General features: G+C 63.1%; 52 protein-coding genes, 7 tRNA genes and 1 pseudogene (2 of these 60 cut by a window edge). 46 read left to right on the forward strand and 14 right to left on the reverse strand.

The features are described from left to right. Both ABX298_RS17895 and ABX298_RS17900 read left to right on the forward strand, forming a co-directional pair. Positions 1–9, forward strand: the final stretch of a protein-coding gene (locus ABX298_RS17895; RefSeq protein WP_367393416.1) for an autotransporter outer membrane beta-barrel domain-containing protein. The gene continues 2196 nt to the left of window position 1, outside the view; only the last 9 of its 2205 coding nucleotides appear in the window; the start codon falls outside the window, past its left edge; its stop codon occupies positions 7–9. Between the two features lie 40 nt (positions 10–49). Continuing rightward, a complete protein-coding gene (locus ABX298_RS17900; protein ID WP_367393417.1) occupies positions 50–1570 on the forward strand; it encodes a hypothetical protein in 1521 nt (506 codons plus the stop codon). A gap of 2 nt (positions 1571–1572) precedes the next feature. Here ABX298_RS17900 and ABX298_RS17905 read toward each other — a convergent pair whose 3' ends face one another. The 5 genes from ABX298_RS17905 to ABX298_RS17925 form a co-directional block, all read right to left on the reverse strand. Further along, a complete protein-coding gene (locus ABX298_RS17905) occupies positions 1573–2352 on the reverse strand; it encodes a molecular chaperone (RefSeq protein WP_237140971.1) in 780 nt (259 codons plus the stop codon). Between the two features lie 19 nt (positions 2353–2371). After that, positions 2372–2908 carry a fimbrial protein gene (locus ABX298_RS17910; RefSeq protein WP_075044123.1) on the reverse strand — a complete coding sequence of 179 codons (537 nt, stop codon included), beginning with the start codon at positions 2906–2908 and terminating at the stop codon, positions 2372–2374. A 185-nt stretch (positions 2909–3093) separates the two neighbouring features. Next, a complete protein-coding gene (locus tag ABX298_RS17915) occupies positions 3094–3504 on the reverse strand; it encodes a PA2817 family protein (protein ID WP_075044124.1) in 411 nt (136 codons plus the stop codon). A 101-nt stretch (positions 3505–3605) separates the two neighbouring features. Beyond that, positions 3606–6053 (reverse strand): acyl-CoA dehydrogenase, encoded by a 2448-nt coding sequence (locus ABX298_RS17920; RefSeq protein ID WP_317409392.1) that lies wholly within the window; start codon positions 6051–6053, stop codon positions 3606–3608. Positions 6054–6188: 135 nt separating this feature from the next. Further along, positions 6189–7712 (reverse strand): hypothetical protein, encoded by a 1524-nt coding sequence (locus ABX298_RS17925; protein WP_367393418.1) that lies wholly within the window; start codon positions 7710–7712, stop codon positions 6189–6191. A gap of 190 nt (positions 7713–7902) precedes the next feature. Here ABX298_RS17925 and ABX298_RS17930 point away from each other — a divergent pair, with 190 nt between their 5' ends. The 3 genes from ABX298_RS17930 to ABX298_RS17940 all read left to right on the forward strand — a co-directional run bounded on the left by ABX298_RS17930 (position 7903) and on the right by ABX298_RS17940 (position 10379). Continuing rightward, the gene (locus ABX298_RS17930; protein WP_013971559.1) at positions 7903–8526 is read left to right on the forward strand and encodes a glutathione S-transferase; all 624 of its coding nucleotides are present in this window, start codon (positions 7903–7905) and stop codon (positions 8524–8526) included. 144 nt (positions 8527–8670) lie between these two features. Beyond that, a complete protein-coding gene (locus ABX298_RS17935; RefSeq protein WP_046617069.1) occupies positions 8671–9603 on the forward strand; it encodes an ABC transporter ATP-binding protein in 933 nt (310 codons plus the stop codon). Beyond that, positions 9600–10379: an ABC transporter permease gene (locus ABX298_RS17940; protein ID WP_003260104.1), complete on the forward strand. Its 780-nt coding sequence runs from the start codon at positions 9600–9602 to the stop codon at positions 10377–10379. Before ABX298_RS17935 ends, ABX298_RS17940 begins: the two co-directional genes overlap by 4 nt. On the opposite strand, the pseudogene ABX298_RS17945 reads toward ABX298_RS17940, so the two are convergent. Continuing rightward, a pseudogene (locus ABX298_RS17945) lies at positions 10377–10895 on the reverse strand (DUF2062 domain-containing protein); the annotation flags it as partial. The gene ABX298_RS17940 and the pseudogene ABX298_RS17945 sit on opposite strands and share 3 nt — an antisense overlap. 142 nt (positions 10896–11037) lie before the next feature. Here ABX298_RS17945 and ABX298_RS17950 point away from each other — a divergent pair. From ABX298_RS17950 to murB, 8 genes are all read left to right on the forward strand, one after another. Continuing rightward, on the forward strand, positions 11038–13254 hold the full coding sequence (locus tag ABX298_RS17950; RefSeq protein WP_367393419.1) for a DNA internalization-related competence protein ComEC/Rec2: 2217 nt from the start codon (positions 11038–11040) through the stop codon (positions 13252–13254). Between the two features lie 217 nt (positions 13255–13471). Then, entirely contained in the window at positions 13472–14107 is a 636-nt protein-coding gene (locus tag ABX298_RS17955) for a MotA/TolQ/ExbB proton channel family protein (RefSeq protein ID WP_016391244.1), read from the forward strand. Next, positions 14104–14538, forward strand: coding sequence for a biopolymer transporter ExbD (locus tag ABX298_RS17960; RefSeq protein ID WP_025338207.1), 435 nt, complete (start codon positions 14104–14106; stop codon positions 14536–14538). Before ABX298_RS17955 ends, ABX298_RS17960 begins: the two co-directional genes overlap by 4 nt. After that, positions 14538–15539 (forward strand): tetraacyldisaccharide 4'-kinase, encoded by a 1002-nt coding sequence (gene lpxK / locus ABX298_RS17965; RefSeq protein ID WP_367393420.1) that lies wholly within the window; start codon positions 14538–14540, stop codon positions 15537–15539. Before ABX298_RS17960 ends, lpxK begins: the two co-directional genes overlap by 1 nt. 44 nt (positions 15540–15583) lie before the next feature. Continuing rightward, entirely contained in the window at positions 15584–15769 is a 186-nt protein-coding gene (locus ABX298_RS17970) for a Trm112 family protein (protein WP_011532874.1), read from the forward strand. Further along, entirely contained in the window at positions 15766–16530 is a 765-nt protein-coding gene (gene kdsB, locus ABX298_RS17975; protein WP_286101257.1) for a 3-deoxy-manno-octulosonate cytidylyltransferase, read from the forward strand. The genes ABX298_RS17970 and kdsB overlap by 4 nt, the downstream gene beginning before the upstream one ends. After that, positions 16530–16994 (forward strand): low molecular weight protein-tyrosine-phosphatase, encoded by a 465-nt coding sequence (locus ABX298_RS17980; RefSeq protein WP_003259973.1) that lies wholly within the window; start codon positions 16530–16532, stop codon positions 16992–16994. The genes kdsB and ABX298_RS17980 overlap by 1 nt, the downstream gene beginning before the upstream one ends. Beyond that, on the forward strand, positions 16991–18010 hold the full coding sequence (gene murB, locus ABX298_RS17985; RefSeq protein ID WP_367393421.1) for a UDP-N-acetylmuramate dehydrogenase: 1020 nt from the start codon (positions 16991–16993) through the stop codon (positions 18008–18010). The genes ABX298_RS17980 and murB overlap by 4 nt, the downstream gene beginning before the upstream one ends. A gap of 186 nt (positions 18011–18196) precedes the next feature. Here the strand turns inward: murB and rne are convergent, their stop codons facing one another. Continuing rightward, positions 18197–21502, reverse strand: a complete 3306-nt coding sequence (gene rne, locus ABX298_RS17990; RefSeq protein ID WP_367393422.1) for a ribonuclease E — start codon at positions 21500–21502, stop codon at positions 18197–18199. A gap of 799 nt (positions 21503–22301) precedes the next feature. Between rne and rluC the strand changes: the two genes are divergently transcribed. The 3 genes from rluC to sppA are packed head-to-tail and all read left to right on the forward strand — an operon-like array spanning position 22302 to position 24932. Then, a complete protein-coding gene (gene rluC, locus ABX298_RS17995; protein ID WP_025338212.1) occupies positions 22302–23258 on the forward strand; it encodes a 23S rRNA pseudouridine(955/2504/2580) synthase RluC in 957 nt (318 codons plus the stop codon). Positions 23259–23261: 3 nt separating this feature from the next. Further along, entirely contained in the window at positions 23262–23936 is a 675-nt protein-coding gene (locus ABX298_RS18000) for an HAD family hydrolase (protein WP_075044131.1), read from the forward strand. Between the two features lie 6 nt (positions 23937–23942). Continuing rightward, positions 23943–24932, forward strand: coding sequence for a signal peptide peptidase SppA (sppA, locus tag ABX298_RS18005; protein WP_013971572.1), 990 nt, complete (start codon positions 23943–23945; stop codon positions 24930–24932). Between the two features lie 99 nt (positions 24933–25031). Here the strand turns inward: sppA and ABX298_RS18010 are convergent, their stop codons facing one another. Continuing rightward, positions 25032–25610 (reverse strand): nucleoside triphosphate pyrophosphatase, encoded by a 579-nt coding sequence (locus ABX298_RS18010; RefSeq protein WP_063911718.1) that lies wholly within the window; start codon positions 25608–25610, stop codon positions 25032–25034. A 96-nt stretch (positions 25611–25706) separates the two neighbouring features. Between ABX298_RS18010 and ABX298_RS18015 the strand changes: the two genes are divergently transcribed. The 17 genes from ABX298_RS18015 (at position 25707) to ABX298_RS18095 (ending at position 40033) form a co-directional block, all read left to right on the forward strand. Then, positions 25707–26234, forward strand: a complete 528-nt coding sequence (locus ABX298_RS18015; protein ID WP_012313431.1) for a YceD family protein — start codon at positions 25707–25709, stop codon at positions 26232–26234. A gap of 13 nt (positions 26235–26247) precedes the next feature. Next, a complete protein-coding gene (rpmF, locus tag ABX298_RS18020) occupies positions 26248–26430 on the forward strand; it encodes a 50S ribosomal protein L32 (RefSeq protein ID WP_003247154.1) in 183 nt (60 codons plus the stop codon). Between the two features lie 3 nt (positions 26431–26433). Continuing rightward, the gene (plsX, locus tag ABX298_RS18025) at positions 26434–27444 is read left to right on the forward strand and encodes a phosphate acyltransferase PlsX (protein WP_075044133.1); all 1011 of its coding nucleotides are present in this window, start codon (positions 26434–26436) and stop codon (positions 27442–27444) included. Between the two features lie 252 nt (positions 27445–27696). After that, the gene (gene fabD / locus ABX298_RS18030) at positions 27697–28635 is read left to right on the forward strand and encodes an ACP S-malonyltransferase (protein ID WP_023661404.1); all 939 of its coding nucleotides are present in this window, start codon (positions 27697–27699) and stop codon (positions 28633–28635) included. Between the two features lie 15 nt (positions 28636–28650). After that, positions 28651–29391 (forward strand): 3-oxoacyl-ACP reductase FabG, encoded by a 741-nt coding sequence (fabG, locus tag ABX298_RS18035; protein WP_003247160.1) that lies wholly within the window; start codon positions 28651–28653, stop codon positions 29389–29391. Between the two features lie 202 nt (positions 29392–29593). Next, positions 29594–29830, forward strand: a complete 237-nt coding sequence (gene acpP, locus ABX298_RS18040; protein WP_016715141.1) for an acyl carrier protein — start codon at positions 29594–29596, stop codon at positions 29828–29830. Positions 29831–30018: 188 nt separating this feature from the next. Further along, the gene (gene fabF / locus ABX298_RS18045) at positions 30019–31263 is read left to right on the forward strand and encodes a beta-ketoacyl-ACP synthase II (RefSeq protein ID WP_015269411.1); all 1245 of its coding nucleotides are present in this window, start codon (positions 30019–30021) and stop codon (positions 31261–31263) included. Then, positions 31263–32078 (forward strand): aminodeoxychorismate lyase, encoded by an 816-nt coding sequence (pabC, locus tag ABX298_RS18050; protein WP_367393423.1) that lies wholly within the window; start codon positions 31263–31265, stop codon positions 32076–32078. Before fabF ends, pabC begins: the two co-directional genes overlap by 1 nt. Positions 32079–32082: 4 nt before the next feature. After that, positions 32083–33303 (forward strand): endolytic transglycosylase MltG, encoded by a 1221-nt coding sequence (mltG, locus tag ABX298_RS18055; protein ID WP_367393424.1) that lies wholly within the window; start codon positions 32083–32085, stop codon positions 33301–33303. Between the two features lie 9 nt (positions 33304–33312). After that, a complete protein-coding gene (tmk, locus tag ABX298_RS18060; protein WP_367393425.1) occupies positions 33313–33945 on the forward strand; it encodes a dTMP kinase in 633 nt (210 codons plus the stop codon). Beyond that, positions 33938–34924, forward strand: a complete 987-nt coding sequence (locus ABX298_RS18065) for a DNA polymerase III subunit delta' (RefSeq protein WP_367393426.1) — start codon at positions 33938–33940, stop codon at positions 34922–34924. Before tmk ends, ABX298_RS18065 begins: the two co-directional genes overlap by 8 nt. Positions 34925–34954: 30 nt before the next feature. Continuing rightward, on the forward strand, positions 34955–35737 hold the full coding sequence (locus ABX298_RS18070; RefSeq protein WP_046616993.1) for a TatD family hydrolase: 783 nt from the start codon (positions 34955–34957) through the stop codon (positions 35735–35737). Between the two features lie 541 nt (positions 35738–36278). After that, positions 36279–36914: a TetR/AcrR family transcriptional regulator gene (locus tag ABX298_RS18075; RefSeq protein WP_003260720.1), complete on the forward strand. Its 636-nt coding sequence runs from the start codon at positions 36279–36281 to the stop codon at positions 36912–36914. Between the two features lie 284 nt (positions 36915–37198). After that, on the forward strand, positions 37199–38167 hold the full coding sequence (locus tag ABX298_RS18080) for a GTP 3',8-cyclase MoaA (protein ID WP_238067437.1): 969 nt from the start codon (positions 37199–37201) through the stop codon (positions 38165–38167). Positions 38168–38233: 66 nt separating this feature from the next. Then, positions 38234–38839 (forward strand): DUF4823 domain-containing protein, encoded by a 606-nt coding sequence (locus tag ABX298_RS18085; RefSeq protein ID WP_013971585.1) that lies wholly within the window; start codon positions 38234–38236, stop codon positions 38837–38839. 10 nt (positions 38840–38849) lie between these two features. Further along, on the forward strand, positions 38850–39410 hold the full coding sequence (locus ABX298_RS18090; RefSeq protein WP_023661447.1) for a DUF1285 domain-containing protein: 561 nt from the start codon (positions 38850–38852) through the stop codon (positions 39408–39410). A gap of 206 nt (positions 39411–39616) precedes the next feature. Next, positions 39617–40033 (forward strand): cupin domain-containing protein, encoded by a 417-nt coding sequence (locus ABX298_RS18095; RefSeq protein ID WP_317409374.1) that lies wholly within the window; start codon positions 39617–39619, stop codon positions 40031–40033. On the opposite strand, the gene ABX298_RS18100 is transcribed toward ABX298_RS18095, so the two are convergent. The 3 genes from ABX298_RS18100 to ABX298_RS18110 all read right to left on the reverse strand — a co-directional run bounded on the left by ABX298_RS18100 (position 40006) and on the right by ABX298_RS18110 (position 42741). Continuing rightward, positions 40006–41292, reverse strand: coding sequence for a nucleoside deaminase (locus ABX298_RS18100; RefSeq protein WP_367393427.1), 1287 nt, complete (start codon positions 41290–41292; stop codon positions 40006–40008). The genes ABX298_RS18095 and ABX298_RS18100 overlap by 28 nt on opposite strands. Positions 41293–41406: 114 nt before the next feature. After that, positions 41407–41482, reverse strand: a tRNA-Asn gene (locus ABX298_RS18105). A 62-nt stretch (positions 41483–41544) separates the two neighbouring features. Beyond that, positions 41545–42741, reverse strand: coding sequence for an amino acid aminotransferase (locus ABX298_RS18110; protein ID WP_367393428.1), 1197 nt, complete (start codon positions 42739–42741; stop codon positions 41545–41547). Between the two features lie 288 nt (positions 42742–43029). Here ABX298_RS18110 and uvrB point away from each other — a divergent pair, with 288 nt between their 5' ends. Further along, positions 43030–45045: an excinuclease ABC subunit UvrB gene (gene uvrB, locus ABX298_RS18115; protein ID WP_367393429.1), complete on the forward strand. Its 2016-nt coding sequence runs from the start codon at positions 43030–43032 to the stop codon at positions 45043–45045. 132 nt (positions 45046–45177) lie between these two features. Here uvrB and ABX298_RS18120 read toward each other — a convergent pair whose 3' ends face one another. Both ABX298_RS18120 and ABX298_RS18125 read right to left on the reverse strand, forming a co-directional pair. Continuing rightward, complete coding sequence (locus tag ABX298_RS18120; RefSeq protein ID WP_085618191.1) at positions 45178–46728, reverse strand: MDR family MFS transporter; 1551 nt, start codon at positions 46726–46728, stop codon at positions 45178–45180. Continuing rightward, complete coding sequence (locus tag ABX298_RS18125) at positions 46718–47773, reverse strand: HlyD family secretion protein (RefSeq protein WP_196182234.1); 1056 nt, start codon at positions 47771–47773, stop codon at positions 46718–46720. Before ABX298_RS18125 ends, ABX298_RS18120 begins: the two co-directional genes overlap by 11 nt. 143 nt (positions 47774–47916) lie before the next feature. Between ABX298_RS18125 and gltX the strand changes: the two genes are divergently transcribed. The 12 genes from gltX to ABX298_RS18185 all read left to right on the forward strand — a co-directional run bounded on the left by gltX (position 47917) and on the right by ABX298_RS18185 (position 54295). Continuing rightward, positions 47917–49398 (forward strand): glutamate--tRNA ligase, encoded by a 1482-nt coding sequence (gltX, locus tag ABX298_RS18130; protein ID WP_025338230.1) that lies wholly within the window; start codon positions 47917–47919, stop codon positions 49396–49398. A gap of 289 nt (positions 49399–49687) precedes the next feature. Then, a tRNA-Ala gene (locus tag ABX298_RS18135) sits at positions 49688–49763 on the forward strand. A gap of 72 nt (positions 49764–49835) precedes the next feature. Beyond that, a tRNA-Glu gene (locus ABX298_RS18140) sits at positions 49836–49911 on the forward strand. A gap of 53 nt (positions 49912–49964) precedes the next feature. Beyond that, positions 49965–50040 (forward strand) — tRNA-Ala (locus ABX298_RS18145). Positions 50041–50082: 42 nt separating this feature from the next. Further along, positions 50083–50158: transfer RNA gene (locus ABX298_RS18150), tRNA-Glu, on the forward strand. Positions 50159–50218: 60 nt separating this feature from the next. Then, positions 50219–50294: transfer RNA gene (locus ABX298_RS18155), tRNA-Ala, on the forward strand. Between the two features lie 42 nt (positions 50295–50336). Then, positions 50337–50412 (forward strand) — tRNA-Glu (locus tag ABX298_RS18160). Between the two features lie 173 nt (positions 50413–50585). Then, complete coding sequence (locus tag ABX298_RS18165; protein WP_013971594.1) at positions 50586–51125, forward strand: TetR/AcrR family transcriptional regulator; 540 nt, start codon at positions 50586–50588, stop codon at positions 51123–51125. Between the two features lie 15 nt (positions 51126–51140). After that, on the forward strand, positions 51141–51974 hold the full coding sequence (locus tag ABX298_RS18170) for an alpha/beta fold hydrolase (protein WP_075044148.1): 834 nt from the start codon (positions 51141–51143) through the stop codon (positions 51972–51974). Between the two features lie 185 nt (positions 51975–52159). Further along, the gene (locus tag ABX298_RS18175; RefSeq protein WP_025338232.1) at positions 52160–52594 is read left to right on the forward strand and encodes a thioesterase family protein; all 435 of its coding nucleotides are present in this window, start codon (positions 52160–52162) and stop codon (positions 52592–52594) included. Positions 52595–52645: 51 nt separating this feature from the next. Beyond that, entirely contained in the window at positions 52646–53617 is a 972-nt protein-coding gene (locus ABX298_RS18180) for a tRNA dihydrouridine synthase (RefSeq protein WP_367393430.1), read from the forward strand. 234 nt (positions 53618–53851) lie between these two features. Beyond that, positions 53852–54295, forward strand: a complete 444-nt coding sequence (locus ABX298_RS18185) for an Hsp20 family protein (RefSeq protein ID WP_367393431.1) — start codon at positions 53852–53854, stop codon at positions 54293–54295. A gap of 205 nt (positions 54296–54500) precedes the next feature. Here ABX298_RS18185 and ABX298_RS18190 read toward each other — a convergent pair whose 3' ends face one another. Then, positions 54501–56273: the 3' portion of a PAS domain S-box protein gene (locus tag ABX298_RS18190; protein ID WP_367393432.1), read on the reverse strand. The gene runs 1524 nt beyond the window's last position; the window shows 1773 of its 3297 coding nt (coding positions 1525–3297); the start codon falls outside the window, past its right edge; the stop codon is at positions 54501–54503.

Here is a 56273-nt window from a genome sequence, read left to right on the forward strand (position 1 = left end):
AGCTGGTAGGTCATCGCGTTTTCGCTGTCCCACTGTTGAAGGAGGGGTTATGGATAGTGTTCGTCTGTATTGGGGCCAGTTACAGGCGTGGATGAGTCGCCTCTTCGGGCGCCGGCCGGTGCGGCGGCGCAATGAAGCGCTTGCCCCTCCAATAGTAGAGGCGATGCTGGAAGACATTGCCGACGGGCAGCCAAACCTCCTTCCCGTTAGCGCTTTGGAGCTTCCCTTGCGCGTCGAGATACCGAAGTGGCCCATTTCGCTTCCCAGCGAGGACGATCCAGAAATCCTCAAGTTTTACTGGAATGGCGTTGAACATACGACGAGAACCTTCACATCGAGAGTGTTGCCTGAGGATTTGATCATCGAGGTGGGAACCGAGTATCTATTGCACGGTACACCAAGGCTTCACTACGAGGTTGAAATCTACAACGGAGTAGAAGGTCTATCGCAGGACTTGCAGTTGACAATAGACCGTGAGGTCCCCGCACTCGGGGGCGATGATGGCATGTTGGTGTTCCCGGACGAGGTCTTGAGAAACGGTGTGACAGCCCATTACCTGGAGGTCAATGGCGATGTATTGGAGGCCCAGGTGCCTGGTTACAAGACACCTGAAGTGGGTGACACGATCACTTGCTTCTGGAACCGTAAGTTCAACGAGGAGGAGTACGCCAACGAGCGCACCCTGACACTGGAGGATATCGGCAGACCACTGACGTTGGTATTCGACGGCCAGATGATTCGTGACCGCGGGGATGGTGAGCGTTTTGCGTATTACCGCATCAAGGATCGCGCGGGCAACCAAAGTTTCCGTGCGCGTAGTGTCCAACTTGATGTTGCGGCAGAAATCGCTCCTCGCCATTTGCCGTGGCCAGAGTTACCGAAAGCAAGTGGCGCAGGCGCTACGGTCACGCTTGATCTGGAGAAGTTGAATGGTGAGCTGTTTGCCGTACTGCCTGAAGGGGTGGAGATCTATCCGAAAGATACGCTGACGCTGCAATGGGGCATACCAGGTGAACTGGGGGCGCTGAACATTCCAGAGTCAGAGATCAAGGGGCAGTTCCTGATCCCCAGGGACAAGCTCGCCATGCAATCTGGCAAAACGTTGCCCTTTTACTATCAGGTAACCACATTCGATGGCCAGGTACTTGAGTCGGTCACGCCGCATCGACAGGTGAAAGTGTTGCCCTTCATACCCTACTGGCCGATTCCGCAGATCCTTGAAGCAGAGGTGGGTTACCTGAAATTAAGTGATATTACCGACAGGGCGCACTTTCGAATCGAAACGTGGAGATATGTCAGCACGGACCATCTGCTCAAGCTTGAGCTCAACGGCATCAACTTGATTGAGGAGGCGGAGGCATATTCAGTGGGGCCCTACAAGGTGACTGAGGATGACATCGAGCGTCGCCTGATTGTCGAGGATAACACATTGTTCGTGCCCAAGACCTGGCTGGAGACGCTCAAGATCGGGCCTTTACTGCAGCTGACTGCAACGGTCAGCTTCGATGGGGGCCACAGTTGGCCCCCTTCACCGAACCTGGGTACGCTCGGTCTGGAGCTGAAGCCTTGATTTCACTTGTCGAGTTGCAGCGCAATAGTGGTGGCGGCGCTTGCGACACCATAGTCATTGATCGTGGAGAAGGTTAGTTGCAACGTTGTCTGCAAGGGGGTGTTGCTCAGCTTGTAGGTTTGTTCGCCGAAAGGTATGGCCATGGCCATGCTGCGCACTTTTTCGGTCTGCTTGCCGTTGGTCAATTCCAGGCGACTGAAGGTGTAGTGGTAAGGGGTAGGATTGTTCACCACCAGATGGGGCACACCTTCAATCTTGCGCAGGGACCACTGCAGGTGCTTGGCCTGGTCTTCAGGGCGGCCCTGTAGCTGGCTTGGGCGATAGAATACTTTGATGCGCGTGCGCATCGCGATATTCAGCGTGTTTTCACCTGGTTCCTCTGCTTGTGGAATCTCTTGCGCGTTGAAATAGAACAGAGATTCCCTATCGCTCGGCAGGTCGTTCGGCAAGTTTTGAATCTGGACAAGTTGCTCCATCCCTGGGTCCAGGCGGAACAGGCTGGGGTTGGCTATCAGGGGGACGGGCGTGTTGGTGTCGTCCTCATGGGTATTGACCCAGGTTTGTACGGCGAAAACCTTGGTGCTGGGGTTGGCGACCACAATCGAAGAGTTGCGCGCATCGCTTGAATGAACCACGCGTGTATTGCTGATGGTCAGGGCTGCCTCGGCGGCAGGTAGGCAAGCGGCCAGACAAATGCCGAGCATGGCTTTTCGCAAGCCGAGGGAGCGGTGGATGGATTTCATGTGAAGGCCCATATGTAGCGGGTGGATCCAGGCGCGCATGGCGCGGCCTGGAACGGTGTTACTTGAGGTCGAAGACGAAGCTGACGACCGTGTTTGCAGCGCCTGCCGTGACAGGGATGGCGGTGGCGCGGTAGGCCGCATAGAACAGCATGTCGGTGGGATTGGTGTCATCCAGGTCGTAAGGCTTGGATTCGCTACCATTGGCAATCAGCGTGTTGGTCTTGTCCTTGATGGCCAGGCCCAGGTTGGTTGCCCCACTAGCTTCCAGCGCGTGAAGCTCGCCGCCAGTGCCTGCACTGCCGAAAGCGCCGTTGAAGGTTACATAGCCCTGGTTGGTGGAGGTATCACACCCAGTGCCGGGAGTGACGCGCATGGCGAAAGGGCGAAGGTTGCCTTCGCTGCCAATTGCCGTGAAGCGCCCGCTGGCGACGTTACCCATTGAGATGCGATCCATTTTGCTCCCGGTTGCCGGGTCGACGATTTCGATCGCGCATGTACCGCTGGTGATAGTGCCGTTAAACTCAATGAAGTCGCTGGCGAATGCCGTGCTGCTCAGGCTCATGGCCAGGGCTGCGGTTGTCAGAAGCTTTTTCATGACTGTTATCCCCGTTTTCTAGTGAAGGCCCGACATCAAGACATGCATCAGGCCGGATCTGTGATACCGGCTGGTCTTGTGAAACCAGCCGGGACGGGGAGCTTAGGAGGGAGGGGGCGGTGGGTATGTAAGTTAAATCAGCATCTGCCGTGGATCATTCGTTTGCCTGTGAATCACCGCAGGTGTCAGTCATTCGTGGGCTGACCTGCCTGGCTTGAAAGCTGCTTTTGCTGATGCCAGTCAAAGGGCTCACCGCGCTGCTCGGCTTCGTAGCGACGCTCTTCCAGGCTCTGATAAAGCGCCAGCTCTTCGTCAGGCATGAAGTGCAGGCAGTCACCACCGAAGAACCACAGCAAGTCACGGGGTACCAGATGGGCAATTTGCGGATAGCGCTGGATGACCTGGCAGATCAGGTCCTGCCCCAGGTATTGGCTTTCCAGCGGGTCCTGGGGGAGCAAGGTGAGCAGTTCGTCGAAGCGTTCGAGGAACAGGGCGTGGCTTTCCTCTGGTACCTGGTCGGCTTCACCCAAGGCAACCAGAATGGTGCGCAGATGGTGAAGCAGTTGCAGGTGATAGTCCAGGTTGGGGGTGGCCATGGTGAGGTCCTCGAAATGGTTGGAACGGGCGCGAAGTATACGTGGGTTATGGCCAGGTGGAAGGCTGGCAGGGCCGTGTGGCGGCCCTGTTCGAATGCTGCTTAGCGTACTTGCCCCGGTATGGGCTGCAAGTATTGCTTGTCGAAGGCATCCACTGCGATCACCGCCCGGCGCGCCTGCTCGGCGTCCTGCAGTTGCTGGCCTTCTTGCTCTTGAAGCACGCCCGCTTGTACGGCGGCTTCGACAGGGCATTGCCCTGGCGCTGGCTGCACGACACCGTCCTTGAGCGCCTGGGATAACCGCTTGTGCAAGGGCGCAGCTTCGTCCAGCGCATCGCAAGCACGTTGCAGCGCCGCCACCGCATCACCGTCGGCCTCAGGCCGGAAGCAGCCGGCCAGTAGCTGCTCCAGGGCTGGGTCGCCCTTGCGGCGCCCCAACAACTCGGCCACTTCGGCATCCAGTTCGTCGCTCGGCCCGGTGTGGCGGCGCCCAAACGGGAATACCAGCACACGCAAGGCGCAGCCGACGAAGCGGTTGGGGAAGTTGTCGAGCAAACGATCCAAGGCACTTTCCGCCTGGCCCAGGCTTTCCTCCATGGCCCAACGCAGCAACGGCTGCATGTACTCTGGCGAGCCCAGGTCGTGGTAGCGCTTGAGTGCGGCAGATGACAGGTAGAGGTAGCTCAATACGTCGCCCAGGCGGGCACTCAATCGTTCACGGCGCTTCAACGCCCCGCCCAGCAACATCATCGACAGGTCGGCCAGCAGGGCAAAGGCGGCAGCCTGGCGATTCAGAGCGCGGAAGTAGCCTTGGCTCAACCTGTCGCCGGGGGCCTTTTCCAGTGCCCCCAGCCCCAGGCCAAGCACCAGTGTGCTGGCGGCATTGCCGACCGCGAACAGAATGTGCTTCAGCAACAGGTCATCGAATTCGTCGAGTGCCTGGTCGTGGTCCTCACGCCCGGCAAGGGCCATTTCCTGGAGTACGAACGGATGGCAACGAATGGCGCCCTGGCCGAAGATCATCAAGTTGCGCGAGAGTATGTTGGCGCCCTCGACGGTGATGAAAATCGGTGCGCCCTGCCAGTTTCGCCCCAGGTAGTTGTTGGGCCCCATGATGATGCCCTTGCCGCCATGCACGTCCATGGCGTGGCGGATGCATTCGCGGCCGCGTTCGGTGAGGTGGTACTTGAGGATGGCCGACAGCACCGAGGGTTTTTCACCCAGATCCACGGCTTTGGTGGTCAGCAAGCGGGCGCTGTCCATCAGCCAGGCGTTGCCACCGATGCGCGCCAGAGACTCCTGGATGCCCTCGAACGCGGCCAGCGGTACGTTGAACTGTTCGCGGATGCGGGCATATTGCCCTGTCACCAGGCTGGTGTACTTGGCCGCGCCAGTGCCGACGGCCGGCAGGGAGATCGAACGGCCGACCGACAAGCAGTTCATCAGCATCATCCAGCCCTTGCCGAGCATATCCTTGCCGCCGATGAGAAAGTCCAGCGGTACGAAGACATCCTTGCCGCTATTGGGGCCATTCATGAATGCGGCACCGAGGGGCAGGTGGCGTTTGCCGATTTCCACGCCCGGTGTATCGGTAGGGATCAATGCCAGGCTGATACCCAGCTCTACGCGGTCACCCAGCAGGTGGTCCGGGTCGTAGGCCTTGAATGCGAGCCCCAGCAGGGTGGCGACGGGCCCCAGGGTGATGTAGCGCTTCTCCCAGTTCAGGCGCAGGCCGATCACGGTTTCACCTTGCCACTGCCCTCGGCAGATTACGCCGGTATCTGGCATGGCGCCCGCGTCGGACCCGGCCATTGGGCCGGTGAGGGCAAAGCAGGGGATTTCTTCGCCCCGGGCCAAGCGTGGCAGATAGTGGTTTCGCTGTTCTTCGGTGCCGTAGTGCAGCAGCAGTTCGGCAGGCCCCAGAGAGTTGGGCACCATCACGGTTGACGCCAGGTCGCCGCTGCGGGTGGCGAGCTTCATCGCGACCTGGGAATGGGCATAGGCCGAGAAGCCTTTGCCGCCATATTCCTTGGGAATGATCAGGGCGAAGAAGCCTTGTGACTTGATATGGGCCCAAGCCTCGGGCGGCAAGTCCAGATCCTGGCCGATCTGCCAGTCGCTGACCATGGCGCAGAGCTGCTCGGTGGGGCCGTCGATGAACGCCTGCTCCTCTTCTGTCAGCGTGGGTGACGGGTAGTCGAGCAAGGTTTGCCAGTTGGGGCGGCCACTGAACAGTTCACCATCCCACCACACGGTTCCGGCGTCGATGGCCTCGCGTTCGGTCTGCGACATGGGCGGTAGCGTGCGCCGGAACCAGTTGAAAACGGGGCGTGTGAGCACCTGGCGGCGCCACTGCGGCAGCATGAGCAAAGCGGCTTTGAGTGCCAGGGCCAGCCACAACACCGTCAACAGCCAGCCGGGTGCATTGCCGAACAGGCCCATCAGCAGCACATAGGCTGCCACCGCGCCGAGTATCTGCAAGGGCGGCAAGCGCCGGTGGGTGAGATAGGCTGCGCCTAGTACCATGACCGCCAACCACAACAGCAACATAGTCTTTTCTCCGTGACCGTGGGCTTCAAGCCGATGCAACAAGCGTAGACAGCCTTGCTGCAAAGGCCTGCTCAGAACAGTGACAGAGCACGGCTGGCGGAGTTCGCACGCCGTGATGCTTGGGCGATGCAGTTGCTAGTCGGTGAAAAGCTCGAGCATGGCGTCTACCTCTATGAACGGGTGTGGAATGATGGTCATGGCCCAGTACCAGCTTTGTTCCGCTTCGGTCTCGTCAACATCCACGGCCAATATCACCGTGCAGGGTGACGGCGCCTTGCTGTCAGGCGTGAATACCCCTTGGCTGTCGACCTTGCCGTTGCCTGCCAGAACATGCCAGGCGATGTTTTTCAATGGCACCGCCACTTCGCTGCCTGACATCGAGGTGTAGTACATCGACAGCTGCAGTTTGCCCGCTTGTTTCGCGGCCTTGAAATAGTGCGTTTGAGCGAAGTATTCCGATACCCAGGTGGCGTAGGCTGCACTGGTACTGGTGGTTGCCTTGAGGATATCGGCCACTGCCGGCAGGAGTATTTGCCGCGTACTGCTCTTGAGCATGGCGGGGATGAGGGTCTTGCAATTGGGGTTGGCAATCGCGTTGGGGCTAAGGGCTCCGGGGGGCTGATAGTGCTGAGCGCCATCAATGGTCTTGATGGATCCTGCGCTCGGTTTCTCCACGCTCCAGGTAGGCTTGGCGGATTGTGGGGTGGCGATCAGCTTCTGTGGCCCTGTGGTCGATGAGATGGTCGTGACCAGGGGTAGCGGGTGAATGGCGGTCGAGAGTCCTGTAGCCTTGTTGTTGGCTGTATTGGAAGAATCGGCGTTGCGGAAGAGGCAAAAAAAAGAGTCCTTGCCGATTGGACTACCCATGATGTATGGCCAGCCTGAGGGAGAGGAAAGTATGCCAGGGAAAAGTCCTATGTCGTCGGGTGGGGTGCCGTTAATTATGGTGGGAAAGTAGTTGGCGTAAAGTGAAATAACGAGATCGTCTTCATGCTCGTTTACATAAGGAGGCAAAGGCTCAGGGGTGAACGTCTTGTTGAATTTTTTTTGCGGCTCGGAGTAGGCTTGCCAAAGGATGTCGTGTTCGATGCTGAAGTCCAGATAAATCCAGAGATTGAAATTCCGTTGCTCTAGAGCTACCCGGTCAAGTAAAAGATTTTTTTGTTTGAAGTAATGATTTTCGAGGATGGCTCTGTCCTCGGGCTTGCCATTCCATGTCAAAGTGGGGGTTTTGTTCCAGTGCCATCTCAGTTCGTCAGATGTCTGGGTGTTGAGTGTCAGGTAGCTTTCGTCCAGGTCGATTTTGAATGACAGGGTTCTTTCATCGCTTGGGCCGTAGTCTGTTATTTCAGTGATGATGCTTCCTCGCATGCCTAGATCTTTTTTGGTGATTATTCGGCTGTCTGCGGTAACGCGTCGACTGATTTCGGCTTTTCTGAAGTAAGTGTCATAGAAGTGCTTGGTAGGGCCCAGATGGAGCGCGGCTCTTTCCCAGCTTTTACCTGCAGTCAGGTCTCGTTTGGTGATGATGATTTCATTGTTATTGGTGCTGAGTCCCTGGTTGCTGTAATAAACGTCCGATTGGCGATGAACGGTGTCTAAATGACAATATCCGGAAAACGCTAAAGCTGTTGGGATCTCACTTTTGTTGTCTTTCATCTTTCAGTACCTCTGTGTGGGCCTGAAGTCAAGGTAGTGGTTGGCGTTTCCCGAAAAAACTGGCAAAAATGATAGTTTTTGTTGCTGCGGCCATATGGCGTCACGCGTTTATTGAACGCTGAGAATCCCATTATCGGCGCATAAGGTTTTGCATTAGACTGTTCATCTTCGTATCTATAAGGACGTTGCCATGCTGAAGATCTGGGGCCGCAAGAATTCGAGCAATGTGCGCAAGGCGCTATGGATCGCCCATGAACTGGGCCTGGATTTCGAGTCGATCGACGCCGGCGGCGCCTTCGGCGTGGTCAACGAGCCGCACTACCGTGCGCGCAACCCCAACGGCTTGGTGCCGATGCTGGAAGACGGTGACCTGACCCTGTGGGAGTCCAACACCATCGTGCGCTACCTGTGCGCCGAATACGGTGCGGAGCAGGGCTGGTACCTGGACGACCCGCGTCAGCGCGCCCTGGCGGACAAGTGGATGGACTGGACCACCTCGTCCTTCGCCACGCCGTTCCGCCCACTGTTCTGGGGCCTGTTGCGCACCCCGGAAGACCAGCGCGACTGGGTGGCGATCAACGCTGCGCACAAGCAATGCGCCCAGCTGCTGGCCATTGCCGACGAAGCCTTGGCCAAACAACCGTACCTTTCCGGTGACCAGATCGGCATGGGCGACATCCCATTGGGAAGCTTCATCTATGCCTGGTTCGAAATGCCCATCGAGCGCCCGGCCATGCATCACCTGGAGGCCTGGTACGAGCGCCTCAAGGCTCGCCCTGCGTACCAGGCAGCGGTAATGACTGCGCTGACCTGATCGAACACCACGGCTACTTCGATAGTCATTATCAATACACATGACTGTACTTGTGCGGCCAGGCCAAGCACCATTGGCCGCACTCACTGCGCCAGTGCCTTTACCTGGCGTGTCCTGCACCTTTTTCTCGGTAAGTGACCCGCTATGAGTTCCGCCCTGTCCATCCGACAGCTGACCAAGACCTACGGCAACGGCTTCCAGGCCCTCAAGGGCATCGACCTGGATGTTGCCGAAGGCGACTTCTTCGCCTTGCTCGGCCCCAACGGCGCGGGCAAGTCCACCACCATCGGCATCCTCTCCACCCTGGTCAACAAGACCAGCGGCACGGTCAACGTGTTCGGCCACGACCTGGACCGCGAGCCGTCGGCGCTCAAGCGTTGCCTGGGCGTGGTGCCGCAGGAGTTCAACTTCAACCAGTTCGAGAAAACCTTCGACATCGTCGTGACCCAGGCCGGTTACTACGGCATCCCGCCCAAGGTGGCAAAGGAGCGGGCCGAGCAGTACCTGACCCAGCTCGGCCTGTGGGACAAGCGTGACGTGCAGTCGCGTTCGCTGTCGGGGGGCATGAAGCGCCGCCTGATGATTGCCCGCGCGCTGATCCACGAGCCGCGCCTGCTGATTCTCGACGAGCCCACCGCCGGTGTGGACATCGAACTGCGCCGTTCGATGTGGAGCTTCCTCACCGAGCTGAACCAGAAGGGCATCACCATCATCCTCACCACCCACTACCTGGAAGAGGCCGAGCAGCTGTGCCGTAACATCGGCATCATCGACCACGGCACCATCGTCGAGAACACCAGCATGCGCCAGCTGCTGGGCAAGCTGCATGTCGAAACCTTCGTGCTCGACATCAAGCAGGACCTGGCCACTGCACCGGTGCTGCAGGGCTACCCGTGCCGGCTGCTGACCCCGCATACCCTGGAAGTGCAGGTGGACAAGGACATTGGCATCACCGCGCTGTTCGGCCAGCTGGCGCTGCAGAACATCGAGGTGCAGAGCCTGCGCAACAAGACCAACCGACTCGAGGAGCTGTTCGTGTCCCTGGTGGAAAAAAACCTGTCGAAGGTGGCCGTATGAGTGTAGAACTGCGCACCAACTGGGTCGCCCTGAACACCATCGTCTACCGCGAAGTGCGGCGCTTCCTGCGTATCTGGCCGCAGACCCTGCTGCCGCCGGCGATCACCATGGTCCTGTACTTCGTCATCTTCGGTAACCTGATCGGCCGGCAGATCGGCGACATGGGTGGCTTCACCTACATGGAATACATCGTGCCGGGGCTGATCATGATGTCGGTGATCACCAACTCCTACGGCAACGTGGTGTCGAGCTTCTTCGGCAGCAAGTTCCAGCGCTCCATCGAAGAGCTGATGGTGTCGCCGGTATCGCCACACACCATCCTCGTCGGTTATGTGCTGGGTGGCGTGCTGCGTGGCCTGGCGGTGGGCGTGATCGTGACCTTCCTGTCGCTTTTCTTCACCCACTTGCAGGTGCACCACCTGGGCGTGACTGTGGTCGTGGTGCTGCTGACCGCCACCATTTTCTCGCTGCTGGGCTTCGTCAATGCGGTGTTCGCGCGCAACTTCGACGACATCTCGATCATCCCGACCTTCGTGCTGACGCCGCTGACCTACTTGGGCGGGGTGTTCTACTCGATCAACCTGCTGCCGCCGTTCTGGCAGACCGTGTCGTTGGCCAACCCGGTGCTGCACATGGTCAACTCGTTCCGCTACGGCATCCTAGGGGTGTCGGATATCAGCATTGGCACGGCGATTACCTTCATGCTGGTCGCCACCGCGGTGCTCTACCTGGTGTGCGTTCGCCTGCTGGTCAGCGGCCGCGGCATGCGTGCCTGAAACCTTGCACCGGCATTGGCGCAGACGCCACTGCCGGCCCACCCACCAGCGCCAGTAAAGCATGGTGGTGAAGTAGCCAAGGATGCCCAGCACCACACCGCACACCACCGAGCCGAGCAGGAAGGGTTGCCACAGCGTCGACAGCTGGTCGGTGATCCACTGGAAAGTCAGCTCGTCGGGCAGGGTGCGCGGCGGTACCTGCATCAGCCAGGCGCCGGTCATGTAGGTGACGAAGAACACCGGTGGCATGGTCAGCGGGTTGGTCAGCCATACCAGGCTGACCGCGATCGGCAGGTTGCCGCGCAGCGGAATGGCCAGCGCGGCGGCCAGCAGCATCTGCGCCGGCATCGGGATCAACGCCGCGAACAGGCCAACGCCCATGGCCCTCGCCACCGAATGGCGGTTCAGGTGCCAGAGGTTCGGGTCATGCAGCAACTTGCCGAAAAAGCGTAAGGACTTGTGTTCCCGAATACTGGTCGGGTCCGGCATGTAGCGTTTGAAAAGTCGGCGCGGCATGTAGGCTCCCGGAGCGTTGATCCGGGCAGTATGCCCTGATTCCCGCTCAGCCTCGTTTAGAGTTTGTGACAATTGTTGAGCAAGCGCTGCCGGCAATTGGGCTATGCCTCAGAAGGTGATTTCGCTTCTGGAGCTCTACTTCATGCGCACAGGGATGTTTGCGCTCGCGCTCGGGCTGTTGTGCCTGGGCTTTCTCCCCGCATTGCCATCGGTCGGATGGCTGGTGCTGCTGGCTTTAGCCGGTGGCCTCGGCCTGTTCACCCGGCTGTGGCCGCTGGGCTGTTTTCTGTTGGGCCTGTGTTGGGCTTGCTGGTCTGCGCAGCAGGCCCTGGATGACCGCCTGGCCCCAGGGCTGGATGGCCGCACCTTGTGGCTTGAGGGCCAGGTGGTCGGCCTGCCGACCCGGACTGCGCAGGGTGTGCGTTTCGAGCTGGACGCGGCCCGCTCGCGGCGGGCAGAGCTGCCGCAGCGCCTGCAACTGAGCTGGTTCGACGGCCCGCCGCTGCGCGCGGGCGAGCAGTGGCGGCTGGCGGTGACCTTGCAGCGCCCGGCGGGGCTGCTCAACCCGCATGGGCCGGACCGTGAGGCGCAATTGCTGGCGCGGCGGGTCGGTGCGACCGGTACGGTCAAGGCCGGGCAGTTGCTGGCGCCGGTTGCAGGCGGCTGGCGCGACACGCTGCGCCAGCGCCTGCTGGCAGTCGAGGCCAATGGCCGGCAGGCAGCGTTGGTGGCGCTGGTGCTTGGCGACGGGGCGGGCCTGGCCCGGGAGGACTGGCAAACGTTGCAGGCCACCGGCACGGTGCACCTGCTGGTGATCTCTGGCCAGCACATCGGCCTGGTTGCCGGCTTGCTGTATGGCCTGGTTGCCGGGCTGGCGCGTTGGGGGCTGTGGCCCGCTCGTCTGCCCTGGCTGCCCTGGGCGTGTGGCTTGGCCATGGCCGCGGCACTGGCCTACGGTTGGTTGGCTGGTGGCGGTGTACCGGTGCAGCGTGCCTGCCTGATGCTGGCCGTGGTGTTGCTCTGGCGCCTGCGCTTTCGCCACCTCGGTGCGACCTTGCCGCTGCTGCTGGCGCTGGTTGCCGTGCTGCTGGTGGAGCCGTTGGCCGCGCTGCTGCCCGGGTTCTGGCTGTCGTTCGCGGCCGTGGCCACGCTTGGCTATTGCTTCAGTGCCCGCCTGGGCGGCTGGCGGCCCTGGCAAGCCTGGACGCGGGCGCAATGGGTGATTGCCATCGGTTTGCTGCCGGTGCTGCTGGCTACGGGCTTGCCCGTGAGCCTGAGTGCGCCGCTGGCCAACCTTGTTGCGGTGCCTTGGGTCAGCCTGGCGGTACTGCCGTTGGCGTTGCTGGGGACTTTGCTGCTGCCGCTGGGCGGGGTAGGAGAGGTGCTGTTGTGGCTGGCGGGTGGTCTGCTCGATGTGCTTTTCCGGCTGCTGGAGTTGGTGGCGCAACAGCAGTCGGCGTGGCTGCCAGCAGTTCTGCCGTTGTGGGCCTGGCTGCTGGTGTGCCTGGGTACGCTGCTGGTTTTGATGCCCCGTGGCGTACCACTGCGCGGGTTGGGTGGCGTGATGCTGCTGGCGCTGTGGGTACCCCGGGAGACGGTGCCGTTCGGCCAGGTCGAGGTCTGGCATCTGGACGTCGGCCAGGGGCTGGCGGTGCTGTTGCGCACCCGGCATCACGACCTGCTGTACGACGCCGGGCCGGCCAGGGGAGAGAGCGACTTGGGCGAGCGAGTGGTGTTGCCGACCTTGCGCAAGCTAGGAGTGGGTGGCCTGGACCTGATGCTGGTCAGCCACGCCCATGCCGACCACGCCGGTGGTGCTGGCGCAATCATGCGTGGTCTGCCGGTCGAACGGGTGATCGGCGGCGAAGTGGTGGATGACATGCAACTGCAGCCTTGTGTCAGTGGCGACCAGTGGACGTGGGATGGCGTGCGCTTTTCGCTGTGGCGCTGGGCTGATGGGCAGAGCAGCAATGACCGCTCCTGTGTGTTGCTGGTCGAGGCGCAGGGTGAGCGGTTGTTGCTGGCGGGAGATATGGAAGCCGGTGCCGAACGGGCCTGGCTGGCGGCCACAGAAGCGCCGCGGATCGACTGGCTGCAGTCGCCGCACCATGGCAGCCGCAGTTCGTCCAGCGAGGCCTTCATCCGCGCCACGGCGCCGCGCGGGGTACTGATTTCGCGCGGGCGCAACAACAGCTTCGGGCACCCGCACGCGCAGGTGGTCGAACGTTATCGGCGGCATGGGGTGGTGATGCATGACACAGCGGAGCAGGGGGCGTTGCGGTTGGTGTTGGGGAGGCAGGGGGAGGTCGAGAGTGTGCGCCGACAGAGGCGTTTCTGGAGGGATGCGGGCGGTGGCTGAGCTGGCCCTTTCGCGGGTAAACCCGCTCCCACAGGTACTGCACTCAACCTGAGGATGGTAAAAAACCTGTGGGAGCGGGTTCACCCGCGAAAGGGCCAGCTCAGCCACCCGACAGCTCAAGGTAGAAACCGGGTAGGGCAATTCCCTGACCTCCGGCAGATGAGCCCCCGGCGCGCCTATGGTAGAGTGGCGGCCTTTTTCCGAAGGGGCGTTTACTGTGTGGGAATTGGTCAAGTCCGGTGGTTGGATGATGCTGCCGATCATTCTGAGCTCCATCGCTGCCATGGCTATCGTCGTCGAACGCCTGTGGACCCTGCGCGCGAGCCGCGTCACCCCGCCGCACCTGCTGGGCCAGGTGTGGATGTGGATCAAGGACAAGCAACTGACCAGTGACAAGCTCAAGGCCCTGCGCGCCGATTCGCCACTGGGCGAAATCCTTGCCGCCGGCCTGGCCAACTCGCGCCATGGCCGCGAAATCATGAAGGAATGCATCGAGGAGGCCGCCTCGCGCGTCATCCACGAACTGGAACGCTACATCAGCACCCTCGGCACCATCGCCGCCATGGCTCCGCTGCTGGGCCTGCTGGGCACCGTGCTGGGCATGATCGACATCTTCAGCGCCTTCATGGGCTCGCAGATGACCGCCAACGCCGCAGTGCTGGCCGGTGGTATCTCCAAGGCCCTGGTCACCACCGCGGCCGGCCTGATGGTCGGTATCCCGGCGGTATTCTTCCACCGCTTCCTGCTGCGCCGCATCGACGAGCTGGTAGTCGGCATGGAACAGGAAGCGATCAAGCTGGTGGAAGTGATCCAGGGCGACCGTGAAGTGGAAGTGGCCGGAGGCAAGGCGTGAAGTTCCGGCGCAATCGCCAGCGGGAGAGCGTCGACATCAACCTGGCGTCGCTGATCGACGTGGTGTTCGTCCTGCTGCTGTTCTTCGTGGTCACCACCACCTTCACCCGCGAGACCCAGCTGCGCGTCGAGCTACCCGAAGCCGCCAGCGCCGAGCAGGCGCCGCCCGACCAGGGCAAGCTGGTGGAAATCACCATCAGCGCCGAAGGCGTGTACTCGGTGAACAACCACCTGCTGCCTAAAAGCGACCTGGCCACCCTGAGCGAAGCGATCGAGCGTGAGTCGGGCGGCGACAACAAGCTGCCGCTGGCCATCAGCGCCGACGGCAAGACCCCGCACCAGGCTGTGGTCACCGCGATGGATGCCGCCGGCAAGCTCGGTTTCAGCCAGTTGCGCATGACCACCGTCGAGGCGGCCCAGGGCACGCCTTGATGGCCTTCGCCGACCGTCTGCTCGCCGCCTGGTACGCCGGGCACCCGGCCCTGGCGCTGCTGCGCCCGCTGGAGGCGCTGTATCGCCGCGTGGTCACGCGCAAGCGGGCGCGTTTTCTCAGTGGCGAAAGTGCCAGCTACCGGGCCCCGGTGCCGGTCATCGTGGTGGGTAACATCACCGTGGGCGGTACCGGCAAGACGCCGATGATCCTCTGGCTGATCGAGCACTGCCGCCAGCAGGGGTTGAAGGTGGGCGTGGTCAGCCGTGGCTATGGCGCCAAACCGCCGCAGCTACCCTGGCGCGTGCAGGCCGACCAGGCTGCCGAGCAGGCCGGCGATGAACCGCTGCTGATCGTGCAGCGCACCGGCGTGCCGCTGATGATCGACCCCGACCGCTCCCGCGCCGTGCAGGCCCTGCTGGCCAGCGAACCTCTCGACCTGATCCTGTGTGACGACGGCATGCAACACTACCGCCTGGCCCGCGACCTGGAGTTGGTGCTGATCGATGCCGCTCGCGGCCTGGGCAATGCCCGCTGCCTGCCGGCGGGGCCGTTGCGTGAGCCGGCCGAACGCCTGCACGAGGCTGACGCGGTGCTGTTCAACGGCGCCAGCGCAGACCGCGCCGATGGCTTCGGCTTCTGCCTGCAGCCGTCCGCCCTGGTCAACCTGCGCAGCGGCGAGCGCCGCGCGCTTGACCATTTCCCCGCAGGCCAACGCCTGCACGCGGTGGCCGGTATCGGCAACCCGCAACGTTTCTTCAATACCCTGCTGGGGCTAAACTGGCAGCCGGTGCCGCATCCCTTTGCCGACCATGCGCAGTTCAGCGCCCAGAGCCTGGCCTTCAGCCCGCCGCTGCCGCTGGTCATGACCGAAAAGGATGCGGTGAAATGCCGGGCCTTCGCCGCTGACGACTGGTGGTACCTGGCCGTCGAGGCGCAGCCCACGCCGGCTTTCAGCGCCTGGTTCGACAACCAGTTGCAACGCTTGCTGCGCAAGCCCTGAGCCCTTTTTCAATTCCCGGCCACCTGGCCTAAAGGAAGCCTCAAATGGACACCAAACTGCTCGATATCCTGGCCTGCCCGATCACCAAGGGCCCGCTGAAGCTCAGTGCCGACAAGACCGAGCTGATCAGTAAGGGCGCTGGCCTGGCCTACCCGATCCGCGACGGCATCCCGGTCATGCTGGAAAGCGAGGCGCGCACCCTGACTGATGAAGAGCGTCTGGACAAATGAGCCTGGATTTCACCGTGGTGATCCCCGCCCGGCTGCGCTCCACGCGCCTGCCGGGCAAGCCATTGCTGCCGATCGCCGGTAAGCCGATGGTGCAGCATGTGTGGGAACAGGCCCGCAAGAGCGGCGCCAGCCGCGTGGTTATCGCCACCGACGACGCGAGCATTCTGGAGGCCTGCCAGGCCTTCGGCGCCGAAGTGCTGATGACTCGTGCCGACCATGAGTCCGGCACCGACCGCCTGGCCGAAGTGGCCATACACCTGGGCCTGTCTGCCGATGCCATCGTGGTCAACGTGCAGGGCGACGAGCCGCTGATCCCGCCGGTGATCATCGACCAGGTGGCAGCCAACCTGGCAGCGCATCCGGAAGCCGGTATCGCCACCCTGGCCGAACCGATCCATGAGCCGGAAACCGTGTTCAACCCCAACGCGGTCAAGGTAATCAGCGACAAGAACGGCCTGGCCCTGACCTTCAGCCGTGCACCGCTGCCCTGGGCCCGCGATGCGTTTGCCAAGGACCGCAACCTGTTGCCAGAAGGCGTGCCGTATCGCCGCCACATCGGCATGTACGCCTACCGCGTCGGCTTCCTGCAGGACTTCGTCAGCTGGGGCCCGTGCTGGCTCGAGCAGACCGAAGCGCTGGAGCAGCTGCGTGCCCTGTGGCATGGCGTACGCATCCATGTCGAAGACGCCATCGAGGCGCCTGCCGTGGGCGTGGATACCCCTGAAGACCTGGAGCGCGTACGGCGCTTGCTGGAGGCCTGATGCGCGTCCTGTTCGTCTGCCTCGGCAATATCTGTCGCTCGCCCACCGCCGAAGGCGTGCTGCGCCATCAATTGCAGGCTGCCGGGCTTGCCGACCGGGTGCATGTGGCCTCGGCCGGCACCGGCGACTGGCACGTCGGCAAGGCGCCTGACAGCCGCACCTGCAAGGCAGCGCTGGCGCGTGGCTATGACCTTTCGCAGCAACGCGCCCAGCAGGTCAAGGCGGCGCACTTTGCCGAATATGACCTGATCCTGGCCATGGACGAGAGCAACCTCGGCCACTTGCGTGCGATGCGCCCGCACACCGCAGTGGGGGAGCTCGACCTGTTCCTGCGCCGCTATGGCGCAGCACTGGATGAAGTGCCAGACCCGTACTACGGTGGCGCCGACGGTTTCGAGCAGGTGCTCGACCTGGTTGAAGCGGCGTGCCAGGCGCTGGTCCTGGAAATCAAGGGGCGGCTATGACAGTGCAGTGGCAGGAGCAGGTATCGCTCAAGCCTTACAACACCTTTGGCATCGACGTGAAGGCGCGGTATTTCACCCAGGCACATGATGACCAGGAGGTGCGCCAGGCGCTGGCCCAGGCGCAGCAAGGCCGCGTGCCGGTGCTGGTGATTGGCGGTGGCAGCAACCTGCTGCTGACTCGTGATATCGATGCGCTGGTGCTGCATATGGCCAGCCGTGGCCGGCGCGTGCTCAGCGACGATGGCGAACGTATCGTGGTCGAGGCCGAGGCCGGTGAGCCGTGGCACCCGTTCGTGCAGTGGGCACTGGCACAGGGCTATTGCGGGCTGGAGAACCTCAGCCTGATCCCCGGCACTGTGGGTGCCGCGCCGATGCAGAACGTGGGCGCCTATGGCGTTGAGATCAAGGACGTGTTCGTAGGCCTGACCGCCCTGGACCGCGAGACCGGCGAGTTGCGTGACTTCGGCCTGGCTGAATGTGCCTTCGGGTATCGCGACAGCCTGTTCAAGCGCAACCCCGGGCGTTGGTTGATCCTGCGTGTGCGCTTTGCCTTGAGCCGTACACTGCAGGCTCACCTGGATTACGGCCCGGTGCGCCAGCGGTTGGCAGAGCAGGGCGTGACCGAGCCGACCGCGCAGGCGATCAGCGAGGCGATCTGCAGCATTCGCCGCGAGAAGCTGCCAGACCCGGCAGAGCTGGGTAATGCCGGGAGCTTCTTCAAGAACCCGGTGGTCTCGGCGGAACTGGTCGAGCGTATCCGTGCGCAGTACCCGGGGGTGGTGGCTTATCCCCAGGCCGATGGCCAGGTGAAGCTGGCGGCAGGCTGGCTGATCGAACAGGCAGGCTGGAAGGGCCACCGCGAGGGGGATGCCGGGGTGCATCGTTTGCAGTCGCTGGTGCTGGTCAACTACGGCCAGGCGAGCGGGGTGCAGATGCATGCGCTGGCGCGGCGGATCCAGGCCGATATCCTCGAGCGGTTCGGAGTCGAGCTGGAGATGGAGCCTAACCTCTACTGATTCAGTGCCTGGGCTGGCCCTTTCGCGGCTAAAGCCGCTCCCACAGGGACCTCACAGGGCCTGAGGGTAGTGGGGCCCCTGTGGGAGCGGGTTTACCCGCGAAGAGGCCGGTACAGGAAAAACGTCCAGCCAAGAAAAAGCCCCGCCAGTTCGCACTGGCGGGGCTTTTTCATTCAGCCTTGGCTATCAACCGTGATGAGGCTTTTGCTCATCGCTGGCTTCCAGGGCTGGCTCCTCGGTGGCTGCAGCAGCTTCCTGTGCGGCCTTGGCGGCAGCCTCGGCCTCACGCTTGCGGCGACGCACTTCACGCGGGTCGTTCGGCGCACGGCCGTTGGCCAGCATGACAGTGGCAGGTTCCACCGGCGCAGGCGCTTCGACCGGTGCAGGCTCGACGGCCACTGGGGCAGGCTCGGCCACCACTTCTGGCTGGGCCTCGACAACCGGGGCAGGTTGCTCGGCAACCGGAGCGGCTTCGACCACGACCGGGGCCTGCTCGATTTCACCGGCCTCGACGGCAGGCGCTTCTACCGGTGCTTCGGCAACCACTACCGGTTCGGCAGCAGGTGCTTCGTCTACCACTGGCTGCGGAGCGACTTCGACCACTGGCTCGGCAGTTGCTTCGACCACGGCCACAGGCTCGCTGACCGGCTGCTCGACCACCGGGGCCACAGCCACTTCTTCAGCCTCGGCAGCAGCTTCGACCTGTTCGACCTTCTCGGCCTGCTCGACCGGATGGGCGACTTCGCTGTTGTCGGTTTCCGCTACGGCGGCGACTTCGGCGGTGGCAAGCTCGGCCTGCTGGTTGGCCTGGGCTTCGGCGTCGGCACTGATGTTGCTGCTGGCGACGGCGGCAGTCACGGCCAGGCCGGCAGCCAGTTCGGCACCCAGCTCGGTGGCCTGATGCGATTGTGGCTGCTCTTCGCTGCCTTCTTCCTCGCTGCCATCGATCAGCTCGCCGTTGGCGTTGCGCTGACGCTCACGACGGTTGCTGCGGCGACGCTGACCACGGGAACGGCGGCGCGGGCGCTCGCCATCGGTGCCTTCCTGTTCGTCCTGCAGCAGCTCTTCGTTCGGCAGTTGCTCTTCGGCCAGCTCGGCAGCCTGCTCGGCGGCTTCTTCGGCTACGCGTGGCTGACGCTCTTCGCGTGGTGGGCGAGGGGCTCGTTCTTCGCGTGGAGCACGTTCTTCACGAGGTGCGCGTTCTTCACGCGGGGCACGCTCTTCACGAGGTGCGCGTTCTTCACGCGGGGCACGCTCTTCACGCGGTGCGCGTTCTTCACGTGGAGCACGCTCCTCACGCGGTGCGCGTTCTTCACGTGGAGCACGCTCCTCACGTGGGGCGCGTTCCTCGCGAGGTGCACGCTCTTCACGCGGGGCACGTTCTTCACGGGCTACACGCTCCTCGCGCGGCTGACGTTCCTCACGCTCGGCAGGGGTAACGTCCAGTGGCTCACGCAGTTCGCGCACGCGCTCTTCGCCACGGTTGCCGCGGCGGTCTTCGCGTGGCTGGCGTGGTGCACGTTCTTCACGCGGTGCACGCTCTTCGCGTGGGGCGCGTTCTTCACGTGGTGCACGCTCTTCGCGCGGGGCACGTTCTTCACGAGGTGCGCGCTCGGCACGCTCTTCACGCGGCTTGCGCTCTTCGTCGCGGCGGCCGTTGCGATTGCGGCTTTGCTGGCGGCCGTTGCGGCGTTCTTCGTTGCGTGGGCTGCGCTCGGCGGCCGGCTTCTCGGCAGCAGTGACAACCGGTGCGGCGGCAGGCTCTTCCTTGCCGGCGAACAGGCTTACCAGCGACTTCACCAGGCCCTTGAACAGGCTTGGCTCCGGGGCGACCGGGGCAGGGGCGACCGGTGCGGCAGGCTGCGGCTCTTCGACAGTGGCCGGTACCGGCGCGTTGGCGCGGGCCGGGGCGGTCTTGACCGCGGCTTCCTGGCGAACCAGGGTGCGAGTGGCGGTCGGCTGCGGCGCTTCTTCGGCTTCGGCTGCGGCGATCTCGTAGCTGGACTGGTTGCTCAGCACTTCCGGGTTGTCGTCGCGCAGGCGCTGGACTTCGAAGTGCGGGGTTTCCAGGTGATCGTTCGGCAGGATGATGATGCGCGCACGGGTACGCAGTTCGATCTTGGTGATCGAGTTGCGCTTCTCGTTGAGCAGGAAGGCAGCCACCGGGATCGGCACCTGGGCGCGAACTTCGGCGGTGCGGTCCTTCAGGGCCTCTTCTTCGATCAGGCGCAGGATGGCCAGCGACAGCGATTCGACGTCACGGATGATGCCGGTGCCGGAGCAGCGTGGGCAGACGATGCCGCTGCTTTCGCCCAGCGAAGGGCGCAGGCGCTGACGGGACATTTCCAGAAGGCCGAAGCGCGAGATGCGGCCGACCTGGACGCGGGCGCGGTCGGCTTCCAGGCACTCGCGAACACGTTCTTCGACGGCGCGCTGGTTTTTCGCCGGGGTCATGTCGATGAAGTCGATGACGATCAGGCCGCCGATGTCACGCAGGCGCAGCTGGCGGGCGATTTCCTCGGCCGCTTCCAGGTTGGTCTGCAGGGCGGTTTCTTCGATGTCGCTGCCTTTGGTGGCGCGCGCCGAGTTGATGTCGATGGACACCAGGGCTTCGGTCGGGTCGATCACGATCGAACCGCCGGACGGCAGGTCGACCACGCGCTGGAAGGCGGTCTCGATCTGGCTTTCGATCTGGAAGCGGTTGAACAGCGGCACGCTGTCTTCGTACAGCTTCACCTTGCTGGCGTACTGCGGCATCACCTGGCGGATGAAGGTCAGAGCTTCTTCCTGGGCATCGATGCTGTCGATCAGCACTTCGCCGATGTCCTGGCGCAGGTAGTCGCGGATGGCGCGAATGATGACGTTGCTTTCCTGGTAGATCAGGAATGGCGCGGCGCGGTCCTGGGACGCTTCCTTGATGGCGGTCCACAGTTGCAGCAGGTAGTCGAGGTCCCACTGCATTTCTTCGCTGCTGCGGCCAAGGCCGGCAGTGCGCACGATCAGGCCCATGTCGCCCGGCACGGTCAGGCCGTTCAGGGCTTCACGCAATTCGTTGCGCTCTTCGCCTTCGATGCGGCGGGAGATGCCACCGGCGCGCGGGTTGTTCGGCATCAGCACCAGGTAGCGGCCGGCCAGGCTGATGAAGGTGGTGAGGGCGGCGCCTTTGTTGCCACGCTCTTCCTTCTCGACCTGGACGATGACTTCCTGGCCTTCGCTCAGTACTTCCTTGATGTTGACCCGCCCTTCGGGGGCTTTCTTGAAGTATTCGCGGGAGATTTCTTTCAGCGGCAGGAAGCCGTGACGTTCGGAACCGAAGTCGACGAAGGCGGCTTCGAGGCTGGGTTCGATGCGGGTGATCTTGCCTTTGTAGATGTTGGCCTTTTTCTGCTCGCGCGCGCCGGACTCGATGTCCAGGTCGTAGAGACGTTGGCCGTCCACCAGGGCTACACGCAACTCTTCGGGTTGAGTCGCGTTAATCAGCATTCTTTTCATGTTGTACCGTCGGTTTCCGGGCTGCCGGAAACGGCGTTCGGCACACACGACGTCTCATGGTCGGTGCCAAGGTGCGCAAAGGGTGGCCGGGCCACCCCCGTGTCGAGCGACGTTCGGCACCAGCCGGTTGCCCAGCCTGCCGTTGTCGCGACGACGCGTCCTGTTTGCTGCGGTGCCAACAAGGCCCCGGTGGCTTCGAATTGGAATCCGAATCAACCAAGCGGGCCTTGTGCACTCAGTCAGGAGGAGGAATCAACCGTCAGCCGTGGACGCCCGGAGGCATCTGTTCAGGACCTTATCCGCTCGCCAGCCGTTCAGTGGGCTGGTGGGCCGGACGCGGTGCTACACGGTCCGAGGGCTGTGCATCTCCACCCTGCACGTATCCCTGATAATTCGGGTGCTGCCGCGCGCTGAATCCGCAACGGGTTGCATTTTTCGCCAGCGCAGGTTCTGCGCTGGCGCCATTCATGTCCAAGGCAGGTATTTCCGAAGCATTCGCCGGGCGTTGCGTGGAAGCGACGGGGCGGGCAGAGGTGCAGCGAAAAGAATCGGGTAAGCAGGTGAAACACCGCACTTGTCGTTTTTTTTCGGTCTTCTCTACACAGCGCTGGTGGCGATTCCAGGCAATTCGGTAAACTGGCGAAAACCCCGTAGGACGGCCTCGCGTCCTGGAGAATTGCGTTGGTCAGGGACCGGCTAGGAGCCTGGTGCCGCTGGCCTGCCGCTTTTGGCGGCGTTCGCGACTATAGCAGCAATGATTAAGTGCTTCAATTCCATAAAAAATTGTTATGATCCCGCCATGACGACCAATACCCCTCCGACTTCCGGCGTTCAGCTGATCGAAGTCGCGCCGGAGCTTGCCGGCCAACGCATCGACAATTTCCTCATCACGGCCCTCAAGGGCGTGCCCAAGACCCTGGTGTACCGCATCCTGCGCAAGGGTGAAGTACGGGTCAACAAGGGGCGCGTCAAGCCGGAGTACAAGATCCAGGCCGGCGACATCGTGCGGGTACCGCCCGTCCGCCTGCCGGAACGTGACGAGCCAGCGCCGGTAGCCCAGGGCCTGTTGCAGCGCCTGGAAGCGGCCATCGTCTACGAAGACAAGGCGCTGATCGTGATGAACAAGCCGGCCGGCATCGCCGTGCATGGCGGCAGCGGCCTGAGCTTCGGCGTGATCGAGGCGCTGCGCCAGCTGCGCCCGGACGCCAAGGAACTGGAGTTGGTGCACCGCCTGGACCGCGACACCTCCGGCCTGCTGATGATCGCCAAGAAGCGCAGCATGCTGCGCCACCTGCACGCCGCGCTGCGCGGCGACGGTGTCGACAAGCGCTACATGGCGCTGGTGCGCGGCCACTGGCCGACCTCGAAGAAGCAGGTCAACGCGCCGTTGCTCAAGAGCAACCTGCGCTCCGGCGAGCGCATGGTCGAGGTGAACGACGAGGGCAAGGAGGCGCTGACCCTGTTCCGCGTGCTGCGCCGCTTCGGCGAGTTCGCCACCATTGTCGAGGCGCGCCCGATCACCGGTCGTACCCACCAGATCCGCGTGCACACCCTGCATGCCGGGCATATGATCGCTGGCGACAGCAAGTACGGCGACGAAGACTTCAGTCGCGAAATTCGCGACTTGGGCGGCAAGCGCTTGTTCCTGCATGCGTATGCGCTGACCGTGCCGCTGCCAGACGGTGGCGAGCTGAAGCTCGAGGCGCCAGTGGATGAAGTATGGGCGAAAACCGTTGAACGTCTGAGTGCGTCCTGACCTATGAAAAAAGGCTATGAGCTACTGATCTTCGACTGGGACGGCACGCTGGCCGACTCGATCGGGCGTATCGTCGAGGCCATGAACGCCGCCGCCGAGCGTGCCGGTGAGGCGCAAAGCAGCGAGGACGCGGTCAAGGGCATCATCGGCCTGGCCCTGGGCGAGGCGATCCACACCCTGTACCCGCACCTGGCGCCTGCTCAGGTCGAAAGCTTCCGTCAGCACTATGCCGATATCTACATGGCCCTGGACCAGCAGCCCTCGCCGCTGTTCGAGGGTGTGGTCGAGTCGCTGGATGCCTTCCGTGCCGAGGGTTACCGCCTGGCGGTGGCCACCGGCAAGGCGCGTCGCGGGCTGGACCGGGTGCTCAAGGCCAATGGCTGGGAGCAGTTTTTCGACATCACTCGCGCCGCCGACGAGACCCGCGGCAAGCCGCACCCGCTGATGCTCGAGGAAATTCTCGGTCATTGCGGTGTCGAACCGGGGCGTGCGCTGATGGTTGGCGATTCGGCATTCGACCTGCAGATGGCCAGCAATGCCGGCATGCATTCGGTGGCCGTGGGCTACGGTGCCATGTCGCTGCGGGCGCTGGCCGAGTTTGGTCCGCAGGTGTGCATCGATCATTTTTCCCAGTTGCGTGAGTGGCTGGGTGGTTCCGCAATTCCATTTCCAAGGTAGGTAAGCATGGCAGACGAATGGAAAGCCCCCGAGGCTGAACCCGAGGAGCGCGAAGAGCGCAAGAGCTGGAAGCTGCTGGAAAAGACCCTGCTGGCAGGCGTTCAGGAGCAGCGTCGGGCGCGACGCTGGGGGATCTTCTTCAAGTTGCTGACCTTCGTCTACCTGTTCGGCATCCTGATCCTGTTCACACCGTTGATGGACATGGACAAGGCCGCGTCGCGCAGTGCCAGCCATACCGCGCTGGTCGAGGTACGCGGGGTGATTGCCGACCAGGAGCCGGCCAGCGCCGACAATATTGTCAAGAGCTTGCGCGAGGCGTTCAAGGACAGCAAGACCAAGGCTGTGGTGATGCGCATCAACAGCCCGGGAGGCAGCCCGGTGCAGTCGGGTTACGTGTATGACGAAATCCGCCGTCTGCGGGCCGAATACCCGGCCATCAAGCTGTATGCGGTCATCGCCGACCTTGGCGCTTCCGGTGCCTACTACATCGCCAGTGCGGCGGACGAGATCTATGCCGACAAGGCCAGCCTGGTGGGCTCGATTGGTGTGACGGCGGCCGGTTATGGCTTTGTCGGCACCATGGAGAAGCTGGGTGTGGAGCGGCGCACCTACACTGCAGGCGAGCACAAGGCCTTCCTTGATCCGTTCTCGCCGCAGAAGCCGGAAGAGACCGAGTTCTGGCAGGGCGTGCTGAATACCACGCACCAGCAGTTCATTGCCATGGTCAAGCAGGGGCGGGGGGAACGCCTGAAGGACAAGGAGCATCCGGAGCTGTTCAGTGGCTTGGTCTGGTCGGGCGAGCAGGCCAAGGAGTTGGGCCTGGTGGACGGGCTGGGCAGTGCCAGCTATGTGGCGCGCGAGATCGTGGGCGAGAAGGAACTGGTGGACTTCACCGTGCAGGAGTCTGCGCTCGATCGCTTCTCCAAGCGTGTGGGGGCCAGTGTGGCTGAGCGCCTGGCGATGTGGATGGGGTTCCAGGGGCCGCAGTTGCGCTGATCCGGGATTGCCGGGGGGCGCTTTGCGCCCCTTCGCAGGTTGCGACACGCCTGTGGGAGCGGGCGTGCCCGCGAAGGGCCGCGGCGCGGCCCCAGAATCTCAGGGAATCACCACCCCTTCTTTGGTCAACATATCCACCAATCTAATCAGTGGCAGCCCGATCAGGCTGGTCGCATCGCACCCGTGCGTGCTCTGGAACAGGCTCACCCCCAGCCCCTCGGCCTTGAAGCTGCCGGCGCAGTCCAGCGGCTGTTCCGCCGCTACATAGCGTTCCACTCGCTCTCGGTCCAGTTCGCGCAGGGTCACGGTAAACGGCACGCAGTCCACCTGGCAGTGCCCGGTGGCGCTGTTCAGCAATGCCAGCCCGGTCAGGAAGCTCACCTGCTGCCCGCTGCACTCCAGCAGCTGCTCGCAGGCCCGCTCGAAGGTGTGCGGCTTGCCCAGTACCTGCTCGCCCAGCACCGCAACCTGGTCCGAACCGATGATCAGGTGCCCGGGGTGGCTGCCCGCCAGGGCCTCGGCTTTTTGCCTGGCCAGCCGGCGCACCAGCTCCACCGCCGGTTCGTCATCCAGGCGCCGCTCGTCTATATCGGGGCTTGCCCAGGTGAAGGGCAGGCGCAGGCGCGCAAGCAGTTCGCGGCGGTAGGCAGAGCTGGAAGCCAGTAACAGAGGAAGCATGGTAGACTCCTGAATCAGTTGAACAAATTCTATCACGCACGATGCCGCCGAATTTCCTTTGACAGGGGCGGGGGGCATCCCTAGAATGCTGCGCCTATGTTGAATGACCCGATTCCACCTCACGTTGACCCGCGCAAATTAGCCGATCGTGGCGTAACCCTTAACGGTTCGCTGCAACTCGCTGATTTGGAAAGACTCTGCGACCCGCTTTCCGACAATGTCGGTACGGTGCAGGCGAAGTTCGATTTTGAACGAGATGAACAGCACGTGGTGGTTATCCACAGCGAGCTCGACGTCGAGGTCAAGATGGTTTGCCAGCGTTGTCTTGAGCTGGTCACCCTGCCGATCCACAGCGAATGTACATACGCCGTGGTGAAGGAGGGTGCGAATACCCAGTCGTTGCCGAAAGGCTATGACGTGCTGGAACTGGGCGAAGATCCTTTGGATCTGCAGGCATTGATCGAGGAGGAGCTTCTGCTCGCCTTGCCAATCGTGCCTGCTCATCATCCGGAAGAATGCCAGCAGCCGGCGGGCGCAGACGAGCCCGAATCGAGCAAGGACGAGGTATCGCGGTCCAACCCGTTCAGTGTTTTGGCGCAGTTAAAGCGTGACCCAAACGTTTAGGAGTTAATCAATTATGGCTGTTCAGCAGAACAAAAAATCCCGCTCTGCCCGTGACATGCGCCGTTCGCACGACGCCCTGTCGGAAAACGCGCTGTCGGTAGAGAAAACCACTGGTGAAGTACACCTGCGTCACCACGTTTCGCCAGAAGGCGTATACCGTGGTCGCAAAGTGGTCGACAAGGGCGCTGACGAGTAATCCTTGTCCGCTCAGATCATCGCGATCGACGCAATGGGCGGGGACTTCGGTCCCCGCAGCATTGTCCAGGCTAGCATTGCCTGCCTTTCGGCTACCCCCTCGCTGCACCTGACCCTCGTCGGTCAACCCTCCCTCCTTGAAGATCTTGTCAGCGGCCTTGCGGCTGCGGATCGCGCGCGCCTGCAAATCGTGGCCGCCAGCGAGGTGGTCGGCATGGACGAGCGGCCATCCCAGGCGCTGCGCGGCAAGCCGGATTCGTCGATGCGCATCGCCCTCGAACTGGTGCGCGACGGCAAGGCTCAGGCCTGCGTCAGCGCCGGCAATACCGGGGCGCTGATGGCGCTCTCGCGTTTCGTGCTCAAGACACTGCCGGGTATCGACCGGCCGGCCATGGTGGCGGCGATCCCGACCCAGACCGGTTACTGCCAGTTGCTCGACCTTGGCGCCAACGTCGACTGCAGCGCCGAGAACCTCTACCAGTTCGCCGTGATGGGCTCGGTGGCCGCCCAGGCCCTGGGTGTGCAGCGGCCGCGCGTGGCACTGCTGAACATCGGTACCGAGGACATCAAGGGCAACCAGCAGGTCAAGCTGGCGGCCAGCCTGTTGCAGAACGCCCGCGGGCTCAACTACATAGGCTTCGTCGAAGGTGACGGGTTGTATCGCGGCGAAGCCGATGTGGTGGTGTGCGACGGGTTCGTCGGCAATATCCTGCTCAAGTCGAGCGAGGGGCTGGCGACGATGATCGGCGCGCGCATCGAGCAGTTGTTCAAGGGTGGCGTGTTGTCGCGGGCAGCCGGGGCCGTGGCCATGCCGCTGCTCAAGCGCCTGCAGGCCGACCTGGCACCGGCGCGGCACAATGGCGCGAGTTTCCTGGGGTTGCAGGGCATCGTCATCAAAAGCCATGGCTCGGCGGGGGTGCAGGGCTTCCAGAGTGCCATCCAGCGGGCGTTGATCGAGATCCAGGAAAACCTGCCGCAGCGCTTGCATGGGCGGCTCGAGGACCTGCTGTTGTAGCCTGTGCCGGCCCCTTCGCGGGTAAACCCGCTCCCACAGGATTGCCACAGGGCTGAAGATTGTGGGGTATCTGTGGGAGCGGGCAAGCCCGCGAAAGGGCCGGTACAGGTAAACAAAGACCTTAGGCATATCGCCGCTGAAGTGCTTAAATGTGACCGCTTGGTCTGGGTATCCATCCAAGCTTTCAGATTCCGCGCCTGGCCCAAAGCCCGGCGCACCCTATCCGACGACAAGATCATAAGGGCTTGTTCAATGTCTGCATCTCTCGCATTCGTCTTTCCCGGTCAAGGTTCCCAGTCGCTGGGCATGCTCGCCGAGCTCGGCGCCGAGAAGCCAGTGATCATCGAAACCTTCAAGGAAGCGTCCGAGGCACTCGGTTACGACCTGTGGAAGCTGGTCCAGGAAGGCCCGGAAGAGCAACTCAACCAGACCGACAAGACCCAGCCGGCCATCCTCACCGCGTCCATCGCGCTGTGGCGCCTGTGGCTGGAAGAGGGCGGTGCCAGGCCGGCCTTCGTCTCCGGTCACAGCCTGGGTGAATACAGCGCCTTGGTTGCCGCCGGCAGCCTGAGCCTGAAAGATGCCGTGCGCCTGGTCGAGCGCCGTGGCCAGCTGATGCAGGAAGCCGTGCCGGCCGGTCATGGCGCCATGGCCGCCATTCTCGGCCTGGATGACGCCGTGGTCGTGGAAATCTGCGCCGAAGCGGCCGAAGACCAGGTGGTCAGCGCGGTCAACTTCAACTCGCCAGGCCAGGTGGTCATCGCCGGCAACAAGGCCGCCGTCGATCGCGCCATCGAACTGTGCAAGGCCAAGGGTGCCAAGCGCGCCCTGCCGCTGGCGGTCAGCGTGCCGTCGCACTGCGCGCTGATGAAGCCGGCTGCCGAGCGCTTTGCCGAGTCGGTCAATGCCATCGAGTGGCACGCCCCGCAAATCCCCGTGGTGCAGAACGTCACCGCTGCCGTTGCCGCTGACCTCGATGCCCTCAAGCACGACCTGCTGGCGCAGCTGTACCAGCCAGTGCGCTGGGTCGAATGCGTGCAGACCCTGGCCGCCAACGGTGCGGTCAACCTGGTCGAGTGCGGCCCGGGCAAGGTCCTGGCTGGCCTGAACAAGCGTTGCGCCGATGGCGTGACCACCTACAACCTCAATACCCCTGACGCCGTCGCCGCCACCCGCGCGGCACTGGCCTGATTTGGAGAAGCTTGCATGAGCCTGCAAGGTAAAGTTGCACTGGTCACCGGCGCCAGCCGTGGCATTGGCCAGGCCATCGCCCTCGAGCTGGGCCGCCAGGGCGCGACCGTGATCGGCACCGCCACTTCGGCCTCCGGCGCCGAGCGCATTGCTGCCACCCTGAAAGAACACGGCATCACCGGTACCGGCATGGAACTGAACGTGACCAGCGCCGAATCGGTTGAAGCTGTGCTGGCCGCCATCGGCGAGCAGTTCGGCGCACCGGCCATCCTGGTCAACAACGCCGGTATCACCCGTGACAACCTCATGCTGCGCATGAAGGACGACGAGTGGTTCGACGTGATCGATACCAACCTGAACAGCCTCTACCGTCTGTCCAAGGGCGTGCTGCGTGGCATGACCAAGGCACGTTGGGGCCGTATCATCAGCATCGGCTCGGTCGTCGGTGCCATGGGCAACGCCGGCCAGGCCAACTACGCGGCCGCCAAGGCCGGCCTGGAAGGCTTCAGCCGCGCCCTGGCGCGTGAAGTGGGCTCGCGTGGCATCACCGTCAACTCGGTGACCCCGGGCTTCATCGACACCGACATGACCCGTGAGCTGCCAGAAGCGCAGCGCGAAGCCCTGCAGACCCAGATTCCGCTGGGCCGCCTGGGCCAGGCAGACGAAATCGCCAAGGTGGTTTCGTTCCTGGCATCCGACGGCGCAGCCTACGTAACCGGCGCCACCGTGCCGGTCAACGGCGGGATGTACATGTAACACTGCAACTCAATGTGACGGATTTCGTAAAAAAAGAGTCATACTGCGAGCCTAAAATCCGTTATAAAGCTGCAACCAGATTCCAGGCAGCGGGTGTGGTGACTGGTGTGAAGGTGCGTTTAGCTTGAAAAGCGAACGTCTTTCTATAAAATTAGCCACCGGCCAGCTGCCTGACATATATCCATTAGGAGTAAACCTAGGTATGAGCAACATCGAAGAACGCGTCAAGAAAATCGTCGCCGAGCAACTGGGCGTCAAGGAAGAGGAAGTGACTCTCGAGAAGTCCTTCGTCGATGACCTGGGTGCCGATTCGCTTGACACCGTTGAGCTGGTGATGGCTCTGGAAGAGGAATTCGAGACCGAAATCCCTGACGAAGAAGCCGAGAAGATCACTACCGTTCAAGCTGCTGTAGACTACGTCAAAGCCCACCAGGCCTAAGACGCTGTAGTCGACGCTTCTTGTCGGGAAAAACCGCACTGCCTTTGCCGGCGTGCGGTTTTTTCTTTGCGAGCACCCTGCGTTTTGCAGATCGGGCTCGTTCACCGGGTACCAAGAGCTTGTTGCCATTTCATTCCATTGCTTGAATGCAATGGCAAGAAACTCTGTCATTAGAAAAGGAGAGTACTGTGTCGCGTAGACGCGTCGTGGTCACCGGTATGGGTATGCTGTCGCCACTGGGTACTGATGTACCGAGCACCTGGCAGGGCATTCTGGCTGGCCGCAGTGGCATCGGTCCGATCGAACACACGGACCTGTCTGCCTACTCCACCCGTTTTGGCGGCTCGGTGAAAGGCTTCGAGGTCGAGCAATACCTGTCGGCCAAAGAGGCCCGCAAGCTCGACCTGTTCATCCAGTACGGCCTGGCGGCCGGGTTCCAGGCAGTGCGTAATGCCGGCCTGGAAGTCACCGACGCCAACCGCCAGCGTATTGGCGTGGCCATGGGCTCGGGTATCGGCGGCCTGACCAACATCGAAGAAACCAGCCGCACCCTGCACGATTCGGGGCCGCGTCGCATTTCGCCGTTCTTCGTGCCTGGCTCGATCATCAACATGATCTCCGGCTTCCTGTCAATCCACTTGGGGCTGCAAGGGCCGAACTACGCCATCGCCACCGCGTGCACCACTGGTACCCACTGCATCGGCATGGCCGCGCGCAACATCGCCTACGGTGAAGCCGACGTGATGATCGCCGGCGGCGCCGAAATGGCCGCCTGCGGCCTGGGCATGGGCGGCTTCGGTGCCTCCCGTGCACTGTCCACTCGCAACGACGAGCCGACCCGGGCCAGCCGCCCGTGGGACAAGGGCCGTGACGGCTTCGTGCTGTCCGACGGTGCCGGTGCCCTGGTGCTCGAAGAGCTGGAGCACGCCAAGGCCCGCGGCGCGACCATCTATGCCGAGCTGGTCGGCTTCGGCATGAGCGGTGACGCCTACCACATGACTTCGCCACCCGACACCGGCGAAGGCGCTGCCCGCTGCATGGCCAACGCCCTGCGTGATGCCGGCATCCAGCCGGAAGAGGTCAGCTACATCAACGCCCATGGCACCTCGACCCCTGCTGGCGACGTGGCCGAAGTGGCGGCGATCAAGCGCGTGTTCGGTGAGCATGCCTACAAGCTGGCGGTCAGCTCGACCAAGTCGATGACCGGCCACCTGCTGGGCGCCGCCGGTGCCGTGGAAGCGATCTTCAGTGTGCTGGCGATCAACAGCCAGATGGCTCCGCCCACCATCAACCTGGATGAGCCGGACGAAGGCTGCGACCTCGACTTCGTACCGCACCAGGCGCGCAGCATGCCGATCGATGTGGTGCTGTCCAACTCGTTCGGCTTTGGCGGCACCAACGGTTCGCTGGTATTCCGCCGGTTCGCCGGTTGATGCACAGCTGGATCGATGGCCAGCCGGCGGCTGCAGTCAACCTGCAGAACCGCGGCCTGGCCTACGGCGATGGGCTGTTCGAGACCATCGCCGTGCGCGGCGGCCGGCCCAGCCTGCTGGACGGCCACCTCGCACGCCTGGCGCTGGGCTGCCAGCGCCTGGCAATCAGTGCCGACCTTGCGCTGGTGCGCGACGAACTCCTGCGCTATGCCAGCCAGCTCGGTGATGGCGTAGCCAAACTCATCCTTACTCGTGGTGACAGCCAGCGCGGTTACGCACCGGTTGCCGGTGCCGCGCCGCGCCGTATTCTGCAGGGCAGCCCGTTGCCCAGCTATCCTGTCGAACATGCCGAGCACGGCGTGCGCCTGTTCCCGTGCCAGACCCGGCTTGGGGAACAACCGCTGCTGGCCGGCCTCAAACACCTCAACCGCCTGGAGCAGGTGCTGGCCCGTGCCGAATGGCAGGACAGCGAACATGCCGAAGGCCTGATGCGTGATGGGCAGGGCAGGGTGATCGAAGGGGTGTACAGCAATCTGTTCCTGGTGCGCGATGGCGTGCTGTTCACGGCCGACCTCAGCCGCTGTGGCGTCGCTGGCGTGATGCGGGCCGCGTTGCTGGAACAAGCAGCGCTGCTGGGCATCCCGGTGCAGGTCTGCGACCTGCCGTTCGACGCGCTGGAGCAGGCAGATGAAGTATTTGTCTGCAACAGCGTCTACGGTGTCTGGCCCGTGCGTGGCGTTGCCGCGCTAAACTGGTCGCCGGGCCCGCTCACCCGTAAACTGCAGGCCGTTGCCCGTACGTTACTGGAAACCTGAATTCGTGAGACGTAAATTCCTGCTGCTGCTGGAAATGGGCTTGATCCTCGCCGGCCTTGCCGTGGGCTGGTCGGCCTGGAAGGTCAACTCGGTCCTGGAGCAGCCCCTGCACGTGACGCAGGAGCGCCTGCTCGACGTGCCCAATGGCACCACCCCCAATCGCATGTTCTATCGCATGCAGAACGAAGGGTTGCTCGACGACGCCGTCTGGTTGCGTCTGTACTGGCGCTTCAACATGGCCGGCACCCCGCTGCACACCGGCGAGTACCGCCTGACCCCCGGCATGACCGTGGAGCAGTTGTTCGATGCCTGGCGTCGGGCCGACGTGGTGCAGTACAACCTGACCCTGGTCGAAGGCTGGACCTTCCGCCAGGTGCGCTCGGCCGTGGCCAAGCATGAAAAGATCAAGCACACGCTGGATGGGCTGTCCGATTCGGAAGTGATGGACAAGCTCGGCCATACCGGTGTGTTCCCCGAGGGGCGCTTCTTCCCGGACACCTACCGCTTCGTGCGCGGCATGAGCGACGTCGAGTTGCTGCAGCAGGCCTACATGCGCCTGGACGAAGTGCTGGCCAAGGAATGGGCCGAGCGCACCACCGACCTGCCATACCGTGACCCGTACCAGGCGCTGATCATGGCCTCGCTGGTAGAGAAGGAGACCGGCATTCCCCAGGAGCGCGGGCAGATCGCCGGCGTTTTCGTGCGGCGCCTGCGCCTGGGCATGATGCTGCAGACCGACCCTACGGTGATCTACGGCATGGGTGAGCGCTACAACGGCAAGATCACCCGCGCCGACCTGCGCGAGCCGACGCCTTACAACACCTACACCATAACCGGCTTGCCGCCGACCCCGATCGCCATGGTCGGTCGCGAAGCGATTCACGCGGCGCTCAACCCGTCCGATGGCACCAGCCTGTACTTCGTCGCCCGTGGCGATGGCAGCCACGTGTTTTCCGACGACCTCGACGACCACAACTCGGCGGTGCGCGAGTTCCAGCTCAAGCGCCGTGCGGACTACCGCTCCAGCCCCGCGCCGCAATCGCAGCCAGAGCCGCAGCCGCAGCCACAACCCCAACCACAACCAAGTACCGACGAGGCCGAACAGCCCGAGGCGCCTGCCGACGAGTCTACCGCGCAGCCAGCGCCCGACCAGCCGCCTGTGCAGGACGCCCCTGCCGGCGGCGCGCAAGCGGCCGAACGGCCGATGCCTGACGAACAACATTAAGGACTGCCTGTGAGCGGCTTGTTTATTACTTTGGAAGGCCCCGAAGGCGCGGGCAAGAGCACCAACCGCGACTACCTGGCTGCGCGCCTGCGCGAGCAGGGCCTGGACGTGGTGCTGACCCGTGAACCCGGCGGCACGCCGCTGGCCGAAAAGGTGCGCGAGCTGCTGCTGGCGCCCAGCGATGAAAGCATGGCAGCCGACACCGAACTGTTGCTGGTGTTCGCTGCGCGTGCCCAGCACCTGGCTCAGGTGATCCGGCCGGCGCTGGCCCGCGGGGCGGTTGTGTTGTGTGACAGGTTTACCGATGCCACTTACGCCTACCAGGGCGGCGGGCGCGGTTTGTCGGTCGAGCGGATCGCCACCCTGGAGCAGTTCGTCCAGGGCGACCTGCGCCCGGACCTGACCCTGGTCTTTGACCTGCCGGTCGAAGTGGGCCTGGCCCGCGCCGCCGCCCGTGGCCGCCTGGACCGTTTCGAGCAGGAAGGCCAGGCGTTCTTCGAAGCGGTGCGTCAGGCCTACCTGCAGCGCGCCAACCGCGAACCACAGCGCTATAGCCTGCTCGATGCCGCCCAGCCTCTGGAGGCCGTGCAGCGCGCCATTGATTCACTGCTGCCAGGCATCCTGGAGCGTTGCCGTGGCTGAGGCCTATCCCTGGCAGCAGGCCCTCTGGCAGCAACTGGCCGGCCGCAGCCAGCACGCTCACGCCTACCTGCTGCATGGGCCGCAGGGCATCGGCAAGCGGGCCCTGGCCGAGCGCCTGATGGCCCGCCTGCTGTGCCAGCAGCCCCAGGGCCTGGAGGCCTGTGGCGCGTGCAAGTCCTGCCTGCTGCTCAAGGCCGGTAGCCACCCGGACAACTTCGTCCTCGAGCCCGAAGAAGCCGACAAGCCGATCAAGGTCGACCAGGTGCGCGAGTTGGTGGCCTTCGTGGTGCAGACCGCGCAGTTGGGTGGGCGCAAGGTGGTACTGATCGAGCCGGTGGAAGCGATGAACGTCAACGCCTCCAACGCCCTGCTCAAGAGCCTCGAAGAACCCTCCGGCGATACCGTGTTGCTGCTGGTCACCCACCAGCCCAGCCGCCTGTTGCCGACCATCAAGAGCCGGTGCCAGCAGGTCGCCTGCCCGCAGCCCAGCCTGGCCCAGAGCCAGGCCTGGCTGGCCGGCGCGCTGCCTGACAGTGACGAGGCCGAGCGCGACGAGTTGCTGACCCTGGCTGCCGGTTCGCCGCTGATGGCGGTCAGCCTGCAGGCGCAAGGCGTGCGCGAGCAGCGCGCGCTGGTCACCGACGGGGTGAAGAAGCTGCTCAAGCAGCAGCAATCGCCCAGCCAGCTGGCCGATGCCTGGAACGGTGTACCGCTGTTGCTGCTGTTCGACTGGTTCTGCGATTGGGCGCACCTGATCCTGCGCTACCAATTGACCCAGGACGAGGAGGGGCTAGGCTTGGCCGATATGCGCAAGGTGGTGCATTACCTGGCGCAGAAGAGCCGCCAGGCCAAGGTGCTGGAGGTGCAGGCATGGATCCTGGAACAGCGCCAGAAGGTGCTGGGCAAGGCCAACCTCAACCGCGCCCTGCTGCTTGAATCGCTGCTGGCCCACTGGCTGCAGTTGCCGGGCGCCCGCTGATTTTCATTTTTTCATGTGTGCCGTTATCCCATGCTCGTAGATTCCCATTGCCATCTCGACCGTCTTGACCTGAGCGCCCACCAGGGCTCCCTCGATGCTGCCTTGCAGGCGGCGCGTGAGCGCGGGGTCGGGCATTTCCTGTGTATTGGCGTCAGTGCCGAGAATGCTGGTGCGGTGAAGGCGCTGAGCGAGCGCTACGCCGATGTCGATTGCTCGGTGGGCGTGCACCCGCTGGACCTGGCGCCGGGCGAAACGCCGGCGCTGGAATGGCTGCTGCGCGAACTGGCTCACCCACATGTGGTGGCGATTGGTGAAACCGGGCTGGATTACCACTACGAGCCGGAAGCAGCCGAGTTGCAGCAAGCCTCGTTCCGCCTGCACCTGGAGGCCTCGCGGCAGACCGGCAAGCCGGTGATCGTGCATACCCGTGCGGCGCGTGCCGATACCCTGGCGCTGCTGCGCGAGGCCAACCTGCCGCAGGCTGGCGTGCTGCACTGCTTCACCGAAGACTGGGACATGGCCAAGGCGGCGCTGGACCTGGGGTATTACATTTCGTTGTCTGGCATTGTTACCTTCCGCAATGCCGATGCCCTGCGTGAAGTGGCGCGGCAGGTGCCGGTCGATCGTTTGCTGGTGGAGACGGATTCGCCGTACCTGGCGCCGATCCCGCATCGGGGCAAGCCGAATTTGCCGCAGTACGTGCGTGAGGTGGCGGAGTACGTGGCTTCGTTGCGCGGGGCCAGTTATGAGCAGTTGGCAGAACAGACCACTGCCAACTTCAAGCGCTTGTTCCCGTTGGCGCGGGTGGCCTGATTTGTAGGGCTTTGAGGTTGTGTCAGGGCCACCACGTGCCTGTCACCTAGGGTGCAGGATTAACTGGCCCGAAACAGATGTGGGAGCTGGCTTGCCGGCGATGCGCCGCGCGGGCGGCGCTCGATCTCATAGGCGCTGAAAATGTTATGTCGGGCACCTGGCAGCCCTCATGCAACCTCTCCGAATACCCCTCGGCACCGGCGCTGCCCCTTGAGCCACCCAAAAAAAACCCGGGTTCTGGGGGGGGAATCCGGGTTAAGACCATTAGGAGTAAAACAAAGGTACGCGGTCCCTGAGCACCTTTATCGGCGCGCCACTTGGGGGGGATGCGCCGCGCCAACACTTCAAGTATTGGTCAGCTTTGGCGCAGTGCCAGTGCATATTGATCGTTTTTTAAACAGATTTGGAATACGACAACGTTTCATTCCTCCCGCAGCGCATGGCCGTAAGCATCGTGAAACACAGACATGCTAGGATGATCCGTGCAATTTCCCGCAAGTTAGGCATAATAAACCGCTTCGATTGTCATCCAGTCCTTCCTATGCAGAAAGAACCTCGTAAGGTCCGTGAGTTTCGCCGTCGCGAACAGGAAATCCTCGACACCGCGCTCAAACTGTTTCTCGAACAGGGTGAAGACAGCGTCACCGTCGAGATGATCGCTGACGCCGTGGGCATCGGCAAAGGCACGATCTACAAGCACTTCAAGTCCAAGGCGGAGATCTATCTGCGCCTGATGCTCGACTACGAGCGCGACCTGAACGCGCTGTTGCATTCGGCCGACGTCGATCGCGACAAGGAAGCCCTGTCGCGAGCCTACTTCGAGTTCCGCATGCGCGATCCGCAGCGTTACCGGCTGTTCGACCGCCTGGAAGAAAAGGTGGTCAAGGGCAACCAGGTACCGGAAATGGTCGAACAGCTGCACAGCATCCGTGCTTCCAACTTCGACCGCCTGACCCAGCTGATCAAGGGCCGTATCAGCGAAGGCAAGCTCGAAGACGTGCCGCCGTATTTCCATTATTGCGCCGCCTGGGCGCTGGTGCACGGCGCCGTGGCGCTGTACCACTCGCCGTTCTGGAGCAATGTGCTGGAGGACCAGGAAGGCTTCTTCCAGTTCCTGATGGACATTGGCGTGCGCATGGGCAACAAGCGCAAGCGCGATCCCGAACCTTCCAACTGAGATAGTGCAGGCTTTCCCTGAAGCCTGCCAGTCAGCGTTATTGGGGCCGCTTTGCGGCCATCGCAGGCAAGCCAGCTCCCACATGTACAGCGCAGATCTCGAGTGTTGCGCGATCCTGTGGGAGCTGGCTTGCCTGCGATGGGCTGCGCAGCAGCCCCATGACTGACATGCCTGCTTCCACAACAGCACGTCGACACCGACAGCGGCAAAAAGGATAGGGCTTGCAAAAACCTGATTTATGAGTCAGGTTTTGCCAGCCCCCATCATCCATGCCGGAGTCATTCATGATCGTCGATCGTCAAGGCAGGCGTTTTCGCAACCTGCGCGTCAGCCTGACGGCTGCCTGTAATTATGCCTGCACCTACTGCGTGCCAGACGGCAAGCGCCTGGTCGCAGCACAGGACGAACTGCCGGCGGATGCCCTGGCCCGTGGCGTGGCCTACCTGATCGAAGCCGCCGGCATCGAACGCTTGCGCATCACCGGCGGTGAGCCATTGGTCAGTCCGCGTCTGGATGCCTTTCTGGCCGCCGTGGCCAAGCTCGATCTTGACGATATCTCGCTGACTACCAATGGCCAGCTGCTGACGCGCAAGTTGCCCCAGTTGCAGGCGGCAGGTATCCGCCGATTGAACGTTTCCCTAGACACCCTCGACCCACATGCCTTCCGCCGTATCGCCCGGGGCGGCGACCTGGCCAGCGTGCTGGCGGGTATGCAGCAGGCCAGCGCCATGGGCATGCAGATCAAGGTGAACATGGTGCCGATGCGCGGGCACAACCTCGATCAGGTGCTGCCGCTGCTGGATTACTGCCTTGAGCGTGGCTTCGAACTGCGCTTCATCGAACTCATGCGCATGGGCCACCTGGCCCGTGACCACAACGCCTTCCTGCAGCAGTTCGTCGGCCTCGACCAACTACTCGCACTGATCGCTGGCAAGCATGCCTACCTTCAGGTCGACGCGCCGCTGGATGCCACCGCCTTGCGTTATCAGGTACCCGGCAAAGGCCACTTCGGCGTGATCGCCAACGAAAGCGTACCGTTCTGCCGCACCTGTTCGCGGCTGCGCCTGTCCTCCACGGGCTGGCTGCACGGCTGCCTGTCGTCCGGCAATCGCCATTTCGTCGGCGATCTGCTGGAAAAACCGCGGCATCAGGCGCTGCCGGCCCTGCAGCGTTTGCTGGTCAAGGCCTTGGCAGACAAGCAGGACCTGGCGTTTTCCGGCGATGTGATGGTGATGAAGGTGATCGGTGGCTGAAGCTGGCGCAAAAGCTGCATCCGCCGGCTATTCGCCGGTTTTTCGTCGCCGGCCACTGGAGGAAAGATGCGTAGCCTGGTTTTGCTGCTGGCGCTGATGGCGCTGGGCGGTTGCATGAATGTCAGCGATATGGGCGAGGGCGTCCGTTACCACATGAGCGATGCCGGTCTGCTGGACCACAGTGATACCCGGCGCACCCTGTCGATCCGCCTGCAGCCCGATTCGTTCATCTTCATCGGCCAGGGCGCGTTCGTGCCCCCGGGCAAGGGGCCGGTGCCGCGGCAGAACGCGGTGGCCGAGCAGGCCTACAAGAGCTTCGTCGAGTATTTCCCGCTGGTGCGCCGCGCCCAAGGGCCACTGGGCCTTGAAGAGGCCATCGCCCAGGCGCGTTCGGTGGGTGCCGACTACGTGCTGTACACCCGCTTCGCGCGCACCGACGACCGTATCGGCAATGGCGACGAGTGGTATGACGAACAAGCGGTCGACCGCCTGGGCTGGGACACCGGCGTGGTGCAGATGATGCTCATCGAAACCAGCACCCGCTACCTGATCGACACTGCGCGTATCAAGAGCCGTGGCGGTTTGTTGACGTTCCACGATAAAACCCCGGAGGATTTGCTTGGCGCGCCGATGCGCGAGTACGCTCGTAGCCTTCTGGGTGTGAGTGAATGAGGCAAGCGTGATGAGCGATTCCGGCAAGGCCAATGATCTTCTGGCGCAGATTCCCAAGGCCAAGGGCCTGCCGCCGGTGCATCTGTGGAACCCGGATTTCTGCGGTGACATCGACATGCGCATCGCCCGTGATGGCACCTGGTACTACCTGGGTACGCCGATCGGTCGCAAGCCAATGGTGCGGCTGTTTTCCACCATCATTCGCCGCGATGGCGATGACTACTTCCTGATTACCCCGGTAGAGAAGGTGGGCATCCGCGTCGACGATGCGCCGTTCGTGGCCGTGGCGCTGGACGTGGAAGGTGAGGGTGAGCAGCAGGTGCTGCGCTTCACCAGCAATGTCGAGGACCAGGTCGAAGCCGGGCCGGCCAACCCGCTGCGCGTGGTGATCGACCCGGTCACGCAGGAGCCATCGCCGTATGTGCTGATGCGCAGCAACCTCGAGGCGCTGATTCATCGCAATGTGTTCTACCAGTTGGTAGAGCTGGCAGTGCCGCGTGAGATCGACGGGGAAGAGTGGCTTGGGGTCTGGAGCCACGGTGAATTTTATCCGATCGGGCGTAGCAGCTGAGATCTCTGTTGCCTGCACCGGCCTTTTCGCGGGCTCGCCCGCTCCCACAGGGTTTTCTACAGGCTTCAAGGGTGTGGGAGCGGGCAAGCCCGCGAAGAGGCCGGCACAGGCAATAATCGGCCTCTTGGTTTTTCCCCGAATTGGTCATTTGTCTCTCTGCCCCACAGGCCTAACCTGCAGGCAATTGCCATCCAGGAGAAGCCCCCATGAAACCCTTCAGTATCATCCTTTTCGGCCTGTTCGCCGCTCAAACCCCTGCCTGGGCGCACGGCGACGCTGCCGACCAGGTCAAGGTCCTGCAGCAGCAACAGCCCTCGAACGCCCCCGGCAAGAGCGCCGTGATGCTCACCGTCAGCTACGCCCCCGGCCAGGCATCACCCGCGCATCAGCACCCGGGCGCAGTGATGGCCTACGTGCTGGAAGGGGCTGTGGTATCGAAGCTCGATAACGAGCCGGAGAAAACCTACGAGGCCGGTGAATACTGGTACGAAGCCCCGGGTACCGTGCACAGCGTGTCACGCAACGCCAGTCAGAAGCAGTCAGCCAAGTTGCTGGTCTGGAGCCTGGTGGATGAAGGCAGTGCGGTCACATTGCCCTATCCGGCAGCAGGCTCGGAGCGCTGAGCCTGCCCCAGCCGGGTTGTCACTTCCTGCATCAGGTTCGGGTCCAGTACCTGGCAAGGCGCGACCTGCGCGTTGCTGGTGTAGAACGGCGGCAGATTTTTCGCCAGTCGAGCAACATCCTTGGCAGTGCAGCCTGTTGGCAGCAATACAAATTGCAGGCTGGAGGGGAAGGACGGCGCGGTGTGCCGTTCCACGGTGGAGCCATAGGCGCCAAGGGTCATGACCGCCTCGCTGCCGGCCGGGTCCGGAAAACGGAGCAGGACGAATGTGCAGTAACGGGGGTGGGTGAGATGCTGGTGTGCTTCGTCGCGGACCTGTGGGTCGTCATGGTTCATCAGGTTCCAGCGTAACGCGGCGTAACTGCGAGTGGTCTCCATGAACGCAGTGCGAATGGGGGAGCGCGTTTCGTCACCGCCCAGGCAGGCCAGCAGATTGCCGAATGGGTCCAGCAAGGCTACGGCGTTGCACGTATCTGCCGCGAGCGCTGTGTCGACCAATGGCTCGGCCAGTTCGATGCCGGGCAGGCGAGGGTCTGCACTTTTGATGCGCAGGCTCCATGGGCTCAAGCCCGCCAGGGCCTGGCGTACCAAGCTCCGGCTGGGTAGGGTGATCGGGTCTTTCAGGGCAGATGGCGGCAGGCCGGCGTTGCTGCTTTCGTCGTGCACATGGTTCACGCTGGCTTCGAACAACGAACGGGTAAGGCACATCGTTGCGGCATCGATGTGTTCGCCAGCGTAGATCGGCCCATGCGTCGGCCCGACATAGTCGCGATCAAAAGGGCTGCCGACAGCATAGTAGCCCCACGTGGCTTGCGCGCGCAGACGAAGTGCGGTCGGCAGGCCGGGGAATTCGAAGCGGCCGTCATGATTGATGCCGGCAAAGGTGTCGAGCGCACTTACCGCAACATTGAAGCCGGCAGTCAGCAAGGCGCCTGCGCACATGGCGCAGGGGTCGAGCGTGGTGATGACGGTCAGTTCATGCGCGGGCGGTAGGGCAAGGCGCTGCTGGTTGTCGAAATACCAGTCGACCAGCCGGCGCTCACCATGCCCCGTTGGGTCGTGAAGCCTGAATGCGGGTTGCGCCTGGCTGGCAGAGGGCTCCAGCACGCGGTTGTGCAGGGCGACCAGTACCTTGCCAGTGGCATTTTCGATGATGCAGCCACCCACGGCGAACGTTGCTTGTCGGCTAGCCAGGAGGGCCTGGTTGGCGGCGATTGCTACCGCTTGCTGAGCGTTCTGGGTGAAATCGTTGGCTTTCATGCTTGCCTGTGCTCGTCGAGGGATCTCGGACGATACAGCAGCCGTGCGCTGGCATGAGGGGATAAGTGCAACAAAAAACCTCCAGTGCTTGCGCATCTGGAGGTTTTCAATGTTTGGCTCCGCGACCTGGACTCGAACCAGGGACCCAATGATTAACAGTCATTTGCTCTACCGACTGAGCTATCGCGGAATCTGTGCGTATCTTACTGATTGCCTAGGGGAAGTCAAGCCACCCCTAGGCAAAACAATGAGTTACAGCACCTGCACGATAGCTTTGGTCACCACGTGGATGTTGCTCTGGTTCAGCGCGGCCACGGCGATGCGGCCGGTGTCCAGCGCATAGATGCCGAACTCGTTCTTCAGGCGGGCGACCTGTTCGACGGTCAGGCCCGAGTACGAGAACATGCCAACCTGGCGGCCAACGAAGCTGAAGTCGCGGTTGGCGCCATATTCGGCCAGCAGCGCAACCATCTGCTTGCGCATGCCGTGGATGCGCTCGCGCATTTCGGCCAGCTCGGTTTCCCACATCTGGCGCAGTTCGGCGCTGTTCAGCACGGTGGCAACGATGGTTGCACCGTGGGTCGGCGGGTTGGAGTAGGTGGTGCGGATCACGCGCTTGACCTGCGACAGCACGCGGGTGCTCTCGTCCTTGGAAGCGGTGACGATCGACAGCGCACCGACGCGCTCGCCGTACAGCGAGAACGACTTGGAGAACGAGCTGGACACGAAGAACTCCAGGCCCGACTCGGCGAACAGGCGCACGGCGAAGGCGTCTTCGGCGATGCCGTCACCGAAGCCCTGGTAGGCCATGTCGAGGAACGGCACGTGGCCCTTGGCCTTGACCACTTCCAGGACGTTTTTCCAGTCGTCCAGGCCCAGGTCGACGCCAGTCGGGTTGTGGCAGCAGGCGTGCAGCACCACGATCGAGCCGGACGGCAGGTTGTTCAGGTCTTCGAGCATGCCGGCGCGGTTGACGTCGTTGGTCGGCGCGTCGTAGTAGCGGTAGTTCTGCACCGGGAAGCCGGCCGATTCGAACAGCGCGCGGTGGTTTTCCCAGCTCGGGTCGCTGATGGCAACCACGGCGTCAGGCGACACACGCTTGAGGAAGTCGGCACCAATCTTCAGCGCGCCGGTACCGCCAACGGCTTGCACGGTAACCACGCGGCCGGCGGCCAGCAGTGGCGACTCGGCGCCGAACAGCAGCTTTTGTACAGCCTGGTCGTAGGTGGCGATGCCGTCGATCGGCAGGTAGCCGCGCGAGGCGTGCTGGGCGGCACGCTGGGTCTCGGCTTCGATCACGGCGCGCAGCAGCGGAATGCGGCCTTCCTCATTGCAGTACACGCCCACGCCCAGGTTGACCTTGTCGGTACGTGGGTCGGCATTGAATGCTTCGTTGAGGCCCAGAATAGGGTCGCGGGGTGCCAGCTCGACAGCGGAAAACAGGCTCATTGTTACCTTGGCTCTGATTGGAGTGTGATAGGACGTACACGCTCCAGCCCGAATGCACTGAAGCGGTGCACAAACGGGGAGTCAGTATAGTGATACCGACCGGTCACCGCGACAGTCCGGCATCGCTTTTCCGGTCATTTGCGCAAATATTTTTCGACCATTGGTCTAATTGCCGGGTCCACCGTAACAAGCGCTCACAGCTATGCCTTGAAAGCGCCCCCCGGCGGGCGCATTTGGGTATAGACTACTGGCTAAATTTACAGTTGCTGCAACACCGCGAGGTCCGTCATGTCCGAGTTCCAGCTCGTCACCCGTTTCCAGCCGGCCGGCGACCAGCCCGAGGCCATTCGCCAGATGGTCGAAGGCATCGAGGCGGGGCTGTCGCACCAGACGCTGCTCGGGGTGACCGGCTCGGGCAAGACCTTCAGCATCGCCAACGTCATTCAGCAGGTGCAGCGCCCGACCCTGGTGCTGGCGCCGAACAAGACCCTGGCCGCGCAGCTTTATGGCGAATTCAAGGCGTTCTTCCCCAACAATGCGGTGGAGTACTTCGTTTCCTACTACGACTACTACCAGCCTGAAGCCTACGTACCGTCGTCCGACACCTTCATCGAGAAGGACGCTTCGATCAACGACCACATCGAGCAGATGCGCCTGTCGGCGACCAAGGCATTGCTGGAGCGGCGTGACGCGATCATCGTCACCACCGTGTCGTGCATCTACGGCCTGGGCAGCCCCGAGACCTACCTGAAAATGGTCCTGCACGTGGACCGCGGCGACAAGCTCGACCAGCGCGCGCTGCTGCGCCGCCTGGCCGACCTGCAATACACACGCAACGAGATGGACTTTGCCCGCGCCACCTTCCGCGTGCGCGGCGATGTGATCGACATCTTCCCGGCCGAATCGGACCTCGAGGCCATCCGCATCGAACTGTTCGATGACGAGGTGGAGAACATCGCCGCCTTCGACCCGCTGACTGGCGAGGTCTTCCGCAAGCTGCCGCGTTTCACCTTCTACCCCAAGAGCCACTACGTCACCCCGCGGGAAACCCTGCTGGAGGCGGTGGAAGGCATCAAGGAAGAGCTCAAGGACCGCCTGGAGTACTTGCAGAAGGCCAACAAGCTGGTCGAGGCCCAGCGCCTGGAGCAACGCACCCGCTTCGATCTGGAGATGATCCTGGAGCTGGGCTACTGCAACGGCATCGAGAACTACTCGCGCTACCTGTCCGGGCGCCCGGCCGGGGCGCCGCCGCCCACCCTGTACGACTACCTGCCGCCCGATGCGCTGCTGGTGATCGACGAATCCCACGTCAGCGTTCCGCAGGTCGGCGCCATGTACAAGGGCGACCGCTCGCGCAAGGAAACCCTGGTCGAATACGGCTTCCGCCTGCCTTCGGCGCTGGACAACCGGCCGATGCGTTTTGACGAGTGGGAAGATGTCAGCCCGCAGACCATCTTCGTATCCGCCACCCCGGGTCCCTATGAGGCCGAGCACGCCGGGCGCGTGGTGGAGCAGGTGGTGCGCCCCACCGGCCTGGTCGACCCACAGGTGGAAGTACGCCCGGCGCTTACCCAGGTGGATGACCTGTTGTCGGAAATCCGCAAGCGCGTGGTGCAGGGCGAGCGGGTGCTGGCCACCACGCTGACCAAGCGCATGGCCGAAGACCTCACCGATTACCTGGCCGATCACGACGTGCGGGTGCGTTACCTGCACTCGGACATCGACACCGTCGAGCGGGTGGAGATCATCCGCGACCTGCGCCTGGGTACCTTCGACGTGCTGGTGGGCATCAACCTGCTGCGTGAGGGCCTGGACATGCCCGAGGTGTCGCTGGTGGCGATCCTCGATGCCGACAAGGAAGGTTTCCTGCGCTCCGAGCGCTCACTGATCCAGACCATCGGCCGTGCTGCGCGTAACCTCAATGGCCGGGCCATCCTGTATGCCGACAACATCACCGGTTCCATGCAGCGCGCCATCGACGAGACCGAGCGTCGTCGCGAGAAGCAGATCGCCTTCAACCAGGCTAATGGCATCGTGCCCAAAGGTGTGGTCAAGGACATCACCGATATCATGGAAGGCGCCACCGTGCCCGGCGCGCGCAGCAAGAAGCGCAAGGGCATGGCCAAAGCAGCGGAGGAGAGCGCCCGTTACGAGGCCGAGCTGCGCACGCCGGGCGAGATCACCAAGCGCATCAAGCAGCTGGAAGAGAAGATGATGCAGTTCGCCCGCGACCTGGAGTTCGAGGCCGCGGCGCAATTGCGCGACGAGATTGCCCAACTGCGCGAGCGGTTGATTACCAGCTGATTTTTTTACTGCCTGCACTGGCCTCTTCGCGGGTAAACCCGCTCCCACAGGATTGCTGTAATCCTTGAGCTCTGCGCAGTACCTGTGGGAGCGGGTTTACCCGCGAAGAGGCCGGCTCAGGCGACAACCCATTCAGTGGGTCTCCCCAGCCTTCAGCCCCTCTGGCAACTTCCGCGTCAACAACACCGCCAGCATGCTCACCGCCAACCCGATCCCCACAAAGTGGAACGCATCGTTGTAGGCCATGATCAACGCCTGCTGGTGAGTGATCTCGCTCAACTTGCCCAGCGCCGCATTGTCATTGCCCAGCCGCTCCGCCAGTTGCGCCAACCGCTCCGCCACCTGCGGGTTGCTCGGCACCACCGCCTCCCTCAGGTAATCGAAATACACCTTGGTCCGTGCATCCAGCAGGGTGGCCAGCAGCGCAATGCCGATCGCACCGCCCAGGTTACGCAGGATATTGAACAGGCTCGATGCCGAACCCGCATCCTGCGGCTGTATATACGCCGTGGCGATCAGCGAGATGGTCACCATGATCATTGGCTGGCCGATGGCACGGATGATCTGGATATGGTTGAACTGCGGCCCTGCAAAATCCGGGTTGAGCACCCCCGAGCCGAAACTGGCGGCGCCGAACAGGCAGAACCCCAGGGCACACAACACCTTGGGCGACACCACTTTCATCAGTTGCGGCACCAACGGGATCAGGAACAGCTGCGGGATACCCATCCACATGATCACCTCGCCGATCTGCAAGGCGTTGTAGCCCTGCACCTGAGCCAGGTACAGCGGCAGCAGGTAGATCGACCCGTACAAGCCCACCCCCATGCCCAGGCTGGCGATGCTCGACAAGCCAAAGTTGCGGTTGCCGAGAATGCGCAGGTTGATCAGCGGGTGTGGCTTGGAAAACTGCAGAATCACGAAGGTGATCAGGCTGACCAGGGCGATGCTGCCCAGGCCGACGATCAGCTGCGACTCCAGCCAGTCCTTGCGGTGACCTTCCTCCAGGAACACCTGCAGGCAGCCAAGCCCCAGGCCCAGGGTGACGATGCCGGCGTAATCGGTGCTTTTCAGCAGTTCCCAGTGCGCGTCCTTCTTTTCCAGCCCGTACAGCAGGCCGGCGATCATCACCAGGCCCGGCGGGATATTGATGTAGAAAATGTATTCCCAACCCCAGTTCTCGGTCAGCCAGCCGCCCAGGGTAGGGCCGATGGAGGGGGCGAAGGTGGCGGTCATGGCGAACATGGCCATGCCCTTGGCGCGGTGGTGTTCGGGCAGCTTGATCAGGGTCAGGGTGAAGGCCAGCGGGATCAGCGCACCGCCGGTAAAACCCTGCAGGGCGCGGAACAGGATCATGCTTTCGAGGTTCCAGGCCATCGAGCACAACAGTGACGACAACAGGAAACCGCCGGATACCCACACCGCCAGGCGCCGCGCCGACAGCAGCTGCACCAGCCAGGCGGTGAGCGGGATCATGATGATCTCCGCGACCAGGTAAGAGGTGGAAATCCACGAGCCTTCCTCCAGCGTCGCCGACAGCGCGCCCTGGATGTCCTTGAGCGACGAGTTGGTGATCTGGATGTCCAGCACCGCCATGAAGGCGCCAAGCATCACGCTCATTACCGCGATCCAGTCCCGCCGGGTCGGCTCGGCGGTGGGCCTGAGCAGCTGGTCACCGGCCATTGCGGCCTTCGTCTTCGCTGCGCAGGTCGACGGTGGCGGTCACCGACATGCCAGGGCGGATGCGCCCGTGCAGTGGGTTGTCGGCGCGGAAGGTCAGCTTGACCGGGATGCGCTGCACCACCTTGGTGAAGTTGCCGGTGGCGTTGTCAGGCGGCAGCAGGCTGAACTGCGCGCCGGAGGCGGCGAACAGGCTGTCGACCCGGCCTTCGATCGGTGTGTCGGGGTAGCTGTCGAACAGCAGTTCGGCACGCTGGCCGGGCTGCATGCGGCCGATCTGGGTTTCCTTGAAGTTGGCCTGCACCCAGATGTCTTCGTCCGGCACGATCGACAGCAGGTAGGCACCGGCCTGTACCACCTGGCCATTGCGCGCGTTGCGCTGGCCGATACTGCCGCTGATCGGTGCGCGGATTTCGCAGCGGGTCAGGTTCAGTTCGGCCTGGGCCAGGTCGGCGCGGGCGTTGGCGATCTGCGCGTCGAGGCGCTTGAGCTCGGCGGCCAGCGCATTGACCTGCTGGCGCTGGCTTTGCAGGTCGGCACGGGCCTTGTCGACCTGCGAGCCGGCGACATGGCTGTCCGCGGACAGGGTGGTGACCCGCTCTTCCGATACGAAACCTGGCTTGCGCAGCTTCTCGGCACGGCTCAGGTCCAGGCGCGAGCGGTCGAAGGTAGCCTGGTTGGCCGCCACCTGGGCCTGGCCGGCGGCGATCAGGCTGGCTTGCTGGGTCAGGCGGCTTTGCGCCTGCACCTGCTCGGCTTCGCGGGTGGCCAGGGCGGCGCGGGCGCGTTGCACGGCCAGTTCGAAGTCGGCGGCCTCCAGGCGCACCAGCAGGTCGCCTTTCCTGACGTGCTGGTTGTCCTCGACCCGCACCTCGTCGATGCGTGCGCCCAACTGGCTGGAAATGCGCGTGATCTCGCCCTGTACGTAGGCGTTGTCGGTGCTTTCGTAGAAGCGGCCCTTGAAGTACCAGTGGCCCAGGAAGGCGAGGGCGATGACGGCCACCAAGGTGAAGAAGACCAGCAGGCGGCGTTTGAGTTGGGCAGGCATGAGGACTATCGTTCCAGAAATGTAAATAAATTTAACAGCGGCACATGGCCGGTCGACAAGTGACGTTCGCGCCATTGCTGGAGCCCGGTGCCTGCCTCCTGCTAACATCCCGCCTTTGTTTCATCTTTCGTTCGAGACTCTCCATGACCACCGTACGCACGCGTATCGCGCCATCGCCTACCGGCGACCCCCATGTCGGCACCGCCTACATCGCCCTGTTCAACTACTGCTTTGCCAAGCAGCACGGCGGTGAGTTCATCCTGCGCATCGAAGACACCGACCAACTGCGCTCCACGCGCGAGTCGGAACAGCAGATCTTCGATGCCCTGCGCTGGCTCGGCATCGAATGGAACGAAGGCCCGGACGTCGGCGGCCCGCACGGCCCGTACCGGCAGAGCGAGCGTGGCGAGATCTACGCCAGGTACGCCAAGGAGCTGGTTGACGCCGGCCATGCCTTCTACTGCTTCTGCACCGCCGAAGAGCTGGAGCAGATGCGCGCCGAGCAGCAAGCCCGTGGCGAAACCCCGCGCTACGACGGCCGCGCGCTGCTGCTGAGCGCCGAGGAAGTGCAGCGCCGCCTGGACGCTGGCGAGCCGCACGTGATCCGCATGAAAGTGCCGAGCGAAGGCGTGTGCGTGGTACCGGACATGCTGCGTGGCGATGTCGAGATCCCGTGGGACCGCATGGACATGCAGGTGCTGATGAAGAACGACGGCCTGCCGACGTACTTCCTGGCCAACGTGGTCGACGACCATCTGATGGGCATCACCCACGTGCTGCGCGGCGAAGAGTGGCTGCCATCGGCACCCAAGCTGATCAAGCTGTACGAATACTTCGGCTGGGAACAGCCCAAGCTGTGCTACATGCCGCTGCTGCGTAACCCGGACAAGTCCAAGCTGTCCAAGCGCAAGAACCCGACCTCGGTGACTTTCTACGAGCGCATGGGCTTCATGCCCGAGGCGATGCTCAACTACCTGGGCCGCATGGGCTGGTCGATGCCGGACGAGCGCGAGAAGTTCTCGCTGGCCGAGATGGTCGAGCACTTCGACCTGTCGCGTATCTCGCTGGGCGGCCCGATCTTCGACATCGAGAAGCTGTCCTGGCTGAACGGCCAGTGGCTGCGCGAACTGCCGGTCGAGGAGTTCGCCGCGCGCCTGCAGAAGTGGGCGTTCAACAGCGACTACATGATGAAGATCGCCCCGCACGTGCAGGGCCGGGTGGAAACCTTCAGCCAGGTTGCCCCGCTGGGCGGGTTCTTCTTCGAAGGCGCGCTGAAGCTGGACGCCAAGCTGTTCGAAAGCAAGAAACTGTCGGCCGACCAGGTACGCCAGGTGATCCAGTTGATCCTGTGGAAGCTCGAAAGCCTGCGTCAGTGGGAAAAGGAGCGCATCACCGGTTGCATCCAGGCGGTGGTAGAGGCGCTGGAGCTGAAGCTGCGTGACGCCATGCCGCTGATGTTTGCCGCCATTACCGGCCAGGCCAGCTCGGTTTCGGTACTGGACGCCATGGAAATCCTTGGCCCGGACCTGACCCGCTACCGCCTGCGCCAGGCCTTGGACCTGCTGGGTGGTGTGTCGAAGAAAGAAAACAAAGAGTGGGAAAAGCTGCTGGCCTCCATCGCCTGACAGTGGTCCCGAGGCTATAAGCCAAACCTGTGGGAGCGGGTTTACCCGCGAATACGATGGTGCGTTTTCCGTCGCATTCGCGGGTAAACCCGCTCCCACAGGGCTCACTGTTCAGTTTTGGCAAGGGCAGGGCGGTAAGTGATTGTTATCTGTGAAAAATTTTTTGAATATTTTGAAAAATTCGTTTGACAGCCCTGCAATCCGATCTTAATATGCGCCCCGTCCACAGCGATGAACGAAAACGAAACGCCAGGCACCCAGTCAGCGCTTCGGTTCAAAGCGACATTGTGGGGCTATAGCTCAGCTGGGAGAGCGCCTGCATGGCATGCAGGAGGTCAGCGGTTCGATCCCGCTTAGCTCCACCAAATTCCGCCTGGCAGCCAAGGCTGTCGGGCAAGACCGGGTCCAGCAACCGGGTCTTGAAGGTAAGAAGGTTCGTCCCCTTCGTCTAGTGGCCTAGGACACCGCCCTTTCACGGCGGTAACAGGGGTTCGAGTCCCCTAGGGGACGCCAGTTTTGCACAAGCGATCTTTCAGGATGTCGCTGGGCCGAGAGGCTAGAAATCCGGGGCTATAGCTCAGCTGGGAGAGCGCCTGCATGGCATGCAGGAGGTCAGCGGTTCGATCCCGCTTAGCTCCACCAATTTTGCCGCGGTTCGCGCAAGCGGATCGGCACGAAGGTTACGTCCCCTTCGTCTAGTGGCCTAGGACACCGCCCTTTCACGGCGGTAACAGGGGTTCGAGTCCCCTAGGGGACGCCACTTTTCCTGCGTTTTGCAGGGCTTTAAAGGCTCGTCGATTACTGACGGGTCTTTTGTTTCGGGGCTATAGCTCAGCTGGGAGAGCGCCTGCATGGCATGCAGGAGGTCAGCGGTTCGATCCCGCTTAGCTCCACCATTTCTGCCGCGGTTCGCGCAAGCGGATCGGCACGAAGGTTACGTCCCCTTCGTCTAGTGGCCTAGGACACCGCCCTTTCACGGCGGTAACAGGGGTTCGAGTCCCCTAGGGGACGCCACGTTTACCCGCGTTTTGCGGGACTTTTAAGGCTCATTCGATTATTGAATGGGCCTTTTGTTTTTCTTCCCTACTCAAAATTTCGCGACCGACAGGCGGCTGCAGATTCTGCTTGCCAAAAAATATTATACGAATAATATTTCGATCATCATATTTTGATCGGCGAGTGGCCTGATGAGCGACAAGAAGAGCAGAACCCGCGAGCGCATTCTCGAGGCGGCGCGAAGTGCGCTGATCCAGCACGGCCCGGCCGAGCCTAGCGTCAGCCAGGTCATGGGGGCGGCAGGCCTGACCGTCGGTGGCTTCTACGCCCATTTCGACAGCAAGGACGAGTTGATGCTCGAAGCGTTCCGCCAGTTGCTGGGCGAGCGCCGCGCCTTGCTCGCGCAGATCGACCCCAGCCTCGATGGCGCCGGGCGGCGGGCGCTGGCCAGTGCCTTCTACCTGTCGCGCAAGCACCGTGATGCCGAAGTGCATGCCTGCCCGCTGCCCAACTCGCTGGGCGAGATGCAGCGCCTGCCAGAGGCCTTCCGCGAGGTGCTGGCCGAGCACATCGAGTTGATGGCTGCTGCCATGGTCGACCGCCCCGAGGATGCCGACAAGGCCTTGGCCGACCTGGCCCTGATGGTTGGCGGCCTGGCGCTGGCCCGTGCCCTGGGCACCAGCGAGCTGTCTGATCGTATTCTGCGCGCCGCCAAATCGGCGGTGCTTTAACCCTGGAGCATGGCGATGACTACCCTGAGCTGGATTCGTGGTGTCAATGGCACCCTGGGCCGCCTGGCCCCCGAGCACGTCGCGGGCAAGATGCGCCGTGCCTTCATGACCCCGCGCAACCTGCCGCCACGGGATTGGGAGTTGCCCGTGCTGGCCAGCGCCGAGCGCATCACCCTGCGCTTCGGCTTGTCGGCCTTGCGCTGGGGCAAGGGGCCGACCGTGTTGCTGATGCACGGCTGGGAAGGGCGCCCGACCCAGTTTGCCGCGTTGATCGAAACCTTGGTCCAGGCCGGGCATACCGTGGTGTCGCTGGAGGGGCCGGGGCATGGGCGTTCCCCCGGCGAACAGGCAAATGTGGTGCTGTTTGCCCGAGCGTTGCTGGAGGCTGCCGCCGAACTGCCGCCGCTGCGCGCGGTTATTGGCCATTCCATGGGCGGCGCCAGTGTATTGCTGGCCCTGCAGATGGGGCTGCGCACAGAGGCGGCGGTCAGCATTGCCGCTCCGGCGCGGCTGTTGGGCGTACTGCGTGGCTTTGCCTATCGCCTGGGGCTGCCGGCGCGGGCGCGGGCGGCATTCATCCGCCAGGTGGAGCGGGATGTGGGCATGCAGATTGCGCGGCTGGATGTGACGGGTTACCAGCTGGAGTTGCCGGGGCTGGTGGTGCATGCCGCCGATGATGCGTTGGTGGCAGCCGATGAGGCCCAGGTTATCCACAAGGCCTGGTTCGATAGCCGCCTGATGCTGCTGGAGGCGGGTGGCCACCAGCGGGTGCTGTCCGATCCGCGCCTGAGTGCAGCGGTGCTGGAGCTGCTGGCCCGGGCTGGCGCACCAGCGCGGCAAAGTGCCTGATGATGTTGCCTGTACTGGCCTCATCGCCGGCAAGCCAGCTCCCACAGGTACAGCGCAAGCCTTTGAACCAGCGCAGACCCTGTGGGAGCCGGCTTGCCGGCGATGAGGCCGGTAAATCCTCCACAAGGGCTGGACTTTTTTCTGCAGGGCCCTGCTAAATCCACTTTTGCTCCAAGGAAGCGAACATGAGCTGGGACCTGGCAACACCTTTCGTCATCGACCTGCGCGTCGGCAGCGAGGATATCGACGGCCTTGGCCACGCCAACAACGCGGTCTACGTCACCTGGCTGGAGCGCTGCGCCTGGCGCCACTCCCAGCGCCTGGGCCTGGACCTGGCTGAATATCGCCGGCTGGACCGGGCCATGGCCGTGGTGCGCCACGAAATCGACTACCTGGCCGCTGCCTACGAGGACGACGAACTGCAACTGGCCACCTGGATCATCGACTGGGACCAGCGCCTGCGCATGACCCGGCGCTTCCAGCTCAAGCGCCCGCGCGACGGCGTGACCTTGCTGCGCGCCCAGACCACCTTTGCCTGTATCGAGCTTTCCAGCGGCAAGCCCAGGCGCATGCCGGTGGAGTTCCTCGACGGTTACGGCCCGGCGCTGATCGGCGCCTGAAACACCGGCAATTTTTGTTAGACTGCCGGCTTTTTCCGCCGAGACCCCGACATGCAAATTGCCCTGGCCCCCATGGAGGGGCTGGTCGACAACATCCTGCGCGACGTGCTGACCCGCGTGGGCGGTATCGACTGGTGCGTCACCGAGTTCATTCGCGTGTGCGACCGCCTGCTGCCGCCTTCCTCGTTCGACAAGCTGGCACCCGAGTTGCGCAATGGTGCGCGGACTGCCGCAGGGGTGCCCATGCGTGTGCAGCTGTTGGGCTCGGACCCTGTGTGCCTGGCGGAAAACGCCGCGCTGGCCTGCGAGTTGGGCGCGCCGGTGATCGACCTGAACTTTGGTTGCCCGGCCAAGACCGTGAACAAGTCGCGTGGTGGAGCGGTGCTGCTCAAGGAGCCGGAACTGCTGCACGCGATTGTGCGTGAAGTGCGCCGTGCCGTGCCGGCGCATATCCCGGTCACCTCGAAGATGCGCCTGGGTTTCGACAGTCCCGATGGTGCGCTGGAGTGTGCCACGGCGCTGGCCGAAGGCGGTTCGGCGCACCTGGTGGTGCATGCGCGGACCAAGGTCGAGGGCTACAAGCCGCCGGCCCACTGGGAGTGGGTGGCGCGGGTGCAGGATGTGGTCAAGGTGCCGGTGTTCGCCAATGGCGAGATCTGGACCGTGGACGACTGGCGGCGCTGTCGTGAGGTCAGTGGCGCTGAAGACATCATGCTGGGCCGTGGGCTGGTTTCGCGCCCCGACCTGGGGCTGCAGATTGCCGCAGCGCGTGACGGGCGGGAGTACCAGCCGATGAGCTGGGACGACCTGCTGCCGTTGCTGCGCGAGTTCTGGCGCCAGGCCCAGGCCAAGTTGTCGCCGCGCTATGCGCCGGGGCGGATGAAGCAGTGGCTGGCGATGCTGACCCGCAGTTATCCCGAAGCGGTTGTGCTGTTTGCCGAGTTGCGGCGGGAGGATGACTGTGCGCGGATCAGCAAGTTGCTGGGGGTTGAGGCGGTTTCCATCGAAGCTTGTGTTGCCTGATCCGGCCCTTTCGCGGGTAAACCCGCTCCCACAGGTTCGGCGCAGGTTTTGGAATGTGTGAGCTTCCTGTGGGAGCGGGTTTACCCGCGAAGAGGCCATCAAGCCCAACGTAGGAATCCAGATTTTTTCTGCTCCCCCCTTGAAAGCATTTCCCTCGGCCATATCTCTTGAGTACGCGATGCCGAAGTCGGGTCGCGTAATGACTTACTTGCTGAATCTCAGGAGTTCATGACCATGACCACCGCTTTCTCTCTCGCTCCACTGTTCCGCCATTCCGTTGGTTTCGACCGTTTCAACGACCTGTTCGAATCCGCGGCACGTAACGAGGCCGGTAGCAGCTACCCTCCCTACAACGTGGAAAAGCATGGCGATGACCACTACCGCATCGTGGTTGCTGCAGCCGGTTTCCAGGAAGAGGACCTCGACCTGCAGGTTGAAAAAGGTGTCCTGACCGTGACCGGTAGCAAGCGCGACAATGGCGCTGCTGAAGTGACCTACCTGCATCAGGGTATCGCGCAGCGCGCCTTCAAGCTGTCGTTCCGCCTGGCCGACCATATCGAAGTCAAGGCCGCCGGCCTGGCCAATGGCCTGCTCAGCATCGACCTGCTGCGCATCGTGCCTGAAGAAGCCAAGGCCAAGCGCATTCCGATCAACGGCGACAAGCCAGCGCTGAACTGATCGTGTAGATGTGGAAAGGGCACCCTCGGGTGCCCTTTTTATTGTGATCGCCTGAAGGCCGGCTTACTTGTGGGAGCGGCCTTGCGTCGCGAAAGGGCTGCGCAGCAGCCCCGGCAATGCTGCAGGATGGCTGAGATCCTGGGGCCGCTGCGCGACCCTTTCGCGACGCAAGGCCGCTCCCACAGGAATCGCATCCGCATCGGTTTCAGTAATCCGCCGGCGCTTCCAGCAACATCTGCCGGAACTCCGGCAACGGCAGCGGCCGGCTGTGCAAGTACCCTTGGTACAGGTGGCACCCCAGCCGTTCCAGGAACTCAAGCTGTTCGGTCAGCTCCACCCCTTCGGCAATCACCGCCAGGTCCAGGCTGCGGGCCATGGCGACGATGGCGCGGACGATTTCGGCGTCGTTGGGGTCCACCGGTGCATCGCGTACAAAAGTCTGGTCGATCTTCAGCGCATCCACCGGCAGGCGCTTCAGGTAGGTCAGCGAGGAATAGCCGGTGCCGAAGTCATCCATGGCAAAGCTCACCCCGTAGCGCTTCAGTTCGCGCATCTTGCTGATGGTGTCTTCCAGGTTCTGGATGACGATGCCTTCGGTAATTTCCAGCTTCAGCATCTGCCGTGGCAGGCGGTAATCGTCCAGGCTGCGCAGCACCCGCCCGACAAAGTCGTTCTGGCGGAACTGCCGTGGGCTGATGTTCACGCACAGGCTGAAATCATCGGCGTCGATCAGCCCGTCGCCGAGCATGCGTGCGCAGGCATCGCAAGCTTCGTCGAGGATCCAGCTGCCAACTTCCAGGATCAGGCCGCTTTCTTCCAGCACTTGAATGAATTGCGCGGGTGGCTGCTGACCCAGTTGCGGGTGATGCCAGCGCAGCAGCACCTCGGCGCCGACGATGCGGTTGTCGCGGGCATCAACCTGTGGCTGGAAGTGCAGCGCCAGCTCGCCGCGGGCCAGGGCCAGGCGCAGGTCGTTTTCCATGCGCAGGCGCTCGCTGGCAGCCTTCTGCATGGTGGTATGGAACAGCTGGGTGGTGTTGCGCCCGGAATCCTTGGCCCGGTACAGGGCGATATCGGCACGCTTGAGCAGGTCGGCCGGGGTGGCGCCGTGGTCAGGGATCAGCGCCACGCCGATGCTGGGTGTCACCTGCAGGCGCTGGCCGTCCAGCGACATCGGCTCGGCCAGCAGTTCGCGCAGGGTGTCGGCCAGCCCGCGGACTTTCTCTTCGACCAGCTCGCGGCTGCCTTCCAGGCCGCTGAGCAATACCACGAACTCGTCGCCACCCAGGCGCGCCACTGTGTCTTCCAGGCGCACACTGGCTTCCAGCCGCGCGGTGATGATTTTCAGCACTGTGTCGCCCACCGGGTGGCCCAGCGAGTCGTTGATGTGCTTGAAGTGGTCGAGGTCGAGGAACAGCAGGGCGCCGCGAAGGTTGTGGCGCCTAAGCAGGGCGATCTGCTGGCTCAGACGGTCCATCAGCAGGGCGCGGTTGGGCAGGTTGGTCAGCGGATCGTGGTAGGCCAGGTGGCGAATCTGTGCCTGGGCGTTTTTCAGCTGGCTGACATCGCGGGCGGTTACCAGCAGGCAGTCCACCTCATTGAGGGTGATCGGCTCCACCGACACTTCCACGGTGAGGATGTCGCCGCGCTTGTTGCGCCCGAGCATCTCGCGATGATGCACCCGGCCACGCTCGCGCAACTCGGCCAGCAGGGCGCTGCGCTGCTTGTCGTCGGCCCAGATGCCGATCTCGTACACCGTGCGGCCGACCACTTCGGCAGCGCTGTAGCCGGTCAGGCGGCAGAAGCCGTCGTTGATTTCCAAATAGCGACCGCTGTAGCGTTCGGTGATGGTGATGGCGTCAGGGCTGGAGTGGAAGGCCTTGGCAAACTTTTCCTCGCTGGACTTGAGCGCTGCCTCGGCGCGCTGCTGCTGGGTGATGTCGCGCAGGGTGGTGACGCTGCAGGGCTGGTCATCGAC

It is taken from the genome of Pseudomonas sp. X4, assembly GCF_040784925.1.
Lineage (GTDB): Bacteria > Pseudomonadota > Gammaproteobacteria > Pseudomonadales > Pseudomonadaceae > Aquipseudomonas > Aquipseudomonas putida_Z.

What these genes read in the sequence shown, in the direction of transcription:
- ABX298_RS18095 (WP_317409374.1), top strand. Translation starts at nt 39,617, where the DNA reads ATGAAACCCTTCAGTATCATCCTTTTCGGCCTGTTCGCCGCTCAAACC.
- uvrB (WP_367393429.1), top strand. Translation starts at nt 43,030, where the DNA reads ATGTCCGAGTTCCAGCTCGTCACCCGTTTCCAGCCGGCCGGCGACCAG.
- ABX298_RS18110 (WP_367393428.1), bottom strand. Translation starts at nt 42,741, where the DNA reads ATGAGCCTGTTTTCCGCTGTCGAGCTGGCACCCCGCGACCCTATTCTG.
- rne (WP_367393422.1), bottom strand. Translation starts at nt 21,502, where the DNA reads ATGAAAAGAATGCTGATTAACGCGACTCAACCCGAAGAGTTGCGTGTA.
- fabD (WP_023661404.1), top strand. Translation starts at nt 27,697, where the DNA reads ATGTCTGCATCTCTCGCATTCGTCTTTCCCGGTCAAGGTTCCCAGTCG.
- ABX298_RS17920 (WP_317409392.1), bottom strand. Translation starts at nt 6,053, where the DNA reads ATGTTGCTGTTGTGGTTGGCGGTCATGGTACTAGGCGCAGCCTATCTC.
- lpxK (WP_367393420.1), top strand. Translation starts at nt 14,538, where the DNA reads ATGGCCTTCGCCGACCGTCTGCTCGCCGCCTGGTACGCCGGGCACCCG.
- ABX298_RS18010 (WP_063911718.1), bottom strand. Translation starts at nt 25,610, where the DNA reads ATGCTTCCTCTGTTACTGGCTTCCAGCTCTGCCTACCGCCGCGAACTG.
- pabC (WP_367393423.1), top strand. Translation starts at nt 31,263, where the DNA reads ATGCACAGCTGGATCGATGGCCAGCCGGCGGCTGCAGTCAACCTGCAG.
- ABX298_RS17935 (WP_046617069.1), top strand. Translation starts at nt 8,671, where the DNA reads ATGAGTTCCGCCCTGTCCATCCGACAGCTGACCAAGACCTACGGCAAC.
- gltX (WP_025338230.1), top strand. Translation starts at nt 47,917, where the DNA reads ATGACCACCGTACGCACGCGTATCGCGCCATCGCCTACCGGCGACCCC.
- ABX298_RS18085 (WP_013971585.1), top strand. Translation starts at nt 38,234, where the DNA reads ATGCGTAGCCTGGTTTTGCTGCTGGCGCTGATGGCGCTGGGCGGTTGC.
- ABX298_RS17915 (WP_075044124.1), bottom strand. Translation starts at nt 3,504, where the DNA reads ATGGCCACCCCCAACCTGGACTATCACCTGCAACTGCTTCACCATCTG.
- acpP (WP_016715141.1), top strand. Translation starts at nt 29,594, where the DNA reads ATGAGCAACATCGAAGAACGCGTCAAGAAAATCGTCGCCGAGCAACTG.
- fabG (WP_003247160.1), top strand. Translation starts at nt 28,651, where the DNA reads ATGAGCCTGCAAGGTAAAGTTGCACTGGTCACCGGCGCCAGCCGTGGC.
- ABX298_RS17980 (WP_003259973.1), top strand. Translation starts at nt 16,530, where the DNA reads ATGCGCGTCCTGTTCGTCTGCCTCGGCAATATCTGTCGCTCGCCCACC.
- ABX298_RS18165 (WP_013971594.1), top strand. Translation starts at nt 50,586, where the DNA reads ATGAGCGACAAGAAGAGCAGAACCCGCGAGCGCATTCTCGAGGCGGCG.
- ABX298_RS18125 (WP_196182234.1), bottom strand. Translation starts at nt 47,773, where the DNA reads ATGCCTGCCCAACTCAAACGCCGCCTGCTGGTCTTCTTCACCTTGGTG.
- ABX298_RS17940 (WP_003260104.1), top strand. Translation starts at nt 9,600, where the DNA reads ATGAGTGTAGAACTGCGCACCAACTGGGTCGCCCTGAACACCATCGTC.
- ABX298_RS18070 (WP_046616993.1), top strand. Translation starts at nt 34,955, where the DNA reads ATGCTCGTAGATTCCCATTGCCATCTCGACCGTCTTGACCTGAGCGCC.
- sppA (WP_013971572.1), top strand. Translation starts at nt 23,943, where the DNA reads ATGGCAGACGAATGGAAAGCCCCCGAGGCTGAACCCGAGGAGCGCGAA.
- ABX298_RS17950 (WP_367393419.1), top strand. Translation starts at nt 11,038, where the DNA reads ATGCGCACAGGGATGTTTGCGCTCGCGCTCGGGCTGTTGTGCCTGGGC.
- ABX298_RS18000 (WP_075044131.1), top strand. Translation starts at nt 23,262, where the DNA reads ATGAAAAAAGGCTATGAGCTACTGATCTTCGACTGGGACGGCACGCTG.
- kdsB (WP_286101257.1), top strand. Translation starts at nt 15,766, where the DNA reads ATGAGCCTGGATTTCACCGTGGTGATCCCCGCCCGGCTGCGCTCCACG.
- rluC (WP_025338212.1), top strand. Translation starts at nt 22,302, where the DNA reads ATGACGACCAATACCCCTCCGACTTCCGGCGTTCAGCTGATCGAAGTC.
- ABX298_RS17905 (WP_237140971.1), bottom strand. Translation starts at nt 2,352, where the DNA reads ATGCGCGCCTGGATCCACCCGCTACATATGGGCCTTCACATGAAATCC.
- ABX298_RS17970 (WP_011532874.1), top strand. Translation starts at nt 15,584, where the DNA reads ATGGACACCAAACTGCTCGATATCCTGGCCTGCCCGATCACCAAGGGC.
- ABX298_RS18015 (WP_012313431.1), top strand. Translation starts at nt 25,707, where the DNA reads ATGTTGAATGACCCGATTCCACCTCACGTTGACCCGCGCAAATTAGCC.
- ABX298_RS17910 (WP_075044123.1), bottom strand. Translation starts at nt 2,908, where the DNA reads ATGAAAAAGCTTCTGACAACCGCAGCCCTGGCCATGAGCCTGAGCAGC.
- ABX298_RS18175 (WP_025338232.1), top strand. Translation starts at nt 52,160, where the DNA reads ATGAGCTGGGACCTGGCAACACCTTTCGTCATCGACCTGCGCGTCGGC.
- rpmF (WP_003247154.1), top strand. Translation starts at nt 26,248, where the DNA reads ATGGCTGTTCAGCAGAACAAAAAATCCCGCTCTGCCCGTGACATGCGC.
- ABX298_RS18075 (WP_003260720.1), top strand. Translation starts at nt 36,279, where the DNA reads ATGCAGAAAGAACCTCGTAAGGTCCGTGAGTTTCGCCGTCGCGAACAG.
- ABX298_RS18185 (WP_367393431.1), top strand. Translation starts at nt 53,852, where the DNA reads ATGACCACCGCTTTCTCTCTCGCTCCACTGTTCCGCCATTCCGTTGGT.
- ABX298_RS18180 (WP_367393430.1), top strand. Translation starts at nt 52,646, where the DNA reads ATGCAAATTGCCCTGGCCCCCATGGAGGGGCTGGTCGACAACATCCTG.
- ABX298_RS18170 (WP_075044148.1), top strand. Translation starts at nt 51,141, where the DNA reads ATGACTACCCTGAGCTGGATTCGTGGTGTCAATGGCACCCTGGGCCGC.
- murB (WP_367393421.1), top strand. Translation starts at nt 16,991, where the DNA reads ATGACAGTGCAGTGGCAGGAGCAGGTATCGCTCAAGCCTTACAACACC.
- ABX298_RS18120 (WP_085618191.1), bottom strand. Translation starts at nt 46,728, where the DNA reads ATGGCCGGTGACCAGCTGCTCAGGCCCACCGCCGAGCCGACCCGGCGG.
- ABX298_RS18080 (WP_238067437.1), top strand. Translation starts at nt 37,199, where the DNA reads ATGATCGTCGATCGTCAAGGCAGGCGTTTTCGCAACCTGCGCGTCAGC.
- ABX298_RS18100 (WP_367393427.1), bottom strand. Translation starts at nt 41,292, where the DNA reads ATGAAAGCCAACGATTTCACCCAGAACGCTCAGCAAGCGGTAGCAATC.
- ABX298_RS17925 (WP_367393418.1), bottom strand. Translation starts at nt 7,712, where the DNA reads ATGAAAGACAACAAAAGTGAGATCCCAACAGCTTTAGCGTTTTCCGGA.
- ABX298_RS18090 (WP_023661447.1), top strand. Translation starts at nt 38,850, where the DNA reads ATGAGCGATTCCGGCAAGGCCAATGATCTTCTGGCGCAGATTCCCAAG.
- ABX298_RS17900 (WP_367393417.1), top strand. Translation starts at nt 50, where the DNA reads ATGGATAGTGTTCGTCTGTATTGGGGCCAGTTACAGGCGTGGATGAGT.
- ABX298_RS17930 (WP_013971559.1), top strand. Translation starts at nt 7,903, where the DNA reads ATGCTGAAGATCTGGGGCCGCAAGAATTCGAGCAATGTGCGCAAGGCG.